Source organism: Variovorax sp. Root434 (genome assembly GCF_001426595.1).
Lineage (GTDB): Bacteria > Pseudomonadota > Gammaproteobacteria > Burkholderiales > Burkholderiaceae_C > Variovorax.
Genome location: NZ_LMEK01000025.1, coordinates 341,727 through 398,314 on the forward strand (window position 1 = coordinate 341,727; position 56,588 = coordinate 398,314).

Here is a 56,588-nt window from a genome sequence, read left to right on the forward strand (position 1 = left end):
GAAGTCGAAGCGGTGCTGGCCGCCAGCCCGCTGGTCAAGCAGGCGGCCGTGATGGCGGTTCCCGATGAACTGCGCGACGAGGAAGTTCTCGCATGCGTGATTCCCGCCGCGGGAGTCGCCCGCGACCGTTCGCTGGCGCTGGCGCTGCATGGGTTCGCGGCGGAACGATTGGCCTACTACAAGCCGCCCGGCTGGATCTACCTCGTCGACGAGCTGCCGATCACCGGCACACAGAAGGTGCAGAAGCACCGCATCTTTCCTGATGGCTTCCGCGCCGAGCTGCCCGGTCTTCACGATGTGCGCGACCAGAAGCGCTGGAAGAAGTGAAGCAGATCGCATTGTCCCGACCCACGTCAACAGAGAGAAAGAACGCATGACAGAAGCCGCTACCAGTTCCGGCCACAGCCGCAGTCGTCCCTATGGTCTCGACGATCGCTATCACCTCCAGCACGTGCACCTGTTCGCATCGAACATCGACGAGACCATCGCGTTCTACAAGAAGTGGTTCGATGCCCGCGTCACCTGGGACGGCGACTATGGCGGCGCACGCAATGTGTTCATGAAGATCGGCATCGGCGCCATGCACCTGTACGAGCAATCGCCGCGCGACCTGGGTCGCAATGCCGTGCATCACCTGGGGATGCAGGTAGTCGGCCTGCATGAGGTCTACGAGCGCATGAAGGCCGCGGGCCTGCATCTGCCCAACCCCGTGCGGGAGCACTCCGGCGGCGGCTACTTCATGGTCAAGGCGCCGGACGATGTGCTGCTCGAAGTGTTCGAACCCGGAAAGAGCCGCGATCCGCGGGTCAGGGAGTATTACGGACTGGGCACTGGCGAATAAGGCAGTCACGCCTGCATTCGTATTCACAAAAAAACGCTGCCCGTATTCACCGAACCGGCGCGGCAACCGAAGGAGACATACATGCGATTCAGCAAGATCATCATCGCGGCCGTAGCGCTCGCCTGCAGCGGCCTGTCATCGGCCCAGAACTACCCCAGCAAGCCGGTGACCCTGGTCGTGCCAGCCGCACCCGGAGGCGGAACGGACATTCTGGGAAGAGTGTTTGCCGAACAGTTGAAGAAGCGGCTGGATCAGCCGGTCATCGTGGACAACAAGGCGGGAGCGTCAGGAATGATCGGGACGCAAGCGGTAGCCAAGGCCGCGCCTGATGGCTATACCTTGCTGTTCAGCTATTCGTCTCCGATCTACTACGCGCAGCACACCTTCAACAACGTCCCGTACGACGTCAAACGGGATCTGGCCGTGATCTCGGAGGTCGCAACCAACACCATGATCCTTATGGTGAACAAGGATGTGCCCGCAAGGAACATGAAGGAGTTCGTTGCATGGGCCAGGAAGGAAAAAGGGCACCTCAGCTACGGATCGCTCGGGGCTGGCTCGGGTGGGCATCTCACGGCAGCCTATCTGAGCAAGATTCAAGGCCTGGAAATGGTCCATGTGCCCTACAAGAGCGAGGCGCCCTTCGCCCAGGATCTTGCAGCCGGTGTGGTGCCATGGGGCATGGGAACGCTTGCGCCCATGCTTGCGCTGATCCAGAGCGGCAGGGTGCGACCGATTGCCGTGCTTTCCGAAAAGCGCCTGCAGGGTTTGCCGAATGTGCCAACCATGAAAGAGGAAGGTTTTCCTGATCCCGAACTGGTCACCATGTCCTGGTTCGTCTTCGCAGCTCCTGCAGGAACGCCGAAGCCGATTCTCGATCGCCTCGAAAAATACGCACGCGAAATTGCCCATTCACCTGCAATGAAAGCGCGGCTGGAGGAACTTGGGATGGATGCGGTTGGCGGCAGTGCAGCAGACTTTCGCCGAAACTTCGATGCGACGGGTCCCCTCATCGAGAAACTCGTGAAGATCTCCGGCGCGCGCAACGAATAGCTCACTCACGAGGAGTTTCGGTGCACGATCGCGGCCTCCAGCATGGCCTTCAGTTCGAGCTGAACGGCGTCGAGCGCCCGCGTGCTGCGCGCGGCCCGGCACATCGCAACGGTGCCTTCGATTGCGGCCACCGTAAGCGCCCCCAGCCGTTGCGAGCGGCTTGCGGCCACGCCTTCGCGGCGCAGCGCTGCGGCCAGGATGGCTTCCCAGCGCTCGAAGGCCTCGTGAGCGAGTTCGCGAAGGTGCTCCCCCGACGCGATGTCTTCCTCGTCCGCCATGGGTTCGACCGCCACCGCCAGCACAGGGCAGCCGGCCTCGAAGCCGGAACTCTCGAGGATGCGGCGCCACCAGCCGACGAAGGCCTGCAGGCCTTCGACCGCGCCGCGTTCCTTCATCAGCGTTTCCAGCGGCACCGCCACGCTCTCGGTGGCGTAGCGCACCGCCTCTTCCAGCAGTTGCTGCTTGCCGCCGGGGAAATGATGGCCCAGCGAACCGCGCGGCGTGCCGGTGTGCTGCACCACGGTTCGCAAGCTTGTGGCGTGCACGCCGCGCCTGCTCAACAGGTCGGCGGCGCCGGCGATCATCTTGTCTCGGGTCAGGGAGGACATGCGGGTTCTTCTCTATGTCGAATGTCATAGCGAGTGTATGATGAAATCTTCTATGACACGTGGCATAGAAAAACAACGACCACTCGGCACGGGCCGATGCGCACCCAAACCCGATCCAAGGAGAACTCGCCATGACAGATGAAACCGCTGCGCCCCAGGTGCGAATGTCGGTCCAGGACCACGTATGCGTGATCTCGCTGGACAACGCGGCGAAAAAGAACGCCATCACGCCGGAAATGATGCAGCAGCTGTCGCAGCACCTCACGGCTTTCGACGACGACGACGAGCTGTGGGTGGCCGTGCTCGATCCGACGGGCGAGCACACCACCGCAGGATTGGACATGCCGAAGTTCTTCGGCCCCACCGCAACCGCGAAGCCGATCCCGCCGCAGCAGGTGGATCCGCTCGGGCTGGCCCGGCGCTGCCGCAAGCCCGTGATCTCGGTCGTTCACGGCATCACCTACACGGTGGGCATCGAGATGATGCTCGCGGCGGACATCGTCATTGCGGCCGACACGGCGCGCTTCCACCAGCTGGAGGCCAAACGCGGCATCGCTCCTCTGGGCGGGGCGCACTTCCGCTATCTGCAGCGCATGGGCTGGGGCAATGCGATGCATCTGCTGCTCCTGTGCGAGGAGTTCTCGGCGCAGCGCGCGCTGGAGGTCGGCCTGGTGCAGGAGGTGCATCCCTACGGCGCCCACCGCGAACGCGCGCTCGACATTGCCCACCGCATCTGCACCTGTGCGCCCATCGGGCTGCGCGCCACCAAGGCAGCGGCGCTGACCTACGTGCAGCAGGGCGAGGCTGCGGCGATCGCCGCGATTCCGGAGATCCGCAAGCAGGTCTTCGCCAGCGCTGACTTCAATGAAGGCCTGCAATCGTTCATGGAACGGCGCGAGGCCCGCTTCCAGGGCCGTTGAAGTCCGGACCATCGTCTTCATACATCCAATCGCAACCGATTTTTCCCATCATGACCATCGTCACCGTGACCACTCCCGAAGGCCGCCTGTCGCCCGAGCAGCGGCGCGAACTCGCCCTGTCGCTGACCGACGCAGTGCTCGTCCCCGAGGTCGGCCGGCTCGCGCCGCCGGCTCGCATAGGCTTCCAGGTGCACTTCGTCGAGCGCACGCCCGACCGCATGGCGATCGGCGGCCGGCTTCTATGCGACCAGTCGCCCGCACCCGACGTCGCCACCTTCGACATCTGCGTGATGGATGCGGCCTGGCCGCTGCCGGTGCGCAAGCAGGTGACCGAGAACGTGCTGGCAGCGATGGCCAAGGCGTGCGCCATAGACCAGCCCTCACCCGCATGGTGGACCACGTTCCGCACCATCGACGAAGGCAGCTGGGGCTCGCGCGGCAGCGTGCTGTCGATCCTGGACCTGCTGGCCAGCGGAGTGTTCACGCCCGAGCGCGTGGCCGAGATCCGCAAGGCGCTGGGTTGAACGCGCCAGGCTCGGGCCCTGCGGCCAACGAAGGTCGCACAGAAAGAAGGCATCCATCATGACGATCATCGTCGCGGTCAAGTACAGGCTCCAGCCCGGCAAGAGGGACGAGCTGCTGTCGTTCGTCTCCGAGAACGTCGCCAACACTCGGCGGGAGCCGGGCAACCTCGAATACACGCACTACCCTTCGCTCGAGGACGAGCAGGAGATGTTCGTATTCGAGATGTGGGAGGACCTGAAGAACCTGGATGACCACATCCGCATGCCCCATTACGTCGCGTTCTCCGACAGGCGCATGCCGATGCTGGAGTCCTGGGAGGCCCGGATCTACGAGGCCGGTCTCCTGCGCGAGGTGAAGAAGGCGCCTTTGTCGGACTGAAGGCCACTCGAGATCGCCGTGCTCTTGCCCGCGCCCGCGGCAGACCCGGTATCAGCGTGTCATGCGGTCCAGAGCCGCTCGGACTCGGCGCCCCGTCCCATCAAGATTCGTATGCAAGACTGGTCGCACTTTCCAGATGCCACAGCCGCTCAAGAAGCACACGCGCCCGCGCGGCACCGATCACCGGCGTGGACAGTTCGAGAAACTTGCTTTCCAGGTCGGCGTCACTCAGCGGCTCTTCGGGATCGCCCTTCCGATTGGGCTGCAGATGGCTGAGTCGGCGCCCATCCGCGGTGTCGATCTCGATGCGTGCGGCACGCTGGCCCGGAAAGGCCGCGTCGAGCGCCGGATCCACCGCGACCTCCATGCGCTCCATCAGAGCACGCGTCGCAGGATCCTCGAGGCGCGCCGACTCAAACGCCGCCATGCGTACGCTGCCATGCACAAGGGCCGACGCCACCATGTACTTCAGGCTGAAGCGCGCTTCGTTGGCGGAAGTGGGTCGCTCGTAGCAAGCGATATCCAATGCTGGCCGATAGGTGCCTACACGAATGCGAACGATGTCTTCAGTCGCAATATGGTGCTTCGACTGGAGCGCGAGGGCGCCGTCAATCGACGGAAAAGTGTGGCCGCAGCCAATATGGTTCTTGAACGTCAGGCGTGTGATGTGAAAGTCTCGCCCGAGCGTTGCACCAACCTGCGACCAATCCGGCCCGTTGCTCATGGCCTGGCCAAGCCCCGCGTCGCCATCGAGGACATCGAGCGAACCCGTCAGGCCGCGCCGCGCCAGTTGGGCAGCGAGGAGACCCGCCTCGGCTGCACGCCCCGCATGCAGTGGTTTGGACATCGAATCCATCCGGAACGCCTGCTGCAGTCCCGCCGTGAAGGTCGCAACGGTGGCGAGCGCGTGCGCGAAGGCAACTTCGCCGAGTTCCATCAACCCGCCAGCCGCCGCAGCCGCCCCGAAGCTACCCACGGTGCCCGTGCTGTGCCAGAACTTGTAATGCGATCGGCCCATCACGACGCCGATTCGCGTCGAGACCTCGTAGCCAAGCACCACGCCGCGCAGAAACTGAAGCCCTGAGACACCGATGTCCTGCCCCCCGGCCATTGCGGCCGCGATGGTCGCAGCGCCTGGGTGGTACATGGCCTCGCGAAAACTGTCGTCAACCTCTGCGGCATGCGCAGCCGTGCCGTTGACGAGCGCGGCAGCGCGCGCGGTGGCCGGGCGCCCTTGCGCCAGGAAGGCGCCACCACGATCGAGGTCGTCGACCAGGGTCTGCTCCAGCATGCGCACCGGTGCCGCATCCAGGCCCGGGAAGAGCGATGCATACCAGTCGATCACTGCGCGCTTGGCATGATGAATGACTTCGGCAGGGAGCGGCTGCCGGTAAAACTCGGCCGCGTACCGCGCAAATACTTCCGTTGCATGCATCCAGGTTCTCCTGATTGAGGGGTTCGATTTCTTCAGGCGAGAACGACCACGCCATCGGCTGCACGCACGCCCTGCCCCTGCGGCAGCACGAACACCGGATTGATCTCGGCTTCGACTAGACGGTCGCCCAGTTGGGCCGCCATGCGAGAGAAAGCGACGATGGCCGTCAGCAGCGCCTCGACATCGGCCTTGGGCCGGCCGCGAAAGCCGTCCAGCAGCGGCCACGTCTTCAGTTCCTGCGCCATGCTCAGCGCCTCGTCGCGGCTCAGGCCACCTTGCGCCGGCAGAAGCCGCATCGTCGTGTCCTTGAACAGCTCTGCGGTGATGCCGCCCATTCCCAGCAGGATGGCCGTGCCCAGCGCATCACGGTGCATGCCGAGGATCAGTTCGGTACCGCCGGCCACCATTTCCTGCACCAGGAATCGCCGCGGCCTCGTGCCGGTGTTGGCCTCGACCTCGGACGCCATCTGCAGCAGGCGCGCGCCCACCGTGTCGGGCGTGAGGTTGACCGCCACGCCGCCCACGTCGCTCTTGTGCGTGACCTGGGCCGACAGGATCTTCAACACGACGCGGCCACCCAACTCGCGCGCAGCGGCCTCGGCCTGTGCAGGCTCGGTGACGACAAGCTCTCGCGCGCACGGCACGCCGAAACGGCTGAAGAGCTGCTTGGCCTGCGCCTCGTCGAGCGAGCCTGAAGGCAGATCACCCACCGCAACCGGCTGCGTGGCGGCGGTCGGCTCGCCCGGGTCTTCCCACTGGCTGGCCCGCAGCATGGCGCCGAGCGCAGCGGTGCAGCTTTCCGCCGCGGCAAAAGCGGGAACGCCGCGTTGCGTCAGCAGCGCGCCGATTTCCGGCGCGTGCGGGCTCACGTAGGCAATGACGGGCTTGTCCGAGGTCGGCAGGCAGTCCTGGATCGCGCCGGCCATCAATTCGGGCATGGCCAGGCTGGACGAGCCGACGATGATGGTCAAGGCGTCGTAGCTGGGACTCTTCAGCAGCACGTCGATGGCGCCGCGCAGCAAGTCGGGCCGCAGGCCCGCCAGGGTCACGTCGATCGGGTTCCGATCGAGCACGGCGTGGTCGCCGGTCTGCAGCGCGCGCAATGCTTCGGCCGTCGCGGCATCGGGTGCAGGCGTATCGAAGCCCGACAGGCCCAGGTCATCCGACACCAGCGTCCCGGCGCCGCCCGTGGAGGTGAGGATCGCGACCCGGTTGCCGCGCAGCTTGCGGCCCGTGGCCAGTGCGGCGGGAATGTCCAGCAGGTCATTGAATGTCTGGGCACGGATCACGCCCACCTGCCTGAAGAGCGCGTCGTACATGCGGTCGGCACCGGCCAGCGCGCCGGTGTGCGACACCGCCGCCTTGGCGCCCGCCTCGGAGCGGCCGATCTTGAACGCGACCACGGGCTTGCCTGCGCGTGCCGCCTTCAGCGCCGCGGCGCGGAACTTCTCCGGATTGCGCACCGTCTCGACGTACAGCGCGATGACCTTCGTGGCCTCGTCTTCGGCCAGGTGAGCGATGAAGTCCGCCAGTTCCAGGTCGACCTCGTTGCTGGTCGAGATCAGCTTGGACAGGCCGATGCCGCGCACCGCGGCGCGAGACAGCAGCGAACCGAGGATGCCGCCACTCTGCGACACGACGCCGACGCCACCGACGGGAAAGTGCGCCATCTCTAGAGCACCCGTGGCCGACAGCACGATGTTGTCGGTGAGGTTGACGAGGCCGATGGTGTTCGGCCCCAGGATGCGCATGGACCCGGCCGCCTCCATCAGCTGCCGCTGGCGGCGCGCGCCCTCTTCACCGGTCTCGGTGTAGCCGCTGGCCAGCACGATGGCTGCCGCGGTGCCGCGGGCGGCCAGGTCGCGCACCGCCAGGTGGGCGCGCTCGGCCCCGAGCAACACGATGCCCACGTCAGGCACCGCCGGCAGCGAAGCCACGTCCGCATAGCAGGCCAGCTCGCCGATGCGATCGGCCTTCGGATTCACCGGATAGATTTCGCCCGAGAAGCCGTGCTTTACGAGGTACGAGATGGGCCTGCCCGCCGTCTTGGTGGCGTCGCCCGACGCACCGATGACGGCGACGCTGCGTGGCTTGAGGAGTCGGGAGATGGCATTCATGGCGTTCACTCCTTGGCGGCCGGGGCGGAGGTCTTGGCGAGGAACGCCATCACCGATTCGCGATGCTCGGTGCTGGTGTAGCAAATGCCTTGCGCCTGGCTGCCCTGGGCGAACACCTGATGGGCCGACAACTCGAAGCTCTGGTTGAGGATGGTCTTGCCCAGCGCCAGCGCCGTGGCGGAGCCCTTGCTCATTTCGGCGGCCCAGCGCTGCGCCTGTGCAATCAGGCTGTCCGCATCGACCTTGCGATCGGCGATGCCGAGACGAAGCGCCTCTTCGGCCTCGACCTTGCGGCCGCTGAAGATCAGCTCCTTGGCCTTGGCCAGGCCCACGCGGCGAGGCAGAAAGTACATGCCGCCGCCGTCGGGAATGATGCCGCGGTTGATGTAAGACCAGGTGAAGCTCGCCACATCCGACGCGATGATGAAGTCGCAGGCGAGCGCCGTATCGGCACCCAGGCCCGACGCGGCGCCGTTGACGGCGGCGATGGTCGGCTTGGGCATGGTGTGCAGCAGCGACTGCGTGTGGTGCACGCGTTGCTGGCGGCTCCAGCCGTTGAAGCCGACCTCGCCTGCGGGCGCTTGCATCCGGCGCTCCATGCCGGCGATGTCGCCGCCGGCGCAGAAGCCTTTTCCCTTGCCCGTCAGCACCAGGGCGCGAATCGCCTTGTCGTTCGCCACGCGCCCGAGGGCTGCGATGAATTCGGTGCGCATGTCGTCGCTCATTGCGTTGCGCTTTTCCGGGCGGTTCAGCCACAGCGTGGCGACGCCGTCGACGACGTCGAGTTGGATCAGGTTTTCGGTCATTTTTTTGCCCTTGGGCCTCAGTCAGTGGTGATGTGGTTCTCTTTGACCACCTTGCGCCAGCGGGCCTCTTCACCCTTGGCGTAACGGTCGAATGCCTCCGGCGAACCTGCGTCGATCACGAGGCCTTCGCTTTCCACGCGTTTGCGGAAGGCCTCGGTCTGGACGGCTTTCTTTGCGGCAGCGTTCAGTTTCATGATCACGTCCTGTGGCGTTCCGGCCGGCGCATAGAGGCCATACCAGCTGTCCGCCACGTAGCCGGGCACGCCGCTCTCCGCGACGGTCGGCACCTTGGCCAGCGAGGGCGCCGTGGAGCGCGAGGCGGTGGTCACGGCCAGCGCCCGCAGCTTGCCGCTTTCGATGAACGTGCCGACCGCAGCGGCCGTGGCAAACATCACATCGACCTGGCCGCCCAGCAGATCCGTGATGGCCGGACCGGCACCGCGGTAGGGGATGTGCGTGATGTCGGTCTTGGTGAGGTTCTTGAAGAGTTCGCCTGCGAGGTGAGCCGACGTGCCGGCGCCCTGCGATGCAAACGAGAGCTTTCCGGGATGGGCCTTGGCTGCGGCGATGATGTCGCCCACGGACTTGTAAGGACTTTCGGCTCGAACGACGAGCACATTCGGCGAAATGCCCACCAGCATGACGGGCGCAAATGCCTTCTCGTAGTTGTAGGGAAGCTTTGGCAGGAGGCTCGGATTCACCACGTGCGCGACGGTCGCCATGACAAGCGTGTAGCCGTCGGGTCGGCTCTTGGCCACTGCGTCGGTTCCGATGACGGTGCCTGCACCGGGCTTGTTGTCGATGATCACCGGTTGACCCAGCTCCTGGCCCATGGTGATGCCCACGGTGCGCGCAACGAGATCGGTGCCACCGCCCGGCGCGAATGGCACCACGATCTTCACAGGCTTGTCCGGAAACGCCGCGAAAGCGGAGAACGCCGTCAGGCTTGCTGCAACAGTGGCGCAAGAGAAGAAGACGGCTCGTTTGGCACGCGCCAAGGCCAGCGTGATCTGCATGGATTTGTCTCCAGTTTGACAAGGGAAGTACGGGAAGCCCTATCGACGGCCACGTTGACTGCGGTTCTCATCGAATGGGGGAAGCTTAGGTTTGCCAAGCGGTTCGCACACCCCCCTATTTCCAATGGATGGAAATCAGTGATACGCTGCCCGGCGCCACTCCTCACGTCTTCAGCGCCACGTGCCACTCGCGGAACATGTCGAACACACCCTCTGCAAAAGCGCGCCGGCCACACCACGAAGACCCGATGCTCAACCGGTCGCTCGTGCGCGGCGTCGAAGTGCTCAGAGCGTTCAGGCCAGGCGCCGATCTGCTTGGCAACGGCGAGCTCGCGGAACGCACAGGACTGTCCCGTGCCACCGTGAGCCGCCTGACGCAGACGCTGGTGGAAACCGGCCTGCTGGAGCACGATCGCGCCCGTCGGGCCTACCGCCTTGCGGCACATGTCTTGAGCCTGGCCCATGCGATGCGCGCGGGCTCGCCGGTGCTGAACACGGTCGCCCCGCTGATGCGCGCGCTGGCCGAGAAGATGCGCATCAACGTCGGCCTGGCGGTGCCCGATCGCGACGAAATGGTCTATCTCGAATCCGTTCGCTACAACCGCCGCGTTGCGCTGCGCCATGTAGTGGCAGGTCAACGGGTTCCGATGGAACTCACTTCGTTGGGCCGCGCCTATCTGGCGGTCGCTCCGGAACCCACGAGGCGAGCGCTGCTGGCGCAGTTCCGCAGCAGACGCCCCACCGGATGGGGCCAGTTGCGAGACGAGATTCAGTCCGCGAAACTCAGCGTCGAGCAGCGCGGCTACTGCAGCGCCGCATGGCAACCGGAAGTGATCGCCCTGTCAGCGCCGATCGTTCTGGCGGATCGCCCGATCTATGTGCTCAACGTCAGTGTCGCCACCGCAGCCAACATGGACGACGTGGAGCAGGAGCTCAGCGGCCCATTGCTTTCCCTGCGGGAGAAGGCGACAGCCGCTCTTCTGGCATCCGGCTGAGCAGGCCCTCGGCTGGAAGTCGATCCATCCGCTGCATCCGCACTCGACATTGCAGAAGCGCGGTTAGCCGATCGCATGGGGAGCGGAATCGAGGCGTCGGCAGAGCTGATGGTGCGATGGCACGATCTGCTGTAGCGACTCGCACAACCGCAGTCTGCTTTGTGCGAGCCCCCCATTGCAGCACCGGCGCGAGGGGCACGCGGCCTAGACTTTTGGACATCCAAAAGCCCGGCCTCTGCCCCTTTTCCAAAGGACCAACTCCGTGAACTCTTCCATCGTCGAACGCCTCCGGAGCGCTGGCCATCTGGACCGCATGTTCATCGACGGCGAGTGGGTGCTGCCCCAGGGGCAGGCTCGCGCCCCTGTCATCGACCCGTCGACCGAGGAACCCGCCGCGGAGATCGCGCTGGGAGCTGCGCAGGACGTCGATGCCGCGGTGGCTGCGGCGCGGCGCGCCTTCGCCGCCTGGTCCGTGAGTTCCGTTCAGACCAGGGTCTTGCTTCTCGACCGTGTCCACGCCTTGATCCTCGAACGGGCAGAGTCGTTCGCCCAGGTGATCTCGCAGGAGATGGGCGCTGCCATCGGCTTTGCGCGCAGCACACAGGTGCCGGTCGCGGCGCAGCACATCCGCGTGGCCCGGGACAATCTGGCCAGCTATCCGTTTCTCACCCATCGGGGGGACGTGGCCATCATGCGCGAGGCCATCGGCGTGTGCGGCCTGATCACCCCCTGGAACTGGCCGCTCTACCAGATCACCGCCAAGGTCGGGCCGGCCTTGGCRGCGGGATGCACGCTCGTCCTGAAGCCCAGCGAACTGTCGCCGCTGAGCGCCCTGCTCTTTGCGCAGGTGATGCAAGACGCCGGCATCCCGCCGGGCGTCNCGGGACAATCTGGCCAGCTATCCGTTTCTCACCCATCGGGGGGACGTGGCCATCATGCGCGAGGCCATCGGCGTGTGCGGCCTGATCACCCCCTGGAACTGGCCGCTCTACCAGATCACCGCCAAGGTCGGGCCGGCCTTGGCAGCGGGATGCACGCTCGTCCTGAAGCCCAGCGAACTGTCGCCGCTGAGCGCCCTGCTCTTTGCGCAGGTGATGCAAGACGCCGGCATCCCGCCGGGCGTCTTCAACCTGGTGAGCGGCACCGGGCCGGAGGTCGGCGCCGCGCTGTCGGCGCATCCGGACGTGGACATGATCTCGATCACCGGCTCGACCAGGGCCGGTGTCCTGGTGGCCCAGGCGGCCGCCCCGACGGTGAAGCGCGTGGCCCAGGAACTCGGCGGGAAATCACCCAACGTGATCCTGCCGGACGCGGACCTGGCGCGGGCCGTGCCAGCAGGGGTGGCGGCCGCCTTGCGCAACGTCGGCCAGTCGTGCAGCGCGCCGACTCGCATGATCGTGCCGCGCGAGCACCTCCAGGAGGTCGAACGCATCGCGCTCGAAGCGGCGTCCAGCTTCGTCGTGGGCGATCCGCGCTCCGAGCAGACCACGCACGGCCCTGTGGCGAATCGCGCCCAGTTCAATCGGGTGCAGGAAATGATCGGCATCGGAATCGCCGAAGGCGCGCGGCTCGTTTGCGGCGGCCCCGGCCGGCCCGAGGCCTTGAGCCGCGGCTTCTACTGCCGCCCGACCATCTTCTCCGCCGTGCATCCCCGGATGCAGATCGCGCAAGAGGAGATCTTCGGGCCGGTACTCGCGATCATTCCGTACGACAGCGTCGACGAGGCCGTGGAGATTGCCAACGACACCGTCTACGGCCTGGGCGCTCACGTCCAGGGGCAGGACCTTGCNCTGCCGCCCGACCATCTTCTCTGCCGTGCATCCCCAGATGCAGATCGCGCAAGAGGAGATCTTCGGGCCGGTACTCGCGATCATTCCGTACGACAGCGTCGACGAGGCCGTGGAGATTGCCAACGACACCGTCTACGGCCTGGGCGCTCACGTCCAGGGGCAGGACCTTGCAGCGGCGCGCGCCGTCGCGGCGCGCATTCGCTCCGGGCAGGTGCACATCAACTATCCGGCCTGGAGCCCCCATGCCCCCTTCGGCGGCTACAAGCGCTCGGGAAATGGCCGCGAATACGGCATCGAAGGTCTCGAGGAATACCTGGAAACCAAAGCCATTCTCGGCTTCCAGGAAAGCGGCGAAAGCGTCCAGGCTTGAACCGGCGAGCGAAATTCATCATGTCCCCTCCGCTGCACCATATCAACACCTCCTCCAAGCCGCCGGCCTGCGCTGACGTCGTCGTGATCGGCGGCGGCATCATCGGCGTCTTTACCGCCTACTACCTGGCCAAGCGCGGTGTGTCGGTCGCCCTGGTCGAAAAGGGAAGGATCGGCGCCGAGCAATCGAGCCGCAACTGGGGCTGGTGCCGGCAGCAGAACCGCGACGCTCGCGAACTGCCGCTGGCCAGCAAGAGCCTCGACCTGTGGGAACAGTTTGCCGCCGAGAGCGGTGAAGACACGGGGTTTCATCGCTGTGGGTTGTTGTATCTCAGCAATGACGAGGCCGAAATTTCCCGCTGGGCCAGCTGGCGCGATTTCGCGAAAACCGCAGGCGTGACGACTCACATGCTGAGCGGCCGAGAAGCCGCCGAGCGCGGGCAGGCGACCGGCCGCGCCTGGAAAGGCGGCGTCTTCTCGCCTACCGATGGCACCGCCGATCCTGCCAAGGCTGCGCCCGCGGTGGCCGCTGCGCTCATCAAGCTCGGGGGCAGCGTCCATCAGAATTGCGCGGCCCGCGGCATCGAGACGGAGGGCGGAAGAGTCAGCGGCGTCATCACGGAAGCCGGCGTCATCAAGACCAGGACGGCAGTGCTCGCAGGTGGCGCCTGGGCGTCCTCGTTCTGCCGCCAGCTTGGCATCCGTTTTCCCCAGGCCTCGATTCGTCAGTCCATTCTGAGCGTGTCCCCTGTGGAGCATCGCTTGCCGGCTGCCGTGGTGAGCGCGAGCGTGTCCGCCACGCGCCGCAACGACGGACGTTACGCATTGGCCATCAGCGGCCGCGCGCGCGTGGACGTGACGCCTCAGCTCATGCGCTTCGCTCCGCAGTTCGTGCCCATGTTCGCCAAGCGCTGACGCAGCCTTCGTCCGGGAGGCCTGGAAGGCATGCGTGGTGGCCATGAAACGCTGAAGCGGTGGCGGCTCGATGCGCCGACGCCGATGGAGCGGGTGCGCATCCTCGATCCGAAGCCCGATTTGCCCACGATCAGGGAGACCCACCGCCGCGCCGTCGAACTGCTGCCCCAACTTCGCGATGCCAAGATCACGCACGCCTGGGCTGGCTATATCGACAGCACACCGGACGGTATTCCCGGCATCGGCGAGTTGCCGTCCGTGCCGGGCTTCATCCTGGCTGCGGGCTTTTCCGGGCACGGCTTCGGCATCGGCCCTGGCGCCGGCCACCTCATCGCAGACCTTGCCACCGGTGCCGAACCGATCGTCGATCCCATACCGTACCGGCCCGAGCGGTTCAGCGACTCGGCATGGGGCAAGGTCGCTGATTTCTAGGCCGTGCCTGCGACGCGCCGAACCCTGCCCTGCATCCATGTTTTCGAGCGATGTGATCGTGATTGGTGGCGGCTTGGTCGGCACCGCAGTGGCCTACGGGCTGGGCCAGCTTGGCAAGAAGGTCGTGGTCCTGGATGAGGGCGACGACGCGTTTCGCGCATCGCGCGGAAACTTCGGCTTGATCTGGGTTCACGGCAAGGGCCGCGGCGTTCCCCACTATGCCCGCTGGACCCGCGAGTCCGCACGGCAGTGGCCCGCGCTGGCGACGCGACTTCAGGACGAAACCGGCATCGATGTCCAGGCCAGGCAGAACGGCGCTTTCAACCTGTGCTTCTCCGAGGCCGAACTCGAGGCGCGCCGCGAGCGGCTTGCCGCCGTGCGCGACGAGGTGGGCGGCGACTACCCCTACGAGATCCTGGACCGCGCCGCTCTACTGCAGCGATTGCCCCACGTCGGACCGAAGGTGATCGGCGCCAGCTACTCGCCGATGGATGGCCATGTCAATCCGCTCAAGCTGCTGCGCGCCCTGCACTCTGCATGCAACCAGCGGGGCGTGATGCTGAAGACAGGCCACGGGGTGGAGCGCATCACGCACGCAGATGGCGTGTTCACGGCGCACGTCCGGGGCCAGCAGTTCCGCGCGCCCAAGCTCGTCCTGGCCGCGGGGCTGGGCAATGCGCGCCTGGCCGGTCAGGTCGGACTCCATGCGCCGGTGCGGCCGAATCGCGGGCAATTGATCGTCACCGAACGCTGCGAGAAGCTCTTCGACTATCCCACGGGCCATATCCGGCAAACCGACGAGGGCGGCATCCAGATCGGGGAGTCCATGGAAGATGCGGGCTTTGACGACAGCACGACGACCAGCACCTTGGCCGAACTCGCGCGCCGCGCCGTCGCCAGTTTTCCCATGCTCGGCCGGCTCAACGTGGTCCGGGTATGGGGCGCGTTGCGGGTGATGACGCCCGACGGCTATCCGATCTACCAGGAATCGACATCCTGCCCAGGCGCCTACGTCGTCACGTGCCACAGCGGCGTGACCCTCGCGGCGGCCCACGCCTTTCGCATCGCCCCGTGGATCAACGGCGCAGCCGCACCCGAGGAGCTTGACGCGTTTCGGGGGGACCGTTTTCCCGCCGCAGAGCATCCGGCACAGGCCCTGGATCATCACCATGCCTACTGAACCGCTCTTTCGCCCGATCTCGGCCGGCGCCGAGCCCTTCATCGATGTCGAGTTCGACGGTCGCCGGCTTGCGGTGCCGGGCCAGCGCTCTGTCGCTGCTGCCTTGCTGGTAGCCGGTGTGTCGCGCTTTCGTTCCACTCCCGTGTCGGGTGCGCCGCGTGCTCCCTACTGCATGATGGGCGTGTGCTTCGAATGCCTGCTGGAAATCGACGGCGTGGCCAACACCCAAGCCTGCCTCGTGACGATCCAGCCGGGCATGAAGATCCGCTCGCAGGAAGGCGCGCGCCGTGCAGTGTGATGCGGTGGACGTCGCCGTGGTGGGCGCGGGTCCGGCAGGCCTCGCAGCGGCCGCCGCCGCGGCCGAACTGGGACTGTCGGTCGCATTGCTCGACGAGCAGGCGCATCCGGGCGGCCAGATCTATCGCGACGTCACGCAGGCCGGTGTCGATCGGCTGCAGGTGCTCGGGGACGACTACGCCGCAGGCCGGGCCCTGGTGGCGCGCTTCTCGCAATCGACAGCGCGGCACGTCGGCGGCGCTGCCGTCTGGAACATCTCCCGCGATCGCGTCATCCACTACCTGAAGGATGGGCGATCCCGGTCCATGACGGCCGGCCAGATCATCCTGTGCACCGGTGCGATGGAGCGGCCATTTCCGATTCCTGGCTGGACGCTGCCCGGCGTGATGACGGCCGGGGCGGCGCAAATCCTTCTCAAGAGCGCCGGCACGGCACCGTCGCAGCCGGTCGTGCTGGCCGGCTGCGGACCGTTGCTGTACCTGCTGGCCTGGCAGTACTTGCGGGCCGGGGTGCGCATCGGCGCCATCGTCGACACCACGCGGCGCGGCGACTGCCTGCGGGCCCTGCCCCATCTCGGCGGCGCCCTGGCGGGATGGCGCGACCTGAGAAAAGGCCTGGGCCTGATCCGCAGCATCCGCGACGCCGTCATCCCCCATCACCGTGCCGCAACCGACCTCGCCGTGGAAGGCGGCGCACGGGCCACGGCCCTGCGCTTTCGTGTGGGAGCCACGTCGCACCGCGTGCAGTCCGATCTCATCCTGCTGCACCAGGGCGTGGTGCCGAACAACCAGATCACGGCGTCGCTGCGCCTGGCGCACCGTTGGGACGACCAGCAGCTGTGCTGGGTGCCGGCGGCCGATGCCTGGGGTCGCCTCGAGCTGGACGGCTTCCTGATCGCCGGGGATGGGCGGGGCATCGTCGGCGGCTCGGCAGCGGCCTTGCAGGGGCAGCTCGCCGCCCTGGCCGCGGCGCACGACGCCGGGCGCTTGTCCGAACCCGAACGCGACCGCCGGGCCGAGCCTCTGCAGTCGGCGCTTCGCCGCCAGCTGCGCATCCGGCCCTTCCTCGACGTGCTCTACCGTCCCAAGATCCAGCATCGCGTGCCGGCCGACGACGTGATCGCCTGCCGCTGCGAGGAAGTCACGGCCGGCGAACTGCGCCGATCGGTTGCCCTGGGCTGCCTGGGGCCGAGCCAGGGCAAAGCCTTCACGCGCTGCGGCATGGGCCCCTGCCAGGGCCGCCTTTGCGGCCTCACCGCCACCGAGGTCATCGCGCATGAGCGCGGAGTCTCTCCGGCCGAGGTCGGCCACTACCGGGTCCGCCCTCCCATCAAGCCGATCACGCTTGAAGAGCTGGCCGCACTTTGTGTTCTTTGCCATTAATGTCTGAGACACGATCACCAGCGAAATGTTCGGAGCGACGACTTTGCCCCGACGCTCCGAAGTCTGAGACAACCGCGCGAGTCGACTCCGTATGGCGCAAACCGCGAGCAACAAAGTCCGAGACAACCACCCGGGCTACATAAGTCGCGCTGCTTTGCCGGGTGAGGTCGGGTTTGACGCGCGTCAGATACTAGAGTTGTCCCGGATTTCCATCTTTTACCCACCAAGCCGCTGTCCTTTTGTGCACACCGACACTCATGGCTTGCAGCGCGCATTGACCTAGCCAGAAGAAGGACGGCTGGCATTTTAAGGCGCGCACAAGCGGCGGGGGCTGCGCACCTCGTGAACGGGTCCGTCTAAATGCCACGCTCCTCCCAAGCGGCATTGAATCCAACAGGTCGTTCGCCGGTAGGCCCAGCTGACGAATCGTCCCCTTGTTGAGAACTCACGCGACGTCCGAGGCCTGTGCGAGGTGTCATTCGATCCGAGAGGATCCAGTTGCCGCGCTTTTGAGCTTGAGTTGCTTATCGTCTGACACGATCTGCTATGGCTTGAAGCCGACGCTTGAATCAGCGCATCGACTGCAGGCTTAGCAGCGTTTGCGATCGGTCATACCTGTGAAGTCATTCAGGACGGCACCTGTGCTATCGCAAGTCCAAGGCTCACCCGGTATTCGATAGGGCGGAGAGAACCGAGAGAGATCTCGATCCGCTTCTCGTTGTACCAGCCAATGTACGAGTCGACCGCTTCGATGGAATTGCTCAATGGAGGCGTTCTTCCAGTCCCGAGGATAAAAAAGCTCGTTCTTCAGCCGACCGAAGAAGCCTTCGCAACCCGCGATGTGAGCGCCTATTGTTACCGCATGAAACGAGGGCTCCGTTGTCGTTCGCGACAAGGAGGGGTGCGCATAGCTCAGGGATGAATACGCGTCCGATTTTTGAGTGCGGTTTTTGCCTCTTCAATTGAAGCTAATAGAATCTGAATATCCTCTTGAGTGACGTGGGCGGCCATGCCGTGCGCGATTTGTGCCCGAATTTGACGCAACCTCTCTAAGGCGGCATAGTCAGCTAGAGGTAAGGCGTTCGAGCTTTTTAGCAGCTTCAGAAGCAGATGTGGTTGACTGTTCATGGAGTCTTCCTGATCCGCTTTCCTTGCTAATTGACGCAACAAAGCTTCCATCACAGACCAACCAATCAACAGCGCAGACCTGTAATAGCCGGCTTGAGCGACGCGCAGCGTTTCTTCCTCTATCTCACGAAATGCCTCGTTCGAAATCTCGTCCTTCGCCGGAATTGTGATCGAAGGCTGAGAACGGGTTTCCTTTTCTTTAACTGACAAGGCTTTAAGTGTCCCGCCATGCGTACTTGCAATAACTCCGGACGGGAACATAAATTGAGCAGATTTCCCCCCCTGATCCGCAAGCCGCGATGGTGGCATGTTACTAAGATGCCCTAGCCAAGCCATTGTTGGGGTCATAGAACTGGGCCAGTCCGAGAACTGCACGGGATCTGGTAAGCGCGGACTGTTACCAGTTACGAAAAGCGTAAACTCTCGAAGAACTTGTTTTTTTGCACCTTTCGATTTCCAAAAAATGAGTTCCAGGTCGCCGTAATGGACGAGCAGAGGATTCGATTTTTGAGAAATCCGATCCGGATCGCCGAGAAGATCCATCAATTCGAAGGTGGCCGAACCGAGCATCACTGGGCCTAGCTCGGCAGTGTCGAGAAAATTCTTGATCGAGGTCATCGAGGTTGTTCCCATCGCTCTATTGCTATTTCTAGCATTTTGAATTCAAACATGCGTCCGCGGGCTAAGGAAGGAATCCCTATGCCGCGATTCATCATAAAAGAGCGCGCCATGCGGAGACGGATAATCCACTTAGTTCGGGTTTCCGCGTCAGGAAGACAATCATTTCTCGCAACGCGAATTGCTTCATCAACTTTGTTTTGGGGAGTGCTTGCAAAAAACCCTCTGAATTCCGGTTTCGCACGATGATTGGGGAACATTTGCAATTCAACACCCTCGATATGGATATGACAGCCTTTCACGACCCAATCTTCGGCGACTTTTGATGCATCACACAAAGCAATCTCCATTTTCCAAGGGTCGGCGTGCATGGTTTAAAGCACGCACGGGACATAGCTAAATTTCGAGGACGGAATTCTTTAACATTCATGAATTTCCGCTCTTATGAGCGCGCATTCGGCAAGAATGCAATTCAGAACCTTAGCGATTTTGGTGAAATCGTACGCGCCAGATGAAAGCGACTCTTTAGTCTGACCCATAAATGTTCTCATATATGTTTCTTTGAATTCAAGACTTCCCTGGTAGTCGTTGCGCTCTTTTTTGAAATTTGTCCATATGATCCGCGCAGGCGTCAGGTGTGTGGTTCGCAAATCCAAATAGCATTCGATCGCTGCTGCTTTCTTGTTGATGTCAGCGGTCATCGTTCCTTGAGGACCGAAAGCAGGAAAACTCAGAAATTCATCCAGTTCTGGAAGCGCCATCGCTCGCATGTTAGCAGGCAATGTAAATCGTCTGATTTGATCTAGTGCATCCCATCCTTCGGCATCATTGTCGAAAATAAACAAAACGTTATTGTGGACGTCTATCTTTGCAAGACCTTCGGCAAATCGGACAAGACTTCCGGTGCCAGAAAAAGGATGTCTCTCGCTGACATCGATAAAACTAAAAAAATCTTCGATCTCTGGCATTAGTAAAGCAAAGGCGTGCTTCAGGATGTGAACGTCGGAGCTGCCCTCCGTTGCAATAAGGAAGGTCTCCCGGCGCGATGCACCTGGAGCGAAGTCCTCTTCAACAGCCCAGCCACTGTGGACCATTGGGCCGTAGTGCCACACAACATCTTGATCTAGATTTTCTGGGACTAAAGCCAATGCGCTCAACAGAGAATATGGATGCAGCCTTCCAACCAGAGATTCGAAATAACTCGTCTCTGAATAGCCGTATCCTGACGATTCCGATGGTGGAATTCTATGAATAGCTTCGTCGGCGTCAAATCGCGCGCTAACTTGCGATCGTGATTCGCTACCGTGTTGGATGTAAGTGTTGTCTAAGGCTGCGATTGGATGGCGTCCTAAAAAATCAATGAACTCTTGAAAACTTAGGAAATTAGGGTTTGAAGCTTCGCCGTCTGCATATGCAGTCTCCTCTCTTACCCAAAGATCATATTCAGTTGCCGCCTGCTCCCGAGTAAAGCCAAGCAGGTTCAATCGTGGGATGACCTCCTTCAACGACCGCACAAGAGCGCGCTCCGACGGCTCGACATCGATCTCATTTTCCTCGCAGTACTCGTAATTCACTTGGTCTGATCGCCTACGGATGCGATCTTTTTTTTGAAAGAGAATTCCGTGGGGTGCGCCGCGACTGTTTTTGCTCCAGTCCAACGTTACTCCCCCTACCTTTAGATAAATCTCTGTCCCCAAAGAGCCCTCCTATTAGATTGTTTTGACGAGAACGGCTTCTCAGGCGTCCGTCATCGGCGTTTGCAGCAGTTCTATGCGGCAAGACGGTGTTCGTAATACGGCTTGATCCTGTCGTCCAATATCGCTTACAGCTCCTCGAGCGTGCGCCCTCTGGCGAGAGCCAGGCGCTGAGAGCTGTTGTCTTGACAGCAGCTTCTTCCTGCGCGGCGGATAGCCACCTCGAGCAACCAGCTGCAGTTGGAGAGCCACGCATGTTGACTGTCCCGATGAAGCCGCAGCTCATGCTACTGCTGCCCATGTCGTCCTGAAGTAGCCACTTAGCAGCCGCCTCCTTCACGTAACCGACTGTATCGAGTTTGATCACTTTTGGGCAGAATCCGCTCAGGAGGCATTCACGATGGCGCGCCGAAAAAGGAACAGCCCCGCAGAAGACTTGGTCGATCTGATCGCACTCTTGCCTTGGTATGTCGGGGTCATCCTGGCTGTTGCTGGCTATTTGGTGCTCCACCGTACTGCGGCAGCACCTCTTGCCAGTGCAATGGGTCCTGGCGAGCTTGGAAATGCGATGGTTGGCGCCGTCGGCCGTGGCCTTGCGACCGCCGGGCAGTATGTCGTGCCGATCCTCTGCCTCGCCGGCGCAGCGATTTCCGCTTGGCGCCGCCGCGCACGTCGCGTGCTGGTGGACAACGTGACCAGCTCGGACGCGTCCGACGTTCTTCAAGGCATGAGCTGGCGGGAGTTCGAAGTGCTCGTCGGCGAGGGATTCCGCCTGCAGGGCTATCAGGTCGTGGAGAACTTCGAGCCGGGGCCAGACGATGGCATCGACCTCATGCTTCGGAAGGACGGAGAGAAATACCTCGTGCAGTGCAAGCAATGGCGGGCCTTCAAGGTCGGTGTGCCCGTGGTGCGCGAACTCTACGGCGCCATGGCAGCTAAGGGAGCCGCTGGCGGATTCGTGGTCACGTCCGGTCGATTCACGCCGGAAGCCGAAGCGTTTGCCAGCGGGCGAAACCTTCGGTTGCTCGATGGGCCGCAGTTACACCGACTGTTGAAGCAGGCCCGAGGCAGCTCTTTTGCAAAGCCCGATGACCGCAACCAGACGAGGGAGGCCCGCAACGCATCACCCCAAGCTGCAAAGACAGCCGCGCCGACCTGCCCCAGGTGTGCACAACACATGGTGCGACGCACAGCCCGAAAGGGCATCAACGCCGGCCAAGAGTTCTGGGGATGTTCGGACTACCCGCGCTGCCGCGGCACTGCCTGAACATGGGCACCGGCGTTCATTTGCTTGTCGATCTGGAAAACGTCCAGCCGTCCCCACTGGAGGTAGAGGCATGGCTCGGCGAGGCCGGTGAGGCTTGGGTGTTCTACGGCCCACACCAGCTCAAGCGAAAGGCAGCTTTCGAGGTCGACAGCCCCCGCTCCACACTCGTGCCGATCGCGCGCCCGGGAGCGAACTCGCTGGACTTTCACCTGGTCTTTTATCTTGGCTATTTGGCGGCCAAACATCCCGACTGCCGATTTGTCGTGCTCGCGAAGGACACCGACTACGACCCGCCGATAGCACACGCGAACACGTTGGCGTTCTCGGTCGAGCGTTTGCCGTCACTGTCCATCGCGGTGCCAACCTCGCCCAAAACATCGACTGCACCATCGAAACCTGCCGCGACTCCACCGACAAAGAAGAGGACGGCAACGCCGCCCAAGAAGACAAAGACCGGATCGGTAAAGGCTGCACCGGTGCAAGAGACCAAAGACAAGGTTTTGCTTGAGGTGCAGGTGGCACAGAAAGCCGCGATCAAGAAGCCGGCTACCCGGAAGTTGCCGATAGCGATATACCGCGATCTCGTGAAGGATCTCAGCGGCCCGCATCGGCCCGGCAGCCTTGCGGCCCTGCAACGCCACATCCAGACGAAGTTCGGGCCGACGGCTGTCCCGGAGAAAGTTCAGATGCTCGTCGATCGGCTCCTGACGGTCGAAGTGATTTTTCTCAAAAGTGGCAAGCTGAGCTATCGGTCGACATGGGCCCAAGAGACTTGATGGTCTTACCGCGCCAAAACGGCTGGACGAGGGTGGAAGACTGCGGCAATCTCCTGAGATGCGACGCCCGCCAGGCGTGGGGCAGAAATAGTTTGGCCGGAATCGGCCTCGTCGATACCAACAGCCGCAGATAGCAAACGCCGAGGTTGACCTAGCCGGCACAGGGCTGCCCCAGACGGGTCTCCGTTGGAAATCAGGCGATTGCAATCACAGCGATGGCAATCGGTTTTTTGCTGGGGTTCCTCCGCAACTTCATCGGTCGCGGCAGTGAGTTCAGCATGCGCCTTCAAGAGGGATCGCCGCAGAAGCAGCAGATTTTCTTGGCCCCGGTGGGGCCTGATCCGTTACGGCTGATCGATCCATCTGGAGACCGACCTTCCCCTTATTGAGGTGACGTTGCGCTACGCTGCGAACTGGAGGGACTAGCGATGGAACTTGGAGCACCTGTTTTCGACGCGATGAACGAAGCTGACGTTCGCGAGGAAGTGATCGCACCTTTGATCAAGGCGATGGGGTATCGCACCGGCACCGAGCACAACGTCTTGCGAGAACTCAGCCTGACCTACAGCCGCGTACAGCTCGGGCGCGAAAAAGCGAACGATCCGCCGTTGCGTGGCAAAGCCGACTACGTCTTAGAAGCCGGCGGTCGAGTTCGCTGGATCATCGAAGCCAAGGCGCCGGCCGCCCCCCTAGATGCCGCTGTTGAAGCTCAGGCATGGTCATATGCAAACCATCCAGAGGTCAGAGCCATTTATTTCTTGGTCACGAATGGCCGGCAATTTCGCCTTTACGTGACGAATCGCGGGCCAGACGCCGCGCCGGTGCTGGAGTTTGCGTACGAAGAGATACCGCAGCGCCTCGCTGCGATCACCAACACTCTCGGACCAGCAGCGATGCTTCGAGACCATCCGGACATCGTGATCGACGACGGGGCGCCGCTGGGCCCCGGCCTGCGATCAACACTTCGGATCAGCAGCGGCCGCCTGAAAGTCCACCGAGTCGAACCGGCAATCGCGCCCATTGACCAAATGACAGTGAGCATCGTCGATGGTTCTGCATCCCGCCGGCCCGATGGAGGGATCACGGTCAGCTACCGAACAGAGGTTGCGGTGAACGTGCTGCAGACCATGAACGAGCAGATCGGCCTGAACATCGTTGACCTCGTGACCGACGATGACGTGCTCTCAACTGACCCAGCGCATCCAACAGTGTTTCGAGCTGTTCGCGACTTGTTGATTCCCAAGGGCTCGGCCACCATCGACATCAACACATGGCAGCACGAGAAAGCACCCGTGGATTTTCGCGTCCAGGTAGCCATCGAGGCCCGTGGCCATCTTGTTGGCCAGAAGTTCGCTGGCAGCTTCACGTCGACGATGCGAATGTCGTTCGACATGCCAGGCGCCGGCCGCAAGGTGCTTGACTTCAAAAACTTTGGCAGTTTCGAGTTGACGCTGGTTTAGAAGGTCATAGATGACAAAAACCTCAGCGTGCGTTCCACGCGTGGACCCGCTTGTCTTCCAATGTTCGCAAGACATCGCGAGCAACTTTTAATCCCGCCGTCACGGGCTTCCGCTGAACGCCAAAGATCGGGACACTGACGAGGTCAAGCCCGCGAGAATTTCTTTGAAGGGCAATACCGCCTCCCGTGCGCGCACCAAGCCGTCTCTGTCGCCCGCGGTGTTAGCCGAGCGATTCTGCGCGCCGGAAGTGACCCCGCAGATCGCTTTTCCCCTCTTGCGCCAAACCTTTGCGGATAAGCTGATAGCAGGCCGATAATACGGCCCAAGGCACGAGTTGTAGCGCGTCCGCGATCTCTACATACGGGACTAGCTCGTTTGAAAGACGGCCGCGAACTAACTCAACGACATCTGCCATAGGGGTGTCAAGCTCGTCGTCCCAGTCGCACCAGTAAATCTTCGAGCGCCACAGGATGAAGTGACTCTTGCAGCCCGTCTGCCTCCACACTGAAGGGAATAGCGAGAGCTCTTCGTGGCTGCCGTAAGTTCGCCAAGCCTTTCCCGACCGTGCATCCAGGTTGATGGTCAGTAACTCGCCGCAGCCATCGGGACACGCCATCACGAGGGAGCGGAGAACGCCTCTGTGCACCAAAGCGGCATCACCAGGCATTTTCAGCAACGGGTTTGCCTCGTGCCGCTGCTCAACTTGCGCCTTAAATGCAAGACGGTTGACCCTCTTGTTCATGCAGTTTCCACCTGTGGGTTCTTCGCTTCCGTGGCGAAGCTCATGACCAGCCGATTGACCAACCAGTACGCAAAGCATCTGCGGAATTCATCCGCCTCAGCATCGCTCGGGCTCGCTTCGAAACTCGCATGGCGTAGCAAAAAAACCGCCAGAACGCGCTTGTATTCATCGTGCCCGAGGACGCAACTGCGCCCGATAAGCCGAATCTTTCTCAAGCACCCATGAATCCAGCAACCCTGGTCGACGGTAGTGCCGTCCAACATAGAGTCGATGATGTCCGAACGGTAGAGGTGTTCCACCCATGACTGCCACTGCTTTAGGTCGAGACCGTCAGACTGGAAGGCAAGCCAAACCTCAAGGCTAGCCGCGTCTGCACACGCAGGGCCCTTATCCGCCTGAGCGAAGTCGATCACGATGGCGTCGTCTTTTCGCACACGGACGTTGTCGCCGTGCATGTCGCCGTGCATGACGCATTCCAGCCAACTCTGGCGCGGCGCGCTGATGAGGCGACGCCACAACGTGGTCGGAGCCCAGACCTCTCCGCCGAAAAGCAGCCGCGCCTGCTGAACTCGCTGGCTCGGAATGCTCGCGTGTCGGTCATAAGCCGCCAAGGCTGCGACGACCGAATTGCTGCCCCTGTGCGAGTCTGCGCGCTTCCGCCACCCCGTCAGAGTCTCATCAAACAATGCAGCAATGTACTTCTCGCCTCCCCCCGCCCGGGCGCATTCGGCTAGCGACTTGGAGCCCTCCACGAACGTGCCGATCAGCACGCCCTCAGAGACGCCATAGATGGACTTTTCCATCAGGAAGTTAGGCCTGAGATTCCAGGTGATGTAGTGTTCCGCGTGCCTGCGAAAGCGCGTCAGTTCATCCAGCAGCTTGGCTGAGTCACCTAGCTTGACGAAGAACGGCATTGGCTCGGGAAGTGGCGGTGAAGCGTTGATAGTGGCGTGAACGATGAACGTGCTCGCCCCAGAAAAACCAGCTTTGATCGGCGTCAGCTTGAGGATGGAGCTGTCGCTGAACGCGCGCTGCAACAGCAGCTTGCGCTGCGGGGTCAAATTGCTGATGTCGCCCTCGAAAGTCAGAGCTTCGTTCAAAACTGGTCCAGGGTCGTGCAGCAAGGCCTCGTTGGCCAGTTCGTGGGAGGACACCGTGTCGCTGCGGACGATTACATTGCGCTCACTCGCATGCCTGGGCACCAAAGCATCGATAGCCTGCCTCACGTGGGTGACCTGCGCCACGTCGTCAGAAACAACTACGTAGACAAGCAGGCCCTCGTTGATGCAGGCGACAAGGTGGCGCTCAAGCACATCTAGCGTTGCGTCGAATTCGGTGTCTGCGGCCCAGAAAACCGCGGCACGTGCGTAGCGCGTCTGCGGCTGTTGCGAGGTCACTATCTGAAGGTTCATGTCCCGGCCAGCAATCTCGGACGCGTATTCCTTTCGGGGCGCACGCCCGAACCAGAGCAGAGAGGGGCGCTGCAGAGGCTTCATCGCGTCCCCCCACGTGTGGGCAGCGACCAACGCGCACCTTGGCCAAGAGCACCTTCCGGTGAGCAGACGATGCAATGCGGGCGTGGGTCGGCTGCAACCGGACGCACCGTTCCGCGCATTGCATCAAAGGTAAGCATCCGCGCCCCGGCAGGCATGCCGGTCACCGCGGAAAGGAACATCGTGATTGCGGCCGAGGAGACCTGCGAGTTCAGTGAGATGACGGCAGGTTGCGACACTTGCTCGCCCACGATGTAGCGGTCCTTTTTGCGCTCCTCTTGCGTCATCATCTCCCGGCGCACCTGCTCAGAGTCCAACTTGTCGGTGCAGACAAGGCATGCCAGGCCGGGGCTGAGCATCTGGACGCGGCCGCCGATGTACATGACGATGCCTGCCTCGGTGCCGATAGCAACTCCCATGTCGATACATGGAATGTAGTACTGGTAGGCAAGCTGATTCATGACAGCCCGACTGGCCATCGAATCCGTGCAGCCGAAGATGAAATCAGCCGCGGTCAGCGTGGCTGCAATATCGGGGTGGGTCACGTCACCTTGCACCACCTGGCACTTCGCCATGGCGTTGATGCGCTTGATATGGTCCGCTGCGACGTTGACCTTCGGTCGGTCGATGTCAGACGTGGCGGCGCCAACTAGGCGGTTCAGATTCGTCGATTCAACTTTGTCGGGGTCGATGAGAACGAAGCGAATGACACCAAGGTGAGCAAGTTGTTGGGCCACAACGGACCCCGTGCCGCCCACGCCCACGATGGCAACAGTCAGTGCGCTCAAAGCGCGTTGCCCGTCCTCGCCGAAAGCGCGCACCTGCCGATCAAACTTGCCGTCAACGCGCGAGCTAGGCTGCGCCGGCATCACGAGTTCCGACCCTACAAAAGCTACAGGCTGGGTTGGGCCGGGACCCATTTCGCGGGCGTGTATCTTCTGCGCCGTAATGACTGCAGCCAAGTTCGCGCGACCGGGCAGTCGACGGTTGAAATAGACGGCCAAAGGCGGCTCTGCTCCATCGTCGATAACAGAAAAGCCATCGAGCGGCTGGTTGCCAATATGGGTGTGCGCAAGGAGCACGCCGGCGCCGTTCTGCTTCGCCTGATTCGCCAAGTGTGAGCAGAACTCGGGCTTGAGCGTTGCCGAGATCGCGGTCCGCACGAGGTAAGCGTCGTCGGGAACAGGCCTTAAGTCCGCCACCACGTAGTCGCGCTCACCGTTCGGAGCACCACCCGGCAGCACCAAGCCGGCGAAACAAGTCTCCGTTGCAGCAATTGCTGCGGCCCGCTGCAGCGGGGCGACTTGGTCCAGCTTGAGCTTGAGCATGAGTCACATAGCCTTGTTCAGGCGCTCGCGGATGGAGGCCATCCAAGTGATGAAGTCGTCGCGACCAGCGTTCCAGTGGTCTGTGTGCCACGAGAACCAGACGTTGCCCGCGAGAACCGCCGGGCCGTTACCGAAGCCACTAGCGTGCGGCATCACTCCCGATGCCAAGCGCAGGTCCGGGTCCGCCCAAAAGCAGTCCAGCCTGGAATACGGGTAGCCCGACTGCACCCAAAAATGGACTGCTGTGGACGACTTGTTCCAGCCCGGCGGCAGGCTGATATCGGGGACTGTGATGACAGAGCCGCCGTCCGGCAGTTCCTGCATGCTGGCATCAGGGTAGCGAACGCGCAGGCGCTGCAGGTGGACCGCAGCGGGTCCCATTACGACGGCCTCCATTTCGCTCACCCGAAGTTGGCAGGTGGCACCGTAGTGAAGCGCAGCGGCCCCTGGCCATGCCCCAGCTTGAGCGACACGGAATCACCGTCGCCGATGAGCTTGTTGGGGTCGCTTCCCTGGCCCTCCATTTCTAGTCCCGAGCCCGGCGGCAGGTTCGCGATGCGCGACTTGATGTACGCGCCGGTCACGACCTCCTCGTCGGTGTCGAACTTCTCGTCGTTAACGAAAAAGAAGTAATTTTTGGCTTTTTCCTGAGCAGTCATATGGGTTCTCCGCAGCTCACTCCTGAGCTCGCCCACACGGTACAGCTACTTTTGGCTTATGTCAACGATGATGAGAATGTTTGCATAGCTGACATATGTTGGTATTTGCGGCACTTCTGCAAAAACGTTAGCGATAGACACGTTCCTGGTCTTGAGCAACGTTTGTCATCGATTGTCAATAATGTTGACATTTTGGGGAGTTTAAGCTAGCATTCACTCAGAGCATTTGGAGCATTAGATGGTTGATGAAGCGCGCCTCTATCAGGCGATTGGCCGGCGAATTCGGCAACTGCGCATGTCTCAAGCCGGCGCAACGATGACTCAGGCGGAACTCGCGAGCTTGGTGGGCTTAGAAAGAACATCAATTACGAACATCGAGAAGGGGAACCAGAAGGTTTCTCTTCATGCCCTGTATCGAATCTGCGAAGTACTGAAAGTCTCAGTCGCGGAGGCATTGCCGCAACATTCCGATGTTCAGAGCGACGCAGTACCCACAGAAGAATTTCCGTTTGCAAATCAGAGCGTAGAGGCCACACCTTTGGTGAGACAGGCCGTGTTCGAAGTTCTAAACCGGAGTTCGTGATGGAAACTCGATTCTTTCTCGATGTAGAAGGCAAGGCGGCGAATTTGTTGCGCCAGGCAGATGCGCTGCGAGCGCCAGTGGACGTGCGAAAGGTAGCTAGGCACCTAGACGCGCAGGTACACGAGCAGACCCTTGAAGACGTAGTCTCTGGAGTTCTCGTGATACGAGGCGACGAACGCCACATCATGGTCAACAAGGCGCACCACCCGAACAGGCAGCGCTTTTCGATTGCTCACGAACTTGGGCATCTAGTACTTCATCACAAACAGGGTGACAACCTTTTTATAGACAAGCACTTAAGCATCTATCAGAGAGTCGGTAGCGCCACCTCCATTGCGTACCAACAGCCAGGCTCCTCAACAACTCCAGCGGACGAGCGTGAAGCAAATCAATTTGCTTCCGCGCTCTTGATGCCTAAAGAGCTTCTTCTCTTTGCCACCAAGGATAGAGACCTCTGGGACGAACTGGACATCGCCACTCTTGCATCACAATTTGGCGTCAGTGAGCAAGCGATGACAATTCGTTTAAGGCAACTCGGCATCTTGGATTCGGAGATGTTTCACTAGAGTTCGTTTGGCGAGCATGTGGAGCGGGGTTGGACACTCTGACGCGCTGGTCACGCGCGTTTATCGGGCAACAATAAGGTTGGCATCCGTGCAACTCGCCAATGCCTAGTGACTTTGCCGTCGTCTGCCTTGGCGAACGACCTTTGAGCCCGCCGGGTCCCAAAAACCTCCAACGAGGCGCGCTGGCTGGCTGTGGAGACAAGCTGCAGGCAAACCAGAGTTGTCTGTATCGGCCCAGATTTCAAGGTTCGTGTTTTCCGAGCCTATCCACCCAAGTCCCAAAGACGGCGTCCTCAAGCGACCAAGTCACGGGAAGGCCAAGATGCACGGCGAACAGCTCACAGAGAGACGCCGCCTCGCCAATGCGGATCAGCACGTGGTCAATCGCCCACTATGGCCGCTTCGTGACTTGTGGATTCCGATTTGGGACTTTGCCGGTGGAGGTTGTGTTGAACGCGGCTAAGGCCCTTTCGCGCCAGATGTGGTCCATGCAAGCACCGTGTCCTTACGCAGAATGAGACGTGAGCGTGTTTGCGCTGAATCACCCTTGGGGGGAGGTCCCTCTGCGACGACGTTGGATCCGATGCGCGAGACGATGGCGACGTCTTTAAGTATCCCAACCGTCGCTTTGTCCGCCATGGGTTCGCAATGCAACGCTCCGGGCGCGGCGCTCAAGGCGTGACACATATCGGCCGTCAAAATGAGATTGGTGCCTTGCATCTCGCCAATGCCAAGTGTTTTCACTGTCGTCGCTGATACGGTCGAATAGCTACCCGTCAGCATTGCGAGAAGAACCACGCTGAAAATTCCGGCGACAGGACCAACGATGAGCGAGACGCGCAACGGTAACTGCGCCATGGCCAGATTGATCGACGCAATCATTGCAAGCCAGCATCCCAACAAGAAGACCGTGAAAAATGGTGGATGAGAGCTGTCGACGCCCATCTGGATAGCAGCCTGGAGCACCTGAAACAAGCCAAGTGTCCAGAGGACGCTGCACAGCATGAGGGGCCAAATTTTTTTGATTCGGATGCCCCAGTCGAGTTGTGCACCGCGCCGCTCCGCCACACAGACCAAGATGGCGCCTGCAACCAGGGCGATGGCAAAGCATCCGATCGCAAGTACCCAGACGTTCGGCCTCTGCGCCGGCTCAAGTAGAAGCGGCGACAGGACCGCAAGTGTCACCAGCAACCCCGCTGGCCCTGCGGTCACCAGCACCGCAGACCAATTCAATGGCAACTGTGCCTGGTCTAGGAGGTAGCGCATGCTCACACCAGGCATGACGGTGGCGAAAACCAAGGCTATCAGTGTGCCGATGCCCACGATTGCCGCGGCAAAGATCAGCGCCATCGAGCCGGCCAGGTCGACGTCTGGCATGAACCCGATGCGAAGGAAGAATCCCATGAGCAGGAGTCCACCGACCGTGAGCGCCGCCGCCGTGAGGAGCGCCAACGGATTCCGGAGAACATACTCACCAAGTAGCGAAGCAGATTTTTCGAACCATTGCCTCGAAGGCGCACTCCTCACAGGCTCGTTCAACCGCAACCGATGACTTAACTCCTGCCTCGCCTTGACTGACCTCATCCCGTCCCCTTTGGAACATCTATGTAAGCCCATTTATGGGGCACGATGACTCGACCGCCATGCTCTCTGTACTACAGGCTGCCGAGTCTGCTGGCGATCTCGCTCGCGCCAAGATCGCGCACCGAGGCAAGGCCTTCCAACTGGGCGGCTCGCGGACGAGCTTTGCCTTGTTCCCAGTGATAGATCGTCTGTCCCGAGACGCCGATCAGCTGGCCGTACCTTGCCGCCGAGAGGCCGAGCTTGGCGCGGTGTGCGGAAAGGCGGCTGGCACTGAACCGGCGCTTCACACCGCTGTCTGCTGCCACCTCCGCTTCGGATGCTGCGGTACGGACGGAGCCTTTGACGGCCCTGCGTAATGCTTTCTCCAAAGCATCCACTTGGCGACGCAAGCCCGCGATGGACGCACGGTGAGCGACCGAGGACTTTCTGAGTGCCTCGATCTCTGCTCGAACTTCTTTTCCGGGCAACTCGTGAAATTTCAGCTTTGAGGAACGTCGCAATATTTGGCATGCAGAGATTGTGCCCGCGGACTGGCGGCCATCCTCGTGCCGCATTGCAGGCTGCCTCCCAGGCGAGCGGTGTCCCCTCTGATCTGTAACGACCGGGGCCACCAGGACAGCAATAGGCACGTACGATGCCACTATCCTCGTCGCGCTGAGCACTTCGGTTCCCGTCCGACCTTCACAGGAGATGACATGACTTCAGCCACCCGCAGACCCAAGCCTCCTGAAGGATTCGAGAGTTGGCTCGAGTACGCCATCTTGACCTTCGATGGTCACGACGCCGCCCTGAACTTCATATTCGATGCTGAGCCTTTCGATCACCATCAGATCCAAGCCGTGGTGCTCGAAGAGTTCAATGCCCTCAGGGCTCGAGCATCGCTTCCGCCGCTCGCCACTGAACCAGCTAGAGATTGACAAGTGGAATGTTCGAGACTTCGACGCTGCCCTAGCCAGGAGCTCGTCGGGGGAATGCGCCGGCTGGTACCTATTGGCAAGGCACGGCATTCCGCTCCCGCGGTCGCAATTGCGCGCAAGTTGCTGAGCTAGGGGAATCCACCCTTGTCGAGTGGTGCGCTTACGCAGCTTTCATGGCCGCCGCAGTGCCAGATTCCCCACGTCCGGCGCGGAACCTCATCGACGGCGTCTTACCCGACGCTGTAGATCAAAGATCTTCATCATCAGCCGCTCGGACCCTGGATCCGGTGAAGCGCCCGCGATTGGGACGGGACGTACCAGCATGCTCATCGCAATAGTGAATCGGTCTTCAAGCATATCCAATCTCAGGTCGGCTTGTTGGTTGCTATCAAGCGGCTCGTCCTCACGCCATTCGGCCACTTCAGCAGCCAAGGCCAACTCCTCAGCCGCACGAAGAAACCCGCCCCCACCGAAAATGTGCTGCCAACCTCGATCACTTCCGAGCGGTAGTAGATATCGTTCCACGTAGTCTGCAAGGGGTTGCGCTATTCCGTGCGAAGAGAGCCAAGGCCCCATCACCAACAGCGATCGGCAGACGGCACGGCTGAAGACGTATGCCTGTGCGCCTCTGCCCTCCTCCGCTAACAAGCGCAACAGCGCAATCAGACACGCGAGCGAGTCGAGACTCACCTGTCGCTGTAGTCGTCGCAAACGACTGGCATCCCAGCCATCCAATTGCATCAAGTGAGATTGATCAGGGGTCGCGTTACCCCTGACAAGGCTGTAGATCGCCGGTGGCAGCAGAACAAGCAAGCCCGCAAGCTGATCCTGAACTTTGAGATCGATGCGCAGAATTTGCCAAACCGGGTGATTGAAGAGTGCGCGGCTTCCGGGGAGCCACGGCTCGATCGCCGCGACCAGTGGCTCGCTCGGCGAATGCCTCCCGTACTTGTAGCTTCGCCATTGCTTCTTTCGGTCGATCCTTGCGTCGTCAGACAACGCGAGCCGCGCCGCGAGCCACGCATCCATCTGACTCGGCGAAGTCGTGCGCGATGCCAACCTAATGGAATGAAACCAAAGCACCGTGCGAAACGCTTCGGTGACATGGCGCATTTTTCCAGTCGGCGATTTTCGCATCTTGGATGCGAAACTGAAACTTTCCAGATCAAGTTCAGACGTATCAAGCACTTAGCGGTGATCTCGCTGGAAAAATGGGGTGACGATTCATCGTCATCATGCCGCTTGTCCGACGTGTCTCAGCACCATAGCATTTGGAAGACCTAATGTGACAAGGCGAGACGTGCAAAAAGCTGACCCATCAGATCCGCTCGCAGACGATCTGGCGCGTGAACTCAACGAACAAATAGTTCGCCAGTTCGGGCCCATCCTGTCGTCCGAAGGCTTGGTGAAGGCGCTTGGCTATCGTTCCACTGCCGCCTACCGGCAGGCGGTGACGCGCGATACCGTCCCCGTACCCTTGTTTCAGATCCCGAATCGCCGAGGGCGATTCGCATTGGCCCGTGACGTGGCCATCTGGCTCAGCCAACAACGACATGCCGTGACGGAGCGTGACAGAGCACGACATTCAGAGGACGTCGAGTCTGCGTCCGTTGTGACCGTGGAGCAGAAGGCATGAAAGCCGTGCTCGCAACCAAGGAGGTGCTGCCGACGAACAAATAGCCGCACAAACAAAAACGCCACAGGTCGGCAAACCGGTGGCGTTTCGTACTGAGGGGATGCCCCAGATTTCTAGGTGAAATGAATTTACCCGTGATTCGCTCGCGGGTCAAGGGCATCTCCTTTCCGATCGTCGGATGGCCGCAGTCGTGCGGCCGGAAAGGAGAGCGCACATGCGCAAAGGACAAAGATTCACGCCCGCCAAATTGGCGAAATGGCGCAGCACCGGGCGTGGGACCGGGACCGGAGCAGGCTATCAGCCGTGGCATCAGGTCACGCGCGACGACCCCAGTAGTCGCGGGCGCTCTCATCTTCTGAACTGGCGTTTTGGTCGGCTTCATCATCTGCTCTCCGATCTCGAGCTGGTGGTATTCGCCTTCGCTTCCATGCTGCCAGGCGTGGTCGACCTTCGAGAGCAATTCCCGCTGTCCCACGATGAGCACCCACCCGAACTGGCGACGTATGTCGCGGGCGTCTCAGGGGAGGCTCTCGGAACGCGGCAGATTGCCGAAGACCTCGGATACCGGCATCCCCTGGCACGTGCCGGAAAAGATGCATCGCCGTGGGTGATGACGACCGATGTTGTGCTGACGCTCAGAAACCTGGCAGGCCAAGCCGAGCTGCTTGCAGTCAGCGCCAAGTACTGTGAAGACCTCACTGCGAAGCGCACGCGACAGTTGCTTCAGATCGAACGCGAGTACTGGCAACGCCAGGGCGTCTCGTGGCTTCTGCTGACTCCCGAGCTCTATACCAAGGCTGTCAGTACCGCCATCAGAATCGGCATGCCATTCACGGTCGGCCAACCCGACGTGGCCCCCGCCCTTCTCGATGGGTGCTCAGCCCTGGCGTCGCATCTGGAGGGGCGAATCTGGCCGCACTGCTGCGAACTGATCAGCCGCCATTTTGCTGTGGATGCCCGGATGGCCCAGTGCGTGCTCTGGCAATCCATCTGGTCCGGCCAGCTACCGGGCAACCTGAACCGAATGGTGCGTGTGGCAGAGCCTCTGGAACTTTTGTCGGTCGCCGACTTCTGGCAGCAAAACCCCATTGCTTCAAGGAGGACATCATGGTCGCATTGATGTTCAATGCGGTGGTGCGTGCCGACGGCGAGGGTCTCCGGGGGTTCTACCGAGTGGTTGCCACGCCGATCGGCGCGACAACGGTATGGTTAGCGTACATCGGGCCATGGGCGGAGACTGCTGAAGCACACGTCAAGAGCGACGAGACAAACGTGGTCGGCAGCTTGGCGCAGGTGGCACTCGCCACGCTGGATGCCATGGAGGCCGAAGGCAAACTGGCCTCCGTCGATCTTCGTCCACCAGGCAGGTTGCTGTTGTCTGCCGAGGATCTCAAGGAAGGCGAGAGAAGTATCTGGGAGCGAAGGCAGCGGCAAATGGCGCCGTTCCTCGATCATGAGTTGATCGCCGACGCATTGACTCGCACCTCGGGCATTGGTCCTGTGGTCAAGCGTGCATTGCAGGCCGGCGACGGTACGAGGGCGACGACTTATCGCCTCTGGAAACTCCTCTGCGAGCATGGTTTCGACGCGTGCTCTTTGCAGCCGCGGTTCGACCAATGCGGCGCACCTGGCGTGCTACGTCCGAGGCAGATGGGTCAAAAAAAGGTGGGGCCCAAATGCCTGCCAGAACGTCTCGGCGAACCGGTACTCCACCCGCAGCGTCCCACCACCGAGGCAGACCGGACGAAAATTCTTCAGCATGCAAGACTCCTGACCAAAGGGGGATTGCCATTTGGCGCGTTGTACGATCTGATCGTTCAGCGCGTCTACGTCACGCAGTACGAGCAGACTGATACTGGACGGCAAGGCATCGCGCCGGCTCAAGGAAGCTTCCCGAACAAGCGGCAGGTCCGCCACATTCTTGAAAGTGGCATGAAGCGTTTGGAACGCGTGTTGCGCGCGACTACCCAAGGGCACTTTCAGCGGAACCTCCGAGGCCTTCGTGGCAAGGTCTATGAAAACGTCGCGGGTCCGGGGCATGCCTACGCGATCGACGCCACCATTGGCGACATCCATCTGCGCAGCTCCGTCAATCGTGCCTGGCCTATCGGACGACCCATTGTTTATCTCGTGGTCGACATCTGGTCTACAGCCATCGTGGGATTTTATGTTTGCCTGTCAGGGCCATCGTGGAACACCGCCAAGCTGGCCTTGTTCTCAACCTGCTGCGATCCACGCCTGATGGCAGAGCTTTGGGGATTCGAATACGTCGAGGTCCTGACGCCCACCCCGACAGCGCCTTTCCAAGTGTGGACCGATCGAGGCGAATACGTGAGCGCGGGCGCACGGCAAACCTGTCTTTCGCTGGGCATCAACTTCGCCGTTGATCCACCCTACCGTCCCGACATGAAGGGCTTGGTAGAAGTCCTGCACCGTATCACCAAGGATCAGCAGTACCACTTTCTGCCGGGTGCCATTAATGCCAGACGCAAAGAACTGGAAAACCGTCCGACCGCAAAGGAGTCTGCGCTGACTCTGCGCGAATATGTTCGCTACCTCCACGGCATTTTTAGCCATTACAACCTCTTCGCGGACCGCGCGAAGCGGTTGACGGTGGAGATGATCGGCGCCGGCGTGCAGCCCACGCCGGCCGGGCTCTGGCGATTTGGTCATGAAATCGGGTGTGGCTACCGCAAGGCAATTGCCCAGGACAAGTTGATCGGCGGGCTGCTGCAACGTGGCAGTGCGGTCGCACGTCGGGATGGCGTCTTCCATGAATCCCTCCAGTACGAGGCCAAGATCGCAGACGTTCAGGAGTGGACTGCACACGCCAGAAACTTCGGCGCCGTCGAACATTCGGTCTTTCACTTCCCCGGTTCGGTGTCTCGCTTCTGGTGGCCAGATCCTCAAGGCGTTCTGAATGAGTTTTCACTGCGCGCGAGCGCTCGCTCAGGGCCAGACATCTCCAGCGAGGAATGGCGTGATGCTCTGATGGTGGATCGGTGCAAGCGTGACGACCGAGAATACAAGCGCATGCAAGCTGCGCTGCGCAACATCGAGGCCAACGAATTGCTGCGCAAGCAGGCCGTTGAGCACACCGCAGCGGCTGACGCTCTCTACGAAGGGCCCAAGCCAAGTTCGCGTGAAGCACGAATCCTGGAAAATTTGTCCCGATCCAACGCCGTACTCTCTCCTCCAGATACATCGGATCTTGGCGGGGTTTTCCAAGACGCATCTGACCCAGGCTACGACGCGTTGATGGACGAGGTGTTTTCCTCCATGAATCGGGAAGCCGCCCAATGACAACGGTGCACCTCGAGGCTGCGAGCAACGGGCTCGCGACGCATCGTGACAACATCTTGATTGATGCGTGCGGTCCTCCAATGGAGCCTGCCGAGATCGGCAAGCGCCTCATCTATCTGCCGCCCAAGCCGGATGCAGTTGTCCAACCTTCCCGCGCCCTGCTGGAGCATCACGTCGCTGACATCTTTCGGATGCACATCCCCACCGCCGCTGGAATTGAGTTGGCACAGACCATCGGCTTCATGCTGACGCAGGGTTACGTCCACCGTAACCCATCAGACCCGGCAACCTGGGGGCGCATTTACAGCACCGTTGGCGCGCAGGCGGCCGTCAGCCCGATCCAGTTGGGCGCGATGGTCACCGGGATTTCCGGCGCTGGCAAGTCGACGGCCATCGAGCGTGCGCTCCATCTCTATCCGCAGGTAGTCAGGCACGAGAAAATGGCGGGACTGGCCAAGCCAAGCCCGCAACTGCTTTGGCTCAAGGTCGATGTGCCGGAGTCCGGCAAGATCATCGACCTCGTGGACAACCTGGCACGGGCCACCGACAAGGCTCTGGGCACCTCCCACGCGAACAACCTGTTCTCGGGGCGCCGTCACAACGGCTCCGCCTTGGCACGCGAATGGCTTCAGAGGATCTCCTGCAATTTCTTGGGTCTGTTGGTTCTCGACGAGATGCAGAACCTCTTCAAGATCGAGACGAAGGCCAAGCGCGAGGCAACGGCAAGAGCTCGAAGCGGGCAACGGCCAGAGCTGCGAATCGTGGATGACGAGGCTCTGAAGTTTCTGCTGACCCTGTCCAACTCCTCCAAGATTCCTACGCTTTACTGCTCGACGCCGGACGGCCTGGCCGCCCTGGGCACGCGCATGAGCACCGCGCAGCGCATGCTCAGCGGGGGCTTCCACACCTTTTCCCATGCGCAATCCGCAGACGACGACTTCTTTCGGAAACGGCTGTTTCCGACGCTGTGTCACTACCAATGGCTGCCGGAGAAGCTGCTTGCCTCTGACGAATTGAGGCGGCTCTTGTTCGACATGAGCGCGGGGGTTCCCCGGCTGGCCGTGATGGCGTGGTTCCATGCCAGTCGTAGGGCGATCCATCGCAAGGCTGATGCCCTGTCATTCGATGACTTCAGGCATGTCAGAGAGCATGCCCTGGGACCGCTGAGGCACGCTGTGGCGGCCCTGTTGAGCAATGACCCACGCCAGCTGCAGCAGTACGAAGATCTGATGGGCACCGCCAGGTGACCTCCGATCGGACAGCAATCGGCTCAGGGCTGGTATCTTTGGTGTCGACCATCTCTTTCACACCGAGACGCTTTTACAGGAGATCTTGATGCCGGATGAACTTGTATCTTCTCAACCGCCATCTGCAGAACTGGGCGACTGGCTGAAGGCGGCAGCCATGCACTTTGACCGCATGGAAACGGATGAGAATTACCGCAATGAGGTGAAGCGGCGCACCTATGGGCTCGATACCTTCCCACCGCTCGCCACCGAAAAAAACATCGCGGTGGACATTCAGACGGACGTACGCGCAGACAAATGATCGCGCTCACTCGTTTCACGCTCAAGGCGAGAATCCCCTTCCGTCAGACATTGAACAAGCATTCGGCCGACCGAATCCCCTCCCCAGCCGACCGAGCATGCCGCCGAATTTAGCGGCGAGCCGCCCAGTACCAGCTTCACAGCCAAGCGCAGTCGCTCAGGGCGATTTTCGACGCATTCTTTCCTGCGCGCCGCTGCGTAGCGCCCGACCCGCGCGGCTTCAGCATTGAGCAAGGGAACAAGGGATCTGTAGGTCGGAAGCCTTCTTTGCAGATCATTGAACGCTTCGTCGACAGACTCGTACAGCAAGGCAAAAGCCAGCGCATAGCCATGGCGCCATGACCCACTCCGCAGCCGCACCAAGGTGTCATCGAGCGACCGCAGATAAGCGCCCGACGCCTTGCTCGATAGTTCTTTCCAGAAGAGCTGTTGCCAGGGGCCAGAGATGCGCTCCACGGCCATGTCGCTCAATCTCGCTCCTGTTGCCTGCTCCTCGACAACGAGGCCGCGTGCGTATGCGCGCGGCAGGAGGGAGCGAAGAACCTGGAAGCTGGCAAGTGGCCTGGGACGATGCAAGAGTTCGGAACACATTTCCGCGTACCGCCGCAGGATAGGGTTTTCTTTTGCATCAGCGAGCACTGCATCGGAGGCTGGCCGGGCTTTCTCCTGCAGCTCGTGCGGCAGGGCTTGCCATGTATCCGCTCCGATCGTACGAAAGAGTGGACATTCGTGCTTCTGGCACCAGACCAACTCGTCGATCTGATGAGATCTGCGCCAGTATGAGAATCCCCAGAAGCGGAGATCCTCGTCCGCGCACATGGGGCACAGGGCTCGAACGTGGGCTCTGGTGCTTGTGCCACGGTTTCTCAACTCCCAGCTTACGTAGCTGTCATCACACCAATCTGAATTGACGGTCCCAACCACCGCACCGTGGTAAGGCACAAGTGTGTGAGCCTGAATCAACGCCGCCACGGGTATCCCAGCCACTGAGCTGATGGCGGCGGCGACATCGTTCTGGGTGTTGCACTCCCCGGCCAGTTGACGGCGAGCACGCCTCGTGAACGAGAGTTCGGATCCCGATGCGGCGGGCACAGCGTTCAAGCGAAGAACGCGTCCCCAGTAACCTCGCGCGTCTTCGTCCGGCATCAGACAAGGTGCGTGAATCATGCAGTGCCCCTGGAGGTTGCTCGCCGCAGGTTGCCTTCGGACGCAGTGACGCGCAGAGCGCCCAAGCTACGGATGACGAGAGTCAGTGCCTTGGCGTGCTCGGGAGTGCCGTCCCAGATCGCGTTGAGCGCTTCGGTCAGCTCCGCTGGAGGAGTGGATGCTGATGCGCTTTCGCGAACCGAAAATACATATTTGCATACCTCGTCAAACAGACGAGATCGCCGCTTCGCATTGCCCGCCAACACTCGACTGACCTGCGATTGGCTTGCGTTCAACGCGTCTGCAATTTCCACCTGGGTCAAGCCAATCTCGCGTGCACGAGATGCGGCGAGCAGGGCTTCGGCGCGGAGAGCAGAGGGTATCGGCATGCATAATATTATGCATATTTGCATGCCATTCGGATAGAGATTTCAGATGAGGCGCCGGACTTCTGCTCGGCGGTGCCGACGAGTCACAGACTCGATCGCCGCTCGCGTGAGTGGCAATCGGTCAAGCGCACCGAGCTTCGCCTTCAACTCCGGTATTGCTTGATACAGTCGCCAGAGCTCGACATGGTCACGCCGCATCCGATCTGCGATCGCAGCTGCCACACGGAGAACTTCGGCGGACAGGGCGGTGTCGCGCGAATCCCAGTCGACCTTGCTGTCGGCTCCCCGTGTGCGCGGCAATCGGACCTGTCGGGAATGCTCCAGGAGCCAATCTCGGTCGTTTCGGTAAAGCCAGGCGTATGCGGCAGGCTGCTTCGCACGCAGCGCCGTGAGGCCGATTTCCGGCGCGCGCGCGATCTGCGCCGACCAGTTGGACCTGGCTTGCTTCTGATATTTCCTGAAACGGGCCGCCTGCCAGATGTCCCGGAGGCCGACCTCCGACCGGAGTAACCGGGTGACGGTCTGGACCGAGATGCCGTGCCGATGGGCCGCGATCTCCTTGTCCGCTCCCTTGCGCAGATCGGTAATGACAGCGGACAGCTTGTCCGGCCTCAGCGTCTTCGGCCGCCGGACGACGGATATCCCGGCCTTCGCCGCCCAGGCGATTGCGGTGTTCACGTCCACGCCAACTTCTGCCGCGGCGGCTGAAGCGGACCGCCCCGAATTAATGAGCGCTAGAACGGTCGCGTGTCTGGGGTCAGGCTCCTCGGGCCGCGCCGACATGGGGTGTTCTCTCTTGGGGATCGACGAGCCAATCTCCACGTACCGTTGCCAGAACGTCTCCCATTCCGGAAACAGCCAGTAGATCAACGACAGATGCCGTAGTGGATGGGTGTTTCCTCGCGGATGGAAGAGCCACCGCTCAATCTGCCCCATCGCATGGTGCTCCGTCACCGGCAAGCCGGCCAGTTCGGGAACCACGCGCAATGCCGCGACTGCATCGCAGTACGCCTTTGCCCACTCACGACGCTTGGCTGGCTTTCCGGGCGTCGGTGCGCAGCCGTCCTGGAGCTTTGATCTATAGGTCCTGCTCAAAGTGACGGAGGACAAGTGGGTTCCCACAGGCAGTGCGACCCAGTTCGCCACCAACGAGGCGAGCTTGCCGAGCATGGAGATCACCTCGGCTGATATTTCGCCTTCGATGGAATCGCGAAGCCGCTCGTGGTGCGGTAGGGTCCAGCCGAACCTCTCGACGCCAGTCGATTTGATGGTCGCTTCCTTAAGCGCCTGGTGATGCGTCGAGCAGAGCCAGACACCGGGAAACTGATGCGCCCTGTGCCAATAAGGCGTCCCAAACGCTGCAGCATCGTTTGCCATGCAAGCTGCACACGCCTTGAGGGGGTGGTGACCTCGGAATCGGCTCGTCAGAATCCCGAGCCTGAATTTCAGCATTCCGTGAGGCTCGTCAGTCAGCGATGACAGTGCTTGCTGCGCCTCTGTCGGCGTTCTGAGTGGCAGGTAGAACGGGAGAATCGTTCTCTGCAGGACGATGTCTTCTGCCTTCAACGAGGCATCCCCCGTGCGATTCACGAACTGACTTAAGCGCGAGGGGAAATCATGTTGGCAACCCTGCCTTCGGTCGCCGAACAGAGCAAGTGCTGTATGTGCCGCTAGGTGGTTCCCTGTCAGCAGGTGGTATCGACTTGCGAGACTGAAGAACGTTTCGTCCGGCAGCCAGGCCGGGAGAAATGCAACGCCACCGAGATCGAGAACGGGTGAGGTTTTCATCGCACTCATTTCGGTATACAGCCCTTCGAGCAGCCTCCCCTGAGGGCTGGCCCGCTGACGCGTTGACTATGTAAAGGCGTTGAACGGTTCCACACAGGGCGCGATCCCACCGGCTCTGTTCCCCGCTGCCTAGAATTCAGGCACGATCACACTCCGCCAAAAGAACGCCTCAATGAGAAAACCGCGGCTCCCCATCCGTCAAAAGATAAGGAAGAGTGGACCTTTTGATCTGTCCGCACTTCGCGGCGAGACGCCTGGATTTGCACACCTTGTCGCGAACGCAATCGAGCAACTCAAAGAACTTCCGGATCTTTCGGATGCCAAGAGCGTCGCCATCATGACCGACTTTGGTGGCGAACACCCCGGCGCGCGCTTCAACACCTATGGATTCCTCATCTTAGCCTTTGACAAGGTCAAACCCTTCGAGCTGGCAGTGCAAGAACTTCGACGGAAGCACAAGATCCTCGAGCCGTTTAGCGAGTTCAGGTACAAGAGGCTCGCGTCGGGGCCGCGCAGTCGGGCATTGCCGGATTTTCTTCGTGCGGTCGATGGCCTGATCCACGGCGCAGTCGTCACCATTGCTGTAGAGAAGCAGATCGAATCTTTGTTCGGCGGTGCCGCCCGTATCGAAGAGACGCTTTCGGGCATGGGCTTAGGTCGCTGGAAAAAGGGCGCAGGTGAAAAAGTTTTGCGCGTGTGCCACTCGCTCGCAATCTTCATTTCGTTGCTCACCAGGACAGATCAGCCCCTCTTCTGGTACTGCGATAACGATGCGATCAACGAGACTAGTCTTGGGCGCGGCTTCCCTGACACACAAAAAATATTGGGTGGCGCGCTCGGAATGTACTCAGAGGAAAGGTCGGCAGTGATGGGATTTGGGAAATCGTTCGAGCGAAAGTCGTACCTCGACGACTTGCTGAGCGTTCCGGACTTTGCTGCCGGGGTCGTGCAAGACCTCCTGGCCGGACACGAAACTGGGGGAAACATAGCTGGCGGCGACGAAAAAACCCAGGTCATCAAGTGGATGGCAGCAGAGAGCGAATTCCTCTCGAAGATCACCATACAGATCATGCGTCGCACCGACGGAGAATTTGTCAGTGGGAAGGTGGATTTCTATCCAGTGGCGGAATAGCGGTCCCACCAGGGTTGGAACTCACTCATCCGTTCTCGCATTTGTCTCGCAAGCTCACGCTACATTGTCACGAGCAGAGCCGTCCTGAAGTTAATCTCAAGATCAGATTAGCCCACGCTACTCCCCGCGTTTTTTCCTTCGTCGCCGCCGTCTTCGAGATAAGCTCGGAAGACCCGAAACATTCAGGACAGCACTTGCCAGCCGTTGGTTGGCGGACCATCCATATCGGACAGCGAACGGCCCCCCACCGCCGTTGTCGTCCGCCGCACGCTTATAGACGCATGCAAGCGCCTGAGCAATGTGAGGAGGCTTTCCAATGCAGCGCCGCCCACTGCGGTTGCGCTGCAGCGCAAGTCAAGCTTCATGCAAAGGTTCGGAAGCGGCGACTGAGTTACAACCTGTTATATGCTTCGCGCATGACCAACGCGCGCGCAGACACGGAGCCGAGCCTGAACGATGTGCTTTCGCTGTTCAAGGACTACAGCGGGGACGAAACGGGCGGTATCCATGCTGTACGCGGATTCAGCTTCCAGATCTGGCTCGCAGTGCTGGAGGTGCTGAAGGCCCACGCGACGGGCGAGGACTACGCCGTGGTGCTTGAGTGGCAGCAAGACATCGCGGTGCTGAATTCGTCGAGTCAGCCCAGCAACGTCCGATTTATCCAGGTCAAGAAGAACGAGTCCTCGCACCGCTGGACGTTGCATGGCCTATTGGCCGCCACGGCCGCAGAGGAAACTTTGGTCAAGGACACGGCGGTCACGAACAAGACGATCAGCGGCAGCGCGTTACCTACAGCGGTGAAGACGAAGGTAAAGAAGGCCGTGCCCTCCACGCTGGCCAAGCTCTACTTCCACCGTCGGCGCTTCAGCGCACTCGCTCAACCCGCGTCGCTGGTGTTCGCCTCGAACGCGCCGTTCTACGTCGGTATCGGCGACGACGACAAAGACGAGACCGTCGATGAAGTCGAACTCGACGAGCTCACGCCCGAAGCCGTGACCAAGGTCGAGAGTGCCTTGCGCAAACAGCTCGAGATTCCAACGGACGAAGTGGTCAACTTGGAAGACTTCATCCTGCGAATCACCAACTGCCCGCCCGATGAAGGACACAAGTTCGTCATCGGCGAACTCGTGGAGCTCTGCCAAAACGACAAAATGGGCCTCGAGGTGAAGGCGCCGTTTGTAGCTGTGTGCTTGGTCGCTTCGTATGTTAAACAGCGAGCTGGAAAAGGCTCCTATTCAAAGGACTTTGCCAAGCTACTCAGCCGCGCGGTCACACGAACGGACGTCACTCATTATTTCGCGGCCGCGAACGACGCGCATGTCCGGCCCCAAGCGCTAGTTGAGCAAATCATCGCGCGTTTGAACGCCGAACTGGCCGACTTCGAGATGGTCAAGACGATGCAGTTGGCGACGAGCTCCGCATGCGCCGAAGTAACCAACCGCGCGGGCGTCGTCTGGCCATCGGCTGAGGCGCTGGTACAACTTGCTGCGAGTACCGACAACTACAAGGCACGCGGTCACATCAAGGACCGCCTGCCAGCTTGGCTGGCAGACTTTCGAGCGTTGAACATTCAAGACGCACGGCTGTTCAACGATGGCTTTCTATATTGTTTGATGGCGATGATTCTCAATGATGCACAACCACTCCGACACCTTTCAGCTTCTGCGACTGGTCCGCAACCTGAGGCTGAAGAATGAACCGACCCGTAGTGTTCAACGCGCTCTGGATACTGTCCGAAAAAGACGCGAGCGCCCGATATCTGACGTTCAACGCGGGGAAGAATCTCCTCGCGGGAGGTAACGACACCGGCAAGTCGCGAGTCCTAAAACACCTTGTCTGGGCGCTCGGCTGCGAGCCGGCCCGACGTGCCACGGGCGACTTCGATTCGAACGTGGTGGCTTCGGTGGACGTTTCTATCGGGAATCGAGCACTGACGTTCGTACGGCAGAACCGCCGTCGTGCGGCCTTCGATGACCTCGGCCTGCTGCTTTTCGCCACGGAGTCGGCATCGGCGTGGGCCCAGTTCTTCGCGGAGACGTTCGACTTCCCGCTCAAGCTGCAGCGCCATGAGGAAGGTAAGTTCGACTTCGCCGGACCGAGCTACGCCCTGCTACCGTTCTACGTCGACCAAGACAACGGCTGGGGGACGAAGTGGGCGACCTTCACGGATCTAACTCAGTTCGCGAATTGGCAGACCTCGGTGTTCAACTCGTTCACCGGCCTAAAGCCCGCAGCCTACGTCCGCAGCCAGTTGCAGCGAGACGAAGCGGCACATCGACTGAAGATAGCCAAGGCTGAGTCCAAGCTTCAAGACTCATCGTATCAACGGGTGGTCGCCATGCTGCCGTCGGAGACGACGGCCATCGACGAGACGCAGTTCGCCCACGAACTACGAGCGCTTTCCGAGCAAGCCCAGACGCTTCGCGAGGAACAAGACAAGGTTCGGACGGGCCTGGTAGCTCTGGCTCAGGAGCGCCAGCAGAGGATCGGCGAGCTGAACCTTGCGCTGGCCTCGGAACGGGAACTGGTGGAAGACCAAGCGTTCCTGGCAGGCTACAAGGATGATGCACCGCTCGTGTGCCCGACATGCTCGCATGTCCACACCACGACGTTCTATGCGCGCCAAGCACTGGCGCAGGACACTCAAGACATCCACGAGGTCGTGATTCGCCTGCAGGCCGATTCAGAAAAGCTACGCGCCAAGGAATTGGCGATGCAGTCGGACCTGGATTCCGTCGCCGCCCGGCTTCGAACGCTAAATGATTCGCTCAACGTCAATCGGGAAGGCCGGTCGGTTGCGGACGTCGTCGTCGCTAAGAGCTTGTCCACACTCAAGCAAGCTTACGACCAGACCCGTCATGACCTGGCAGCAGAGATCGACACACTGGCCGCGCGCAAGCAAGAACTCAACGACGAGCTTGCGGCGCTAACGGACAAGGGACGCGAGAAGCGCATCAAAGAGTTTTTCTCTGAGAAGCTGGTTTCCATCGCTGACCAGCTGGACATCAACAAGGCCGAAATCTCGTCGAAGGTCAAACTCAGCTCGCGGTCACCAAGCGCGAGCGGGAGCAATGCACCGCGCGCCGTGCTCGCGATGCACCTGACGCTGCTGTCATCCCATCACGAGTTCGGCGAAGGCCCGACATTTCCGTTGATCGTGGACACGCCCCAGCAGTCGGGTCAAGACCCGAAGAGCCTGGGTCGCATGCTTAGCGCCATCCTCGGGGACACCACGAATGGCCAGACGATGGTCGCTACTGAATCGATACCTGAGGGCTGGCAGCCGCCACCTGGATGCAAGGTGCTGAACTTCGAGGACAAGCGCCGCTTGCTGCAAGAAGACCAGTTCCGCGATGGTGTGCATGCGCTGAGCTACATGGTCACGACCATGCGAGAAGCCATCTTGACGGCCGGCTCACGCAACGAAGAGGACACCGAGGGCACCGTTGCGCCCCCCGATGAGATCGACGAAGAAGACGAGGACTAGTGCCTCCGGCTCGCGAACCAAGTTGCGATTCTGCGCGTTTCCGCGGCGGCTCATCTGCGAAGGGCGGCGAAGCAGCGGAATCAGCCGGCCGATCATCATTCAACGACCGTGGCATTTCTTGAACTTCGTTCCACTACCGCACCAACAGGGCTCGTTGCGACCCGGCTTGTGCGGTGGATGTTCGGCCATCGCCGGCGATGCAGCTGGATTGATAGCTCTTCGGCTGAGCGCCGCCGCGTCCGCGTGGACAGCCGCTGATGCCTCTAGGGTGCGCTGGATCCAATGGGGAGCTGCCCGCGAGTAGTGTCCTCGCGCATCAACCCCAACGATTATCAGCAGCACCCGCTCGACGTCGACGGATTCGGCAACCGCTTGCGCCTTCAGCTTGGCTGTCTCGATCTCTGCCGCGTCACCGTCGCGGTGTATCCAGAACAGTAGTCCGACCTCACCAAGGCGGAGGGCGAAATAGCGGCGCGGTTGCCGACGAAGGCTTTTTCGCAAGGGCTCCAGTGCCCCCGCCACATCGATGCGTCCCTCCAAGCCCAAGTCGCGTAGGAGGCTGTCGGCCTCAATCCAGCCGGGAGCGCGGGTATGCGCCAAGGACGCCAACACACTTTGCAGTTCCTCAGGGAATGCTTGGGCGGGCGGAGCCGTTTGCACCCAATCACGCTGACTGAAGTAGCCGTCAACCACTGAACTCATTCCATCGGCGACGACCAAGTCTGCCTCTGTCGCCTCCGGCGGAAGCAGTGCGTCACAAAATCTGTTTTTGGTGATGTAGGCCCCGAGGTGATCAAACTCGTCGAACAGGAATAGCTTCTTGATACCCGCTGCCTCCTGGCGAATGCGTAGGTAATGGATCAGCGCTCCGGTGCCTGGGAGGAAACGATTGAGCACCAATAGCTCATCAATCGCCACTGAAATGAACGGATGCTTGCCCAGAATAGGAGTAACTTCTGGCAACTGCTTGCTGTTTGTGGAGAACGGCGAAAAGGATTCAACCGTTAACCCAATGGGAAGAATGAGCCAGTAGTCGGAAAGTCGGACCCGGATGACCTCTTCGTAGCGGCCATCGTTAAACGCGAACAACGGCACTTCGTCCGCTGACGCAAGGTAGTCGAGGAACCGCCGGCACTGATCGTAGGCCTTGACGATCAAATCGCGCATAGCTCTCGCGTGACGATCAAAATTAGAGGCTGGAGATGCGATCGTCGCCGCGGCACCCGACTTGGCTTCAACCAGTACGAGCACGCCATCGAGCAATATCAAGGTGTCGTTTTCAAACCAGTTGCCGTTGCGCCGATAGTAGACCTCGCGCAGGATCTTCGCACCCGCCAACTGCCCATTGAAGACGTTCGCAAACGCCGACTCGCTCCACTCCTTCTGCTTGTTCTTGAATTCATCCGCATATCCAAGATCGCGAATCAACAAGTTGTGCAGAATGCCGCGGTACGCCGCATCTCGGGCGAAACTTGGATCCGTGAGGTAGTGTTCGCCATCAAGTTTGATGAACGGCTTTTTGCGTGCAGGCAGCGTGCGAAACGGTGTGCCGGAATATGTCCCTGGCCCGAAGAACTCTGCTTCTTCGGCCACCTCGTACGATAGGTCGTCCAGCAGCGAAGTTGGAAGACGAGTGTGGCGACTGACGTTGCAGATGCCTCCTTGGAAGAGATCATCGAACGCGGCGCCAGCCGCCTTCGCTGGTTCTGTTCGCTCGGTCATCCATTGCGCCATTCCCTCCTTAACCGATTGGTCGCGCGATGCCACGTAGCGCTGTGCGTCCTCAATCGAGCGCATGAGAGCACGGGCGGCTTGGTCATGGCCTAGTCGCACTGCATCAGCGGATGCCTGGATTCCCGCCGCGATTTCCTGGGCCCCGATGCCGTAGGTACGCCGAAGGGCATCGTCGTGTGGATCGAGAGCGAAGATGAAGAACTCTTCCTCTAACATCTGGTAGCGATGCCCGCGCATCAAAACCCAAGTTGAGAGTGCATGAAAAAGCAACGTTTTGGTATTCGCCCCGAACTGAGCCTCCGAACTCCGCGCCGCGATCATCATGGCAATCATCAAGGACGAATTCTTCAGTTCCTCCGCTACTCGGATGATCTCGGCACAGACTGACTCATCCCATTTTGAGTCGATGGACGTTGGAGTGGTGGCGAAAACTGCGTGGACATATTCCAGCAAGAACTGGGCGGCGTCGAGGTTCTGCTTTGGCGAGGTATCAGGCTCAGGCACCTCCTCATCTAGACTCGCCCGGCCTTTGCCCAGGCCGAGTACGAGTGTTGCGTAAACGTAACCCAATAGCTCCTTGGGAGGCATAGACGCAATGAGATCACGCAGCTGTTGCGCCAAGACCTCCAGCGCACGCAGGGCTTGCAACGTCTGCGTCTCAGAGAATGGATTTTCGGCTGAGGTATCGTTCACGGAAGAACTCGCAAGAGTATGGGACGCAGAACCATACGGCTTCAGATTCCCCGATCACCGCTTGAGGCGAATGACGGCAACCAGTCTGAATCAGAAACTCGATTCAACGGCCCCGGCGATCAATCATCGTGAGATTCTGACGCACATTCGATGCTCGATGCCTCGCACTCATCCCATGTTCATGGTAGAGCGCTCGTAAACCCCTGCACGGCGACAGAAGCGGCGGTACACACTCCAGCGCTCATTAGAACGAGGAGACATCATGAAGAAGGTTGCATTATTGATCGCTGCGCTTTGCTTAAGCTGTGGAGCACTTGCGCACTCGGGAGGCACCGACAAGAACGGCTGTCATCGCGACCACAAAAATGGGGGCTCCCACTGCCACTAGCGAACCCCTGAGAACCCCAAGCATCTCATAGCAGGACTAGTCTATGTGCTCCGGCTTTGTCAGCTCGAAGCCGCCAGCGAAACCGCCCTTTCAGCTCAGCAGGTTCGCGCCACTGCCAGATAGCGCCTGCCGGACGTTCATAGCGCTCCTTCCCATTTTCTAGGCCTGATTCCGGGTAGGTACCCAAAGCAGACACGCGGGTTTGTGCCGTCGCAACAGACATGACTGCCTTTTCCCACGCTCAATATTGCAGGCATCATGGTTCATTCAGCGGCGAGCACCGGATGCCAGAGCAATTCACCCGAAACAATCATTACGTGCCGCAGTGGTATCAGCGAGGCTTCCTGGCCAAGGGATCACACAAGCTACATGTCTTGAACGTCACCCCGATGACGAGACCAGTTGGCGACGACAGGACGGTAATTGAGCCCGAGCTCGAATCCAATAGTCCCAAGCTGCTCTTCAAGGAAGTTGACCTGTACACGACGCGTTTCGGAGAGGATCTCAACGACGACATAGAGCGCCTGTTGTTCGGCAAGATTGATTTCGATGGCGCCCCCGCTGTCCGCGCATGGATCGCCAACGACGTCGTCGAGATACACAAGCGGTTTCACGACTTTTTCCGTTACATCGACGCGCAAAAGCTGCGCACACCGAAAGGTCTCGACTGGATCCTGAAGCGATACGGTGCTTTGTCCCAGACCAAGCTCATGGAGGAGATGCAGCGCCTTGGTGAGATGCACATCGCAATGTGGACGGAAGCTGTAAGGGAGATCGTCTCAGCTCGACTGTCCGGGGTGAAGTTCGTCGTCAGCGACCACCCGGTGACGATGTATCACCAACTGGTCCCGCCTGGCACTTCAGGCTATGAATATCCCAACGATCCCGGCATTGACTTGGTAGGATCACAAACCATCTTTGCTCTCGACGCCAACCACTGTCTGATACTCACCAATCTCGAGTATGTGGATTCACGCGGCGAAAGATTGTTGTCCCGGCGCACAAACGCGCGCTTCCGCAGCGGCTCACTTGCTCGCACCGACGCGTGCATTCGCGGTCGTGACTTGAACGATGCGGAGGTCCGAGCGATCAACTTCGCCATCAAATCCAGAGCCAGAAAGTACGTTGCAGCCAGCGATCCGGAATTTCTGTACCCGGAGCGGGAACACCTCTCCGGCTGGGAGGGTGTTGCACCGGTCCTGATGCCGAAGTCCCAAACGTGGCTCTTCGGCGGGGAAACGTTCATTGGCTACAAGGACGGGCGCACTGACTACCGCGATCCATTTGGTCGCACATCGAGCGCTCACAAATACCTCGCCAAGGAGTCTCCGAAGGAAATTTCATCTGATCTGCCTTGCGGTTGCGGGAGTGGGTTCGCCTTCTCGGCATGCTGTGACGGGCGGGCGGTTCACGAGCGTCCCTCGTGGACAACGCTGAGCATTCGCGAGCGCAACCTAGCGCTCTGCAGGGCGGTGCGCGGCATCCTCGAGGTTGACAAATCGACCGGATGGCTGGAGATACGAGAGCGTCTGAACAACGATCACGTCCGCCGCATCAACGAGGCTTTTGCAGCGCTGTGGCCACTAGATACGTCGCTCGCGGAGCTGCTGCCGTGGCCGCAACTCCGGCGCTCCCGCGCACTTCTGCTTGGCATGGTTGATCCACGCACAGTGCAAAGGACGCTCACGGGCATCCTCCCGTATTTCGATGAGGTCATTGCCGTTCATCCGTTCATCAATCCCAATGGTGTGCGTCCCGAATACAGCCCGATCACGTCGCCGGGGAAGTTCAAGGAGCAGACTCTCCGAAACTGCATCACGCTGCTCGTGCTCGAGCCAGACATTTGGGCGGGCAAGGTGCACCTCGTGCCTGATCCTTTAGATTTTGATCCCGGCTTCCGCAACGAGATCATGCAAATCATGGAGAGCAGGTGTGGTGACATGGAACTCGGACCCTTAGACTCGCAGCTCTCAAAAGCTCTGAGCCGGGACGAGATGCTGCGCGCCATACGACGGCTGCCGCCCAAGGAACTCAAGGAGTACATGCGCCGGCGGTCCGAGGAGGCGGGGGATCTGCTGTCCGACACGCAACTCGACCAGGTGGTTGTCACCATGAAGCGTGATTTGGAGAACGACGACCTCGCAACCCTCGACCCCCTGTCTGGCAGCAAGGAGGGGGAGTTCAAAACGTTGAAGGGGCTCAGCAGGGAAACGGGACTTTATATGGCAGCCATGACCGGTTCCATCGTCTACACCGACTCGGACACCCAGTGGCGCCTACTACACGAGACCGATGGACTGCATGAGTATCAGCCGCTGCCGGAATTCACAGGGATAGCTAAGGAACTCTCTCAGTGCGAATTTTGGGTTCCGGGCGAGTCGATCGCGCACGACACGGATCCTCCTGGCGCCATGAAAGTGCGCGAGGCCATCCGGCAAGCATTTGTTGGAACAAGATCGAACGGCACAGTTGAGCTGCAGACGAGCGATCAGGACTCCGAGGCCAGCTCCCCTGCTGACGGCCATGAGGCCACCTTGTTGCCGCTTCGTGTAGATGTGTCGATTCCGCAAGGAGGATTCCAGCGTACCGATGTAACGCGGTTGCTGTTGCAATTTGGGAGGCAAACGGACGTGGCCGCCGCCCCAATGGGTTTGTTCCTGACCGCCAGATTGGAGAGGTAGTAGCAGATGCTTACCGACGTCAATGCCAACGAGATCGCCGCGCTTCTCAATTCGCGCAATCAGTTGATCGTTAAGTACAGCGCCGCAAAGGTGCTGGCCGCCGCTGAAGAGTACGTTTACCGAATGTCAGACGCTGAGAAGGTTATCGCCTGCGTCCAGGTCAAGAAGGTTCAGTGGTATCAAGCGGAAGTACTTCACCTGACCGTTGATGAGTCGGCTGCGCGCAAGGGACACGCGAAGGGGTTGCTTCGCTCAGCTGAAGACATGGCTATCAAGCAGGGGGCACGCCTTCTACAGTGCACAATCCGCGACGGCAACAAGGAAAGTGAAGGCTTGTTCTTGGGGGCGGGTTTCACAAAGGTTAGCGCATTTCACAACGTGCACAGCGGCAACACGGTCGGGGTCTTCCAGAAGGTCCTCGTGTCGCCGCCTAAGGAGCCCGCGTGATCGACTGCAAAGAGTCAGGAGCGCGGATCGATTTCTGAAAGACCGTTTGTAAGACCTCAGGTTAAGTCTCTTGTCGTCTGAACTTTTCTGGCAAGACCCGCAGTGGCACTATGTTTGCCCACTCGTCTTCAAAGAGATCTCGATGAACGGTTCGCCGATACACCTCCGGGAAGAGCTCCCGAGCGAAGGCTTGAAGCATCCACGTGAGGTGTTGCGGTGAGCGTTCGGCGAAGAACGCGCCAATGCCCACTTCAGCAATCGTCGGGCTCACGTCTTCGAAATCCTGGCATGAAGCGACGCTGTAGGGCATCGTTCGGAGCCAGTCGAGATCGAGCCTCGCCTCTGCCATCCTTGTCTCGACGCTTTCCTTTAGGAGGTCGGCTGAAGGTCCGAAGAGATACCAGTCCTCCAGTGTCACGACCACCGGGTAGACAGGTCGATTGTTGGGTTGCCACTGAGTGTGGCCCGCTAAGGCGTCAGCGATATTCTTGTAGAGCTGAACCACTGCTTTCGCCAGAAAGTCCACCTGTTGACCGATGATGGCTGGGTCAACCGCTGACTTGGCATCCTGAGTCATGCGCTTTGCCTTGCACTCGAGAAACAGGTTCGCCTGGTCGTCGGTGAGTATCCAGTCAGCCCCATGCTTTGTAGCTCGCCCTACTTTGTATTCGCGCTCTTCGAGAAGGTCGAAGCGTGGGCTTGGGAAGGTTGCGGCCAGCACTTCGCCCACGTACGCCTGAAAGGACGCACCGAAGGGGTTATTGAAGCCCTCGGCCGCTGAGATCTCGTAGTAAAGCCCTTGGCTCACCCTACTGAGGACGAAGGCCGGAACGGGGCAATGAAGGTGGTGAGGCGCTTTGGGGTTCAGGGACACCAGAGGCTTCGCTGCCAGCGGATTCCAGGTGTACATCCAGGTGTCGTCGTACCGTGCTGCCTTGTTGAATTCTTCTTGAAGAGCGACGAGTGGCTGAGACAGTTTTTCAAAGACGGTTTGCGACCGCGCGAGCTCAATGCCCACAGGTGAATAGTCTTGCCGATTTGATATGCCAAAGTGGGTGCGAAGGTGCCCAGCGATGGCGAAGCCGACGAGGAACCACTCGCGTGTTGTTACCCCAGTTTGCCTCGTCAACAGGGCTTCCACCGCGGGCGCTGAAAACACCTTGTAGTAGCGCATGAGGGCGTTGAATTCGCGATTGCGCTGCCAGGCGAACTGAAGCTGGCCGGTGGCACTCAAGCTGTTGTACGCGCTCTCAGGGGATATGTTGTCCTTCGCCATGTTGTTGTCCACACTCTTGAGCATGTTTGTAAGGCGTATGAGGCCCTGAATGGGCGACAGCCTGAGTGCGCCGGTGGGGGAGGCGTGAAGCACCAGTTCACGAGAGAGCACTGCAAGCTCCCATTTGAAGATCCGCTCTTTGATGGGCACGCGCCTTCGGCCGTCCCATATCCAGGCCATAGGAAAGGCGCCCTCGTACATTTGAAAGTAGAACCACAAGTCTTCTAGGGAGCCTTGCAGGTTGTACTGGCGGAGCAGATTGCGAAGCGGCTTGTAGCGAGTGAAGTTGTCCAAGAGTCGAGGTTCCTACGTTACGTTCAGGCCTTAAAGATAGATGCCATGACCAACGTCTCGCGTGATGCATCAGTCAAAGATGCACCGACCGCTGACTCATTGAGTCCGTTAGCGGCCGCTTTCGGTGATCGCCGACGTTACGCCAGTCAACGCTGGACGTCGCACATCAGTCTAGACTGGCCGTAGCTGATGGCCGACAGCGATGGTCGGCATACCTAAGACCTGGCAGCGGAGCACCAAGCCGCTAGCGCTCCCCCGACCGATGGGCATGTCTCAGACATTAATGCGCTGTCTCGGACTTTAATGCGCTGCCTCAGACATTAATGGCAAAGAACACTTTGATTCAGGCCAGACGCCGCGCTCACTCCACCGTTACGCTCTTCGCCAGGTTGCGCGGCTTGTCCACGTCCGTCCCCCGCGCACACGCCGTGTGATACGCCAGCAGCTGCAGCGGCACGACGTGCAGGATCGGCGAGAGCGCGCCGTAGTGTTCCGGCATGCGGATCACGTGCAGCCCTTCGCTGCTCGTGATCTTCGTGTCGCCGTCGGCCAGCACGTAGAGCACGCCGCCGCGCGCGCGCACTTCCTGCAGGTTGCTCTTGAGCTTTTCGAGCAGCGCATCGTTCGGTGCGACGGCCACCACGGGCATCTCGCTCGTCACCAGCGCGAGCGGACCGTGCTTGAGTTCGCCGGCGGCATAGGCCTCGGCGTGGATGTAGGTCACTTCCTTGAGCTTGAGCGCGCCTTCGAGCGCGATCGGGTAGTGCAGCCCGCGGCCCAGGAACAGCGCGTTGTCCTTGCGCGCGAAGTCCTCGGCCCAGCCGATGATCTGCGGCTCCAGCGCCAGCACCGACTGCAGCGCGACAGGCAGGTGGCGCATCTCCTTCAGGTAGCGCGCCTCGTCGGCTTCGCTCAGCCGGCCCTTGGCCTGCGCAATGGCCAGCGTGAGCAGGAAGAGGCCCGCCAGCTGCGTGGTGAAGGCCTTGGTCGACGCCACGCCGATCTCCACGCCCGCCCGCGTGATGTACGCCAGCTTGCACTCGCGCACCATCGCGCTGGTGGCCACGTTGCAGATGGTCAGCGTCTGCTCCATGCCCAATGAGCGCGCATGCTTCAGCGCGGCCAGCGTGTCGGCGGTTTCGCCCGACTGGCTGATGGTGACGACCAGCGTCTTCGGATCGGGCACGGAGTCGCGGTAGCGGTATTCGCTCGCGATCTCGACCTGCGTGGAAATCTTCGCGATGCCTTCGAGCCAGTACTTGGCGGCGCAGCCGCTGTAGTAGCTGGTGCCGCAGGCGAGGATGAGGATCTTGTCGATGTCCTGGAACACGCGGTAGGCGCTGGCACCGGTGGCGCCATCCTGGCCGATGCCGTCGAACAGCTCGGGCACGATGCCTTCCACGCCTTCGAGCGTGTCGCCGATGGCGCGCGGCTGCTCGAAGATTTCCTTCTGCATGTAGTGGCGGTAGGGGCCGAGCTCGGCCGCGCCGCTGTGGGCCTGCACGGTGCGCACGACGCGCGTCACGGGCTTGTGGTTCCTGTCGACGATCCAGTACTTGCCGGGCTGCACGTCGACCACGTCGCCTTCTTCGAGGTAGATGATCTGGTCGGTCACGCCGGCCAGGGCCATCGCGTCGCTGGCGAGGAAGTTCTCTGCGCCGTCCTTGCCTGCACCGAGGATCAGCGGCGAACCCGCGCGCGCGCCCACCACGCGCTGCGGTTCGTCGCGGCAGATCACGGCGATGGCGTAGGCGCCGTGCAGCTGCAGCACGGCCGCCTTCACGGCCTCGAACAGGTCGCCGTCGTAGAGGCTGTCGACGAGGTGGGCGATGACCTCGGTGTCGGTCTGGCTCTCGAACACGTAGCCCCTGGCTTCGAGCGTGGCGCGCAGGGCTTCGTGGTTTTCGATGATGCCGTTGTGCACGAGCGCGATGCGGCCTGGGCGCGCGGCCGGCGCATCGGCACCGGGGCCATGGCTGAAATGCGGGTGGGCGTTGTGCACCGCTGGCGCACCGTGCGTGGCCCAGCGCGTGTGGGCGATGCCGGTGAGGCCTTCGACCTTGTCGTCGCGCACCTGCGCCACGAGGTCGGCCACGCGCGAGGTGGTGCGCGCCCGCGTCAGGCCGCCAGCGTGCACCGCCACGCCGCACGAGTCATAGCCGCGGTATTCGAGCCGCTGAAGGCCCTGGACCAGGACCGGAACGATGTTGCGATGGGACGCTGCCCCGACGATGCCGCACATGGTGAGCTGCCTTTTGAATGGAGAGGAGCCTGAATGGTAGGCAGGCTCGAAAGAAATATGCCTTCTTAATAATGGTTGTTTTGGACTTTTATTTCGTGCAATCTCACATATGGATTTTTATTCCATAATTTCATCCGATATGGAATCAATATCGCTAGATTCAATAGACCTGCGCTTGCTCGACGCCCTGCAGCGTGACGCCTCGCAGACCAACCAGCGCCTGGCCGCCGATGCCGGCATCTCGCCGCCCACCTGCCTGCGCCGGGTGCAGCGGCTGCGCGAGGAAGGGCTCATCGAACGCCAGGTCGCGCTGCTGTCGCCCGACCGGCTCGCCGCGGCGCTGGGCCACGGCCTGCAGGCAGTGATCGAGATTTCGCTCGACCGGCAGGACGCCGCGTCGCTCGACGCCTTCGAGGCCCGCGTGATCGCCGACGACGCGGTGCAGCAGTGCTGGCGCGTGTCGCCGGGGCCGGACTTCGTGCTGGTGGTGGCCGCGCGCGACATGCCGGACTACGGCGCGCTCACGCAGCG

The 56,588-nt window shown here is 61.0% G+C and carries 51 protein-coding genes and 5 pseudogenes (2 of these 56 cut by a window edge); 32 read left to right on the forward strand and 24 right to left on the reverse strand.

The genetic code is table 11. From position 1 onward, the window contains the following. From ASD05_RS22410 to ASD05_RS22420, 3 genes are all read left to right on the forward strand, one after another. Positions 1-327, forward strand: the end of a protein-coding gene (locus ASD05_RS22410) for an AMP-binding protein (protein ID WP_235508061.1). Its footprint begins 1,239 nt before the window's first position; the window shows 327 of its 1,566 coding nt (coding positions 1,240-1,566); the start codon falls outside the window, past its left edge; its stop codon occupies positions 325-327. 46 nt (positions 328-373) lie between these two features. Beyond that, the gene (locus ASD05_RS22415; RefSeq protein WP_056597235.1) at positions 374-841 is read left to right on the forward strand and encodes a VOC family protein; all 468 of its coding nucleotides are present in this window, start codon (positions 374-376) and stop codon (positions 839-841) included. Positions 842-922: 81 nt separating this feature from the next. Then, positions 923-1,894 (forward strand): Bug family tripartite tricarboxylate transporter substrate binding protein, encoded by a 972-nt coding sequence (locus tag ASD05_RS22420; protein ID WP_056597237.1) that lies wholly within the window; start codon positions 923-925, stop codon positions 1,892-1,894. A 5-nt stretch (positions 1,895-1,899) separates the two neighbouring features. Here the strand turns inward: ASD05_RS22420 and ASD05_RS22425 are convergent, their stop codons facing one another. Beyond that, on the reverse strand, positions 1,900-2,502 hold the full coding sequence (locus ASD05_RS22425; RefSeq protein WP_056597239.1) for a TetR/AcrR family transcriptional regulator: 603 nt from the start codon (positions 2,500-2,502) through the stop codon (positions 1,900-1,902). Positions 2,503-2,633: 131 nt separating this feature from the next. On the opposite strand from ASD05_RS22425, the gene ASD05_RS22430 reads away from it, so the two are divergent. Genes ASD05_RS22430 through ASD05_RS22440 form a run of 3 tightly spaced genes read left to right on the forward strand, consistent with a single transcriptional unit; the run spans position 2,634 to position 4,325 of the window. After that, entirely contained in the window at positions 2,634-3,422 is a 789-nt protein-coding gene (locus ASD05_RS22430; RefSeq protein WP_056597241.1) for a crotonase/enoyl-CoA hydratase family protein, read from the forward strand. A 50-nt stretch (positions 3,423-3,472) separates the two neighbouring features. Then, positions 3,473-3,946 (forward strand): tautomerase family protein, encoded by a 474-nt coding sequence (locus ASD05_RS22435; protein WP_056597242.1) that lies wholly within the window; start codon positions 3,473-3,475, stop codon positions 3,944-3,946. Between the two features lie 58 nt (positions 3,947-4,004). Further along, positions 4,005-4,325, forward strand: a complete 321-nt coding sequence (locus ASD05_RS22440; protein ID WP_056597244.1) for a putative quinol monooxygenase — start codon at positions 4,005-4,007, stop codon at positions 4,323-4,325. Between the two features lie 100 nt (positions 4,326-4,425). On the opposite strand, the gene ASD05_RS22445 is transcribed toward ASD05_RS22440, so the two are convergent. Genes ASD05_RS22445 through ASD05_RS22460 form a run of 4 tightly spaced genes read right to left on the reverse strand, consistent with a single transcriptional unit; the run spans position 4,426 to position 9,699 of the window. Beyond that, positions 4,426-5,760, reverse strand: coding sequence for an MmgE/PrpD family protein (locus ASD05_RS22445; protein WP_056597246.1), 1,335 nt, complete (start codon positions 5,758-5,760; stop codon positions 4,426-4,428). A 32-nt stretch (positions 5,761-5,792) separates the two neighbouring features. Next, entirely contained in the window at positions 5,793-7,877 is a 2,085-nt protein-coding gene (locus ASD05_RS22450; protein WP_056597945.1) for an acetate--CoA ligase family protein, read from the reverse strand. 5 nt (positions 7,878-7,882) lie between these two features. Continuing rightward, positions 7,883-8,683, reverse strand: a complete 801-nt coding sequence (locus ASD05_RS22455; RefSeq protein WP_056597248.1) for an enoyl-CoA hydratase/isomerase family protein — start codon at positions 8,681-8,683, stop codon at positions 7,883-7,885. A gap of 17 nt (positions 8,684-8,700) precedes the next feature. Continuing rightward, positions 8,701-9,699, reverse strand: coding sequence for a tripartite tricarboxylate transporter substrate binding protein (locus tag ASD05_RS22460; protein ID WP_056597250.1), 999 nt, complete (start codon positions 9,697-9,699; stop codon positions 8,701-8,703). Positions 9,700-9,947: 248 nt separating this feature from the next. On the opposite strand from ASD05_RS22460, the gene ASD05_RS22465 reads away from it, so the two are divergent. The 8 genes and pseudogenes from ASD05_RS22465 (at position 9,948) to ASD05_RS22490 (ending at position 17,059) form a co-directional block, all read left to right on the forward strand. Then, positions 9,948-10,694 carry an IclR family transcriptional regulator gene (locus ASD05_RS22465; RefSeq protein ID WP_157610210.1) on the forward strand — a complete coding sequence of 249 codons (747 nt, stop codon included), beginning with the start codon at positions 9,948-9,950 and terminating at the stop codon, positions 10,692-10,694. A 262-nt stretch (positions 10,695-10,956) separates the two neighbouring features. Then, the coding region (locus tag ASD05_RS29635; protein WP_235508062.1) for an aldehyde dehydrogenase family protein at positions 10,957-11,574 on the forward strand (618 nt) is incomplete at its 3' end. Between the two features lies 1 nt (position 11,575). Beyond that, positions 11,576-12,483: pseudogene (locus ASD05_RS22470) on the forward strand (aldehyde dehydrogenase family protein); the annotation flags it as partial. A gap of 1 nt (position 12,484) precedes the next feature. Further along, positions 12,485-12,854 (forward strand): annotated as a pseudogene (locus ASD05_RS29640) (aldehyde dehydrogenase family protein); the annotation flags it as partial. A 20-nt stretch (positions 12,855-12,874) separates the two neighbouring features. Then, positions 12,875-14,200 (forward strand): annotated as a pseudogene (locus tag ASD05_RS22475) (NAD(P)/FAD-dependent oxidoreductase). Between the two features lie 37 nt (positions 14,201-14,237). Next, the gene (locus ASD05_RS22480; protein ID WP_056597254.1) at positions 14,238-15,380 is read left to right on the forward strand and encodes an NAD(P)/FAD-dependent oxidoreductase; all 1,143 of its coding nucleotides are present in this window, start codon (positions 14,238-14,240) and stop codon (positions 15,378-15,380) included. Beyond that, positions 15,370-15,678 (forward strand): (2Fe-2S)-binding protein, encoded by a 309-nt coding sequence (locus tag ASD05_RS22485; RefSeq protein ID WP_056597256.1) that lies wholly within the window; start codon positions 15,370-15,372, stop codon positions 15,676-15,678. The genes ASD05_RS22480 and ASD05_RS22485 overlap by 11 nt, the downstream gene beginning before the upstream one ends. A 4-nt stretch (positions 15,679-15,682) precedes the next feature. Further along, on the forward strand, positions 15,683-17,059 hold the full coding sequence (locus ASD05_RS22490) for an NAD(P)/FAD-dependent oxidoreductase (protein ID WP_235508063.1): 1,377 nt from the start codon (positions 15,683-15,685) through the stop codon (positions 17,057-17,059). 627 nt (positions 17,060-17,686) lie between these two features. Here ASD05_RS22490 and ASD05_RS29645 read toward each other — a convergent pair. From ASD05_RS29645 to ASD05_RS29650, 4 genes and pseudogenes are all read right to left on the reverse strand, one after another. Beyond that, a pseudogene (locus ASD05_RS29645) lies at positions 17,687-17,897 on the reverse strand (IS3 family transposase); the annotation flags it as partial. Positions 17,898-17,971: 74 nt separating this feature from the next. Then, positions 17,972-18,805 (reverse strand): hypothetical protein, encoded by an 834-nt coding sequence (locus ASD05_RS30215; RefSeq protein WP_157610212.1) that lies wholly within the window; start codon positions 18,803-18,805, stop codon positions 17,972-17,974. Further along, the gene (locus ASD05_RS30220; RefSeq protein ID WP_157610214.1) at positions 18,802-19,176 is read right to left on the reverse strand and encodes a hypothetical protein; all 375 of its coding nucleotides are present in this window, start codon (positions 19,174-19,176) and stop codon (positions 18,802-18,804) included. The genes ASD05_RS30215 and ASD05_RS30220 overlap by 4 nt, the downstream gene beginning before the upstream one ends. A 48-nt stretch (positions 19,177-19,224) precedes the next feature. Further along, positions 19,225-20,502, reverse strand: coding sequence for a HEPN/Toprim-associated domain-containing protein (locus ASD05_RS29650; RefSeq protein WP_082572238.1), 1,278 nt, complete (start codon positions 20,500-20,502; stop codon positions 19,225-19,227). 397 nt (positions 20,503-20,899) lie between these two features. Between ASD05_RS29650 and ASD05_RS22495 the strand changes: the two genes are divergently transcribed. The 3 genes from ASD05_RS22495 (at position 20,900) to ASD05_RS22505 (ending at position 24,002) form a co-directional block, all read left to right on the forward strand. Continuing rightward, the gene (locus ASD05_RS22495) at positions 20,900-21,766 is read left to right on the forward strand and encodes a restriction endonuclease (protein WP_056597261.1); all 867 of its coding nucleotides are present in this window, start codon (positions 20,900-20,902) and stop codon (positions 21,764-21,766) included. Then, positions 21,730-22,542 (forward strand): PIN domain-containing protein, encoded by an 813-nt coding sequence (locus tag ASD05_RS22500; protein WP_157610216.1) that lies wholly within the window; start codon positions 21,730-21,732, stop codon positions 22,540-22,542. The genes ASD05_RS22495 and ASD05_RS22500 overlap by 37 nt, the downstream gene beginning before the upstream one ends. Positions 22,543-22,970: 428 nt before the next feature. Then, the gene (locus tag ASD05_RS22505) at positions 22,971-24,002 is read left to right on the forward strand and encodes a type I restriction enzyme HsdR N-terminal domain-containing protein (RefSeq protein ID WP_082572240.1); all 1,032 of its coding nucleotides are present in this window, start codon (positions 22,971-22,973) and stop codon (positions 24,000-24,002) included. A 220-nt stretch (positions 24,003-24,222) separates the two neighbouring features. Here ASD05_RS22505 and ASD05_RS22510 read toward each other — a convergent pair whose 3' ends face one another. From ASD05_RS22510 to ASD05_RS22530, 5 genes are read right to left on the reverse strand one after another with little or no spacing between them, the layout of a single operon-like run. Beyond that, on the reverse strand, positions 24,223-24,744 hold the full coding sequence (locus tag ASD05_RS22510) for a DUF6527 family protein (protein WP_056597267.1): 522 nt from the start codon (positions 24,742-24,744) through the stop codon (positions 24,223-24,225). Next, positions 24,741-26,240, reverse strand: a complete 1,500-nt coding sequence (locus tag ASD05_RS22515) for a phosphotransferase (protein WP_157610218.1) — start codon at positions 26,238-26,240, stop codon at positions 24,741-24,743. The genes ASD05_RS22510 and ASD05_RS22515 overlap by 4 nt, the downstream gene beginning before the upstream one ends. After that, entirely contained in the window at positions 26,237-27,565 is a 1,329-nt protein-coding gene (locus ASD05_RS22520; protein WP_056597271.1) for a HesA/MoeB/ThiF family protein, read from the reverse strand. Before ASD05_RS22520 ends, ASD05_RS22515 begins: the two co-directional genes overlap by 4 nt. 3 nt (positions 27,566-27,568) lie before the next feature. Continuing rightward, positions 27,569-27,946: an E2/UBC family protein gene (locus ASD05_RS22525; protein WP_162248900.1), complete on the reverse strand. Its 378-nt coding sequence runs from the start codon at positions 27,944-27,946 to the stop codon at positions 27,569-27,571. Positions 27,947-27,966: 20 nt separating this feature from the next. Further along, the gene (locus ASD05_RS22530) at positions 27,967-28,224 is read right to left on the reverse strand and encodes a hypothetical protein (RefSeq protein ID WP_056597274.1); all 258 of its coding nucleotides are present in this window, start codon (positions 28,222-28,224) and stop codon (positions 27,967-27,969) included. A 238-nt stretch (positions 28,225-28,462) separates the two neighbouring features. On the opposite strand from ASD05_RS22530, the gene ASD05_RS29655 reads away from it, so the two are divergent. Beyond that, a complete protein-coding gene (locus ASD05_RS29655) occupies positions 28,463-28,807 on the forward strand; it encodes a helix-turn-helix domain-containing protein (RefSeq protein ID WP_082572242.1) in 345 nt (114 codons plus the stop codon). Continuing rightward, complete coding sequence (locus ASD05_RS22535) at positions 28,807-29,373, forward strand: ImmA/IrrE family metallo-endopeptidase (protein ID WP_056597277.1); 567 nt, start codon at positions 28,807-28,809, stop codon at positions 29,371-29,373. Before ASD05_RS29655 ends, ASD05_RS22535 begins: the two co-directional genes overlap by 1 nt. A 459-nt stretch (positions 29,374-29,832) precedes the next feature. Here ASD05_RS22535 and ASD05_RS22540 read toward each other — a convergent pair whose 3' ends face one another. Together ASD05_RS22540 and ASD05_RS22545 are read right to left on the reverse strand one after the other, a co-directional pair. Continuing rightward, positions 29,833-30,825 (reverse strand): hypothetical protein, encoded by a 993-nt coding sequence (locus tag ASD05_RS22540; protein WP_056597279.1) that lies wholly within the window; start codon positions 30,823-30,825, stop codon positions 29,833-29,835. 203 nt (positions 30,826-31,028) lie between these two features. Next, on the reverse strand, positions 31,029-31,511 hold the full coding sequence (locus ASD05_RS22545) for a helix-turn-helix transcriptional regulator (protein ID WP_321165885.1): 483 nt from the start codon (positions 31,509-31,511) through the stop codon (positions 31,029-31,031). A gap of 141 nt (positions 31,512-31,652) precedes the next feature. On the opposite strand from ASD05_RS22545, the gene ASD05_RS30225 reads away from it, so the two are divergent. Then, positions 31,653-31,874, forward strand: coding sequence for a hypothetical protein (locus tag ASD05_RS30225; RefSeq protein ID WP_157610220.1), 222 nt, complete (start codon positions 31,653-31,655; stop codon positions 31,872-31,874). Positions 31,875-32,090: 216 nt separating this feature from the next. Here ASD05_RS30225 and ASD05_RS22555 read toward each other — a convergent pair whose 3' ends face one another. Beyond that, a complete protein-coding gene (locus ASD05_RS22555; protein WP_157610222.1) occupies positions 32,091-33,062 on the reverse strand; it encodes a hypothetical protein in 972 nt (323 codons plus the stop codon). A 112-nt stretch (positions 33,063-33,174) separates the two neighbouring features. Here ASD05_RS22555 and ASD05_RS29660 point away from each other — a divergent pair, with 112 nt between their 5' ends. From ASD05_RS29660 to ASD05_RS30230, 5 genes are all read left to right on the forward strand, one after another. Beyond that, the gene (locus ASD05_RS29660) at positions 33,175-33,510 is read left to right on the forward strand and encodes a hypothetical protein (protein WP_200955471.1); all 336 of its coding nucleotides are present in this window, start codon (positions 33,175-33,177) and stop codon (positions 33,508-33,510) included. 214 nt (positions 33,511-33,724) lie between these two features. Continuing rightward, positions 33,725-34,630 (forward strand): TnsA endonuclease N-terminal domain-containing protein, encoded by a 906-nt coding sequence (locus ASD05_RS22565; RefSeq protein ID WP_162248902.1) that lies wholly within the window; start codon positions 33,725-33,727, stop codon positions 34,628-34,630. Beyond that, entirely contained in the window at positions 34,618-36,813 is a 2,196-nt protein-coding gene (locus ASD05_RS22570; RefSeq protein WP_082572244.1) for a DDE-type integrase/transposase/recombinase, read from the forward strand. Before ASD05_RS22565 ends, ASD05_RS22570 begins: the two co-directional genes overlap by 13 nt. Further along, the gene (locus ASD05_RS22575; protein ID WP_056597292.1) at positions 36,810-38,060 is read left to right on the forward strand and encodes an ATP-binding protein; all 1,251 of its coding nucleotides are present in this window, start codon (positions 36,810-36,812) and stop codon (positions 38,058-38,060) included. Before ASD05_RS22570 ends, ASD05_RS22575 begins: the two co-directional genes overlap by 4 nt. 88 nt (positions 38,061-38,148) lie before the next feature. After that, positions 38,149-38,361, forward strand: a complete 213-nt coding sequence (locus ASD05_RS30230; protein ID WP_157610224.1) for a hypothetical protein — start codon at positions 38,149-38,151, stop codon at positions 38,359-38,361. Here the strand turns inward: ASD05_RS30230 and ASD05_RS30830 are convergent. The 4 genes and pseudogenes from ASD05_RS30830 to ASD05_RS22580 form a co-directional block, all read right to left on the reverse strand. After that, positions 38,334-38,831 (reverse strand): hypothetical protein, encoded by a 498-nt coding sequence (locus tag ASD05_RS30830; RefSeq protein ID WP_235508064.1) that lies wholly within the window; start codon positions 38,829-38,831, stop codon positions 38,334-38,336. The genes ASD05_RS30230 and ASD05_RS30830 overlap by 28 nt on opposite strands. 258 nt (positions 38,832-39,089) lie before the next feature. Beyond that, positions 39,090-39,527 (reverse strand): annotated as a pseudogene (locus tag ASD05_RS31090) (TniQ family protein); the annotation flags it as partial. Then, entirely contained in the window at positions 39,524-39,895 is a 372-nt protein-coding gene (locus ASD05_RS29670) for a hypothetical protein (protein ID WP_082572248.1), read from the reverse strand. The gene ASD05_RS29670 and the pseudogene ASD05_RS31090, both read right to left, overlap by 4 nt. 42 nt (positions 39,896-39,937) lie before the next feature. After that, positions 39,938-41,683: a TnsD family Tn7-like transposition protein gene (locus ASD05_RS22580; RefSeq protein WP_162248903.1), complete on the reverse strand. Its 1,746-nt coding sequence runs from the start codon at positions 41,681-41,683 to the stop codon at positions 39,938-39,940. Positions 41,684-41,855: 172 nt separating this feature from the next. On the opposite strand from ASD05_RS22580, the gene ASD05_RS22585 reads away from it, so the two are divergent. From ASD05_RS22585 to ASD05_RS22595, 3 genes are all read left to right on the forward strand, one after another. Continuing rightward, positions 41,856-42,815, forward strand: a complete 960-nt coding sequence (locus tag ASD05_RS22585; protein WP_056597297.1) for a hypothetical protein — start codon at positions 41,856-41,858, stop codon at positions 42,813-42,815. A gap of 416 nt (positions 42,816-43,231) precedes the next feature. Next, complete coding sequence (locus ASD05_RS22590) at positions 43,232-44,512, forward strand: dsDNA nuclease domain-containing protein (RefSeq protein ID WP_056597299.1); 1,281 nt, start codon at positions 43,232-43,234, stop codon at positions 44,510-44,512. Then, complete coding sequence (locus ASD05_RS22595; RefSeq protein WP_056597302.1) at positions 44,509-46,302, forward strand: ATP-binding protein; 1,794 nt, start codon at positions 44,509-44,511, stop codon at positions 46,300-46,302. Before ASD05_RS22590 ends, ASD05_RS22595 begins: the two co-directional genes overlap by 4 nt. 99 nt (positions 46,303-46,401) lie before the next feature. Here ASD05_RS22595 and ASD05_RS30235 read toward each other — a convergent pair whose 3' ends face one another. Further along, positions 46,402-48,729: a YecA family protein gene (locus ASD05_RS30235; protein ID WP_157610226.1), complete on the reverse strand. Its 2,328-nt coding sequence runs from the start codon at positions 48,727-48,729 to the stop codon at positions 46,402-46,404. Positions 48,730-48,991: 262 nt separating this feature from the next. Here ASD05_RS30235 and ASD05_RS30240 point away from each other — a divergent pair, with 262 nt between their 5' ends. The 3 genes from ASD05_RS30240 to ASD05_RS22610 all read left to right on the forward strand — a co-directional run bounded on the left by ASD05_RS30240 (position 48,992) and on the right by ASD05_RS22610 (position 52,245). Beyond that, positions 48,992-49,117, forward strand: coding sequence for a YHYH domain-containing protein (locus tag ASD05_RS30240; protein WP_157610228.1), 126 nt, complete (start codon positions 48,992-48,994; stop codon positions 49,115-49,117). A gap of 221 nt (positions 49,118-49,338) precedes the next feature. After that, positions 49,339-51,798 carry a DUF4238 domain-containing protein gene (locus ASD05_RS22605; RefSeq protein WP_157610230.1) on the forward strand — a complete coding sequence of 820 codons (2,460 nt, stop codon included), beginning with the start codon at positions 49,339-49,341 and terminating at the stop codon, positions 51,796-51,798. Positions 51,799-51,804: 6 nt separating this feature from the next. Continuing rightward, on the forward strand, positions 51,805-52,245 hold the full coding sequence (locus ASD05_RS22610; RefSeq protein ID WP_056597308.1) for a GNAT family N-acetyltransferase: 441 nt from the start codon (positions 51,805-51,807) through the stop codon (positions 52,243-52,245). A 61-nt stretch (positions 52,246-52,306) separates the two neighbouring features. Here ASD05_RS22610 and ASD05_RS22615 read toward each other — a convergent pair whose 3' ends face one another. Together ASD05_RS22615 and glmS are read right to left on the reverse strand one after the other, a co-directional pair. Continuing rightward, positions 52,307-53,815, reverse strand: a complete 1,509-nt coding sequence (locus tag ASD05_RS22615; protein ID WP_056597311.1) for a hypothetical protein — start codon at positions 53,813-53,815, stop codon at positions 52,307-52,309. 361 nt (positions 53,816-54,176) lie between these two features. Further along, positions 54,177-56,057, reverse strand: coding sequence for a glutamine--fructose-6-phosphate transaminase (isomerizing) (glmS, locus tag ASD05_RS22620; RefSeq protein WP_056597313.1), 1,881 nt, complete (start codon positions 56,055-56,057; stop codon positions 54,177-54,179). 139 nt (positions 56,058-56,196) lie between these two features. Between glmS and ASD05_RS22625 the strand changes: the two genes are divergently transcribed. Beyond that, positions 56,197-56,588, forward strand: partial view of an Lrp/AsnC family transcriptional regulator gene (locus ASD05_RS22625; protein ID WP_056597315.1) — the 5' portion only. It continues 100 nt past the right edge of the window; only the first 392 of its 492 coding nucleotides appear in the window; it begins with the start codon at positions 56,197-56,199; the stop codon falls past the right edge of the window.

What these genes read in the sequence shown, in the direction of transcription:
- ASD05_RS22415 (WP_056597235.1), top strand. Translation starts at nt 374, where the DNA reads ATGACAGAAGCCGCTACCAGTTCCGGCCACAGCCGCAGTCGTCCCTAT.
- ASD05_RS22420 (WP_056597237.1), top strand. Translation starts at nt 923, where the DNA reads ATGCGATTCAGCAAGATCATCATCGCGGCCGTAGCGCTCGCCTGCAGC.
- ASD05_RS22425 (WP_056597239.1), bottom strand. Translation starts at nt 2,502, where the DNA reads ATGTCCTCCCTGACCCGAGACAAGATGATCGCCGGCGCCGCCGACCTG.
- ASD05_RS22430 (WP_056597241.1), top strand. Translation starts at nt 2,634, where the DNA reads ATGACAGATGAAACCGCTGCGCCCCAGGTGCGAATGTCGGTCCAGGAC.
- ASD05_RS22435 (WP_056597242.1), top strand. Translation starts at nt 3,473, where the DNA reads ATGACCATCGTCACCGTGACCACTCCCGAAGGCCGCCTGTCGCCCGAG.
- ASD05_RS22440 (WP_056597244.1), top strand. Translation starts at nt 4,005, where the DNA reads ATGACGATCATCGTCGCGGTCAAGTACAGGCTCCAGCCCGGCAAGAGG.
- ASD05_RS22445 (WP_056597246.1), bottom strand. Translation starts at nt 5,760, where the DNA reads ATGCATGCAACGGAAGTATTTGCGCGGTACGCGGCCGAGTTTTACCGG.
- ASD05_RS22450 (WP_056597945.1), bottom strand. Translation starts at nt 7,877, where the DNA reads ATGAATGCCATCTCCCGACTCCTCAAGCCACGCAGCGTCGCCGTCATC.
- ASD05_RS22455 (WP_056597248.1), bottom strand. Translation starts at nt 8,683, where the DNA reads ATGACCGAAAACCTGATCCAACTCGACGTCGTCGACGGCGTCGCCACG.
- ASD05_RS22460 (WP_056597250.1), bottom strand. Translation starts at nt 9,699, where the DNA reads ATGCAGATCACGCTGGCCTTGGCGCGTGCCAAACGAGCCGTCTTCTTC.
- ASD05_RS22465 (WP_157610210.1), top strand. Translation starts at nt 9,948, where the DNA reads ATGCTCAACCGGTCGCTCGTGCGCGGCGTCGAAGTGCTCAGAGCGTTC.
- ASD05_RS22480 (WP_056597254.1), top strand. Translation starts at nt 14,238, where the DNA reads ATGTTTTCGAGCGATGTGATCGTGATTGGTGGCGGCTTGGTCGGCACC.
- ASD05_RS22485 (WP_056597256.1), top strand. Translation starts at nt 15,370, where the DNA reads ATGCCTACTGAACCGCTCTTTCGCCCGATCTCGGCCGGCGCCGAGCCC.
- ASD05_RS30215 (WP_157610212.1), bottom strand. Translation starts at nt 18,805, where the DNA reads ATGACCTCGATCAAGAATTTTCTCGACACTGCCGAGCTAGGCCCAGTG.
- ASD05_RS30220 (WP_157610214.1), bottom strand. Translation starts at nt 19,176, where the DNA reads ATGCACGCCGACCCTTGGAAAATGGAGATTGCTTTGTGTGATGCATCA.
- ASD05_RS22495 (WP_056597261.1), top strand. Translation starts at nt 20,900, where the DNA reads ATGGCGCGCCGAAAAAGGAACAGCCCCGCAGAAGACTTGGTCGATCTG.
- ASD05_RS22500 (WP_157610216.1), top strand. Translation starts at nt 21,730, where the DNA reads ATGTTCGGACTACCCGCGCTGCCGCGGCACTGCCTGAACATGGGCACC.
- ASD05_RS22505 (WP_082572240.1), top strand. Translation starts at nt 22,971, where the DNA reads ATGGAACTTGGAGCACCTGTTTTCGACGCGATGAACGAAGCTGACGTT.
- ASD05_RS22510 (WP_056597267.1), bottom strand. Translation starts at nt 24,744, where the DNA reads ATGAACAAGAGGGTCAACCGTCTTGCATTTAAGGCGCAAGTTGAGCAG.
- ASD05_RS22515 (WP_157610218.1), bottom strand. Translation starts at nt 26,240, where the DNA reads ATGAAGCCTCTGCAGCGCCCCTCTCTGCTCTGGTTCGGGCGTGCGCCC.
- ASD05_RS22520 (WP_056597271.1), bottom strand. Translation starts at nt 27,565, where the DNA reads ATGCTCAAGCTCAAGCTGGACCAAGTCGCCCCGCTGCAGCGGGCCGCA.
- ASD05_RS22525 (WP_162248900.1), bottom strand. Translation starts at nt 27,946, where the DNA reads ATGGGACCCGCTGCGGTCCACCTGCAGCGCCTGCGCGTTCGCTACCCT.
- ASD05_RS22530 (WP_056597274.1), bottom strand. Translation starts at nt 28,224, where the DNA reads ATGACTGCTCAGGAAAAAGCCAAAAATTACTTCTTTTTCGTTAACGAC.
- ASD05_RS29655 (WP_082572242.1), top strand. Translation starts at nt 28,463, where the DNA reads ATGGTTGATGAAGCGCGCCTCTATCAGGCGATTGGCCGGCGAATTCGG.
- ASD05_RS22535 (WP_056597277.1), top strand. Translation starts at nt 28,807, where the DNA reads ATGGAAACTCGATTCTTTCTCGATGTAGAAGGCAAGGCGGCGAATTTG.
- ASD05_RS22545 (WP_321165885.1), bottom strand. Translation starts at nt 31,511, where the DNA reads ATGCGGCACGAGGATGGCCGCCAGTCCGCGGGCACAATCTCTGCATGC.
- ASD05_RS30225 (WP_157610220.1), top strand. Translation starts at nt 31,653, where the DNA reads ATGACTTCAGCCACCCGCAGACCCAAGCCTCCTGAAGGATTCGAGAGT.
- ASD05_RS22565 (WP_162248902.1), top strand. Translation starts at nt 33,725, where the DNA reads ATGCGCAAAGGACAAAGATTCACGCCCGCCAAATTGGCGAAATGGCGC.
- ASD05_RS22570 (WP_082572244.1), top strand. Translation starts at nt 34,618, where the DNA reads ATGGTCGCATTGATGTTCAATGCGGTGGTGCGTGCCGACGGCGAGGGT.
- ASD05_RS22575 (WP_056597292.1), top strand. Translation starts at nt 36,810, where the DNA reads ATGACAACGGTGCACCTCGAGGCTGCGAGCAACGGGCTCGCGACGCAT.
- ASD05_RS30230 (WP_157610224.1), top strand. Translation starts at nt 38,149, where the DNA reads ATGCCGGATGAACTTGTATCTTCTCAACCGCCATCTGCAGAACTGGGC.
- ASD05_RS29670 (WP_082572248.1), bottom strand. Translation starts at nt 39,895, where the DNA reads ATGCCGATACCCTCTGCTCTCCGCGCCGAAGCCCTGCTCGCCGCATCT.
- ASD05_RS22580 (WP_162248903.1), bottom strand. Translation starts at nt 41,683, where the DNA reads ATGAAAACCTCACCCGTTCTCGATCTCGGTGGCGTTGCATTTCTCCCG.
- ASD05_RS22585 (WP_056597297.1), top strand. Translation starts at nt 41,856, where the DNA reads ATGAGAAAACCGCGGCTCCCCATCCGTCAAAAGATAAGGAAGAGTGGA.
- ASD05_RS22590 (WP_056597299.1), top strand. Translation starts at nt 43,232, where the DNA reads ATGACCAACGCGCGCGCAGACACGGAGCCGAGCCTGAACGATGTGCTT.
- ASD05_RS22595 (WP_056597302.1), top strand. Translation starts at nt 44,509, where the DNA reads ATGAACCGACCCGTAGTGTTCAACGCGCTCTGGATACTGTCCGAAAAA.
- ASD05_RS30240 (WP_157610228.1), top strand. Translation starts at nt 48,992, where the DNA reads ATGAAGAAGGTTGCATTATTGATCGCTGCGCTTTGCTTAAGCTGTGGA.
- ASD05_RS22605 (WP_157610230.1), top strand. Translation starts at nt 49,339, where the DNA reads ATGACTGCCTTTTCCCACGCTCAATATTGCAGGCATCATGGTTCATTC.
- ASD05_RS22610 (WP_056597308.1), top strand. Translation starts at nt 51,805, where the DNA reads ATGCTTACCGACGTCAATGCCAACGAGATCGCCGCGCTTCTCAATTCG.
- glmS (WP_056597313.1), bottom strand. Translation starts at nt 56,057, where the DNA reads ATGTGCGGCATCGTCGGGGCAGCGTCCCATCGCAACATCGTTCCGGTC.